Annotated in this window: 59 protein-coding genes and 1 riboswitch (1 of these 60 cut by a window edge); of the genes, 23 read left to right on the forward strand and 36 right to left on the reverse strand. The window is 69.7% G+C overall.

Annotated features, from left to right (window positions below):
* Window positions 1-223 precede the first annotated feature (223 nt).
* A complete protein-coding gene (locus J7E86_RS01960; RefSeq protein ID WP_215079103.1) occupies window positions 224-424 on the reverse strand; it encodes a hypothetical protein in 201 nt (66 codons plus the stop codon).
* A gap of 90 nt (window positions 425-514) precedes the next feature.
* Here J7E86_RS01960 and J7E86_RS01965 point away from each other — a divergent pair, with 90 nt between their 5' ends.
* Window positions 515-1,444, forward strand: a complete 930-nt coding sequence (locus J7E86_RS01965; protein ID WP_215079105.1) for a hypothetical protein — start codon at window positions 515-517, stop codon at window positions 1,442-1,444.
* A 113-nt stretch (window positions 1,445-1,557) separates the two neighbouring features.
* A complete protein-coding gene (locus J7E86_RS01970) occupies window positions 1,558-1,737 on the forward strand; it encodes a hypothetical protein (RefSeq protein ID WP_215079107.1) in 180 nt (59 codons plus the stop codon).
* Between the two features lie 245 nt (window positions 1,738-1,982).
* Here the strand turns inward: J7E86_RS01970 and J7E86_RS01975 are convergent, their stop codons facing one another.
* Window positions 1,983-2,363, reverse strand: a complete 381-nt coding sequence (locus J7E86_RS01975) for a metal-sensitive transcriptional regulator (protein ID WP_215079109.1) — start codon at window positions 2,361-2,363, stop codon at window positions 1,983-1,985.
* A 251-nt stretch (window positions 2,364-2,614) separates the two neighbouring features.
* On the opposite strand from J7E86_RS01975, the gene J7E86_RS01980 reads away from it, so the two are divergent.
* Window positions 2,615-3,235, forward strand: coding sequence for a DUF47 domain-containing protein (locus J7E86_RS01980; protein ID WP_116213255.1), 621 nt, complete (start codon window positions 2,615-2,617; stop codon window positions 3,233-3,235).
* Between the two features lie 6 nt (window positions 3,236-3,241).
* Window positions 3,242-4,240, forward strand: a complete 999-nt coding sequence (locus J7E86_RS01985; RefSeq protein ID WP_215079111.1) for an inorganic phosphate transporter — start codon at window positions 3,242-3,244, stop codon at window positions 4,238-4,240.
* Between the two features lie 111 nt (window positions 4,241-4,351).
* Here J7E86_RS01985 and pstB read toward each other — a convergent pair whose 3' ends face one another.
* The 4 genes from pstB to pstS form a co-directional block, all read right to left on the reverse strand.
* Window positions 4,352-5,131: a phosphate ABC transporter ATP-binding protein PstB gene (gene pstB / locus J7E86_RS01990; protein ID WP_215079113.1), complete on the reverse strand. Its 780-nt coding sequence runs from the start codon at window positions 5,129-5,131 to the stop codon at window positions 4,352-4,354.
* Between the two features lie 38 nt (window positions 5,132-5,169).
* Window positions 5,170-6,255 carry a phosphate ABC transporter permease PstA gene (gene pstA, locus J7E86_RS01995; RefSeq protein WP_215079114.1) on the reverse strand — a complete coding sequence of 362 codons (1,086 nt, stop codon included), beginning with the start codon at window positions 6,253-6,255 and terminating at the stop codon, window positions 5,170-5,172.
* Window positions 6,252-7,241, reverse strand: a complete 990-nt coding sequence (gene pstC, locus J7E86_RS02000; protein WP_215079116.1) for a phosphate ABC transporter permease subunit PstC — start codon at window positions 7,239-7,241, stop codon at window positions 6,252-6,254. Before pstC ends, pstA begins: the two co-directional genes overlap by 4 nt.
* Window positions 7,242-7,348: 107 nt before the next feature.
* Window positions 7,349-8,479 (reverse strand): phosphate ABC transporter substrate-binding protein PstS, encoded by a 1,131-nt coding sequence (pstS, locus tag J7E86_RS02005; RefSeq protein WP_215079118.1) that lies wholly within the window; start codon window positions 8,477-8,479, stop codon window positions 7,349-7,351.
* Between the two features lie 429 nt (window positions 8,480-8,908).
* Here pstS and J7E86_RS02010 point away from each other — a divergent pair, with 429 nt between their 5' ends.
* The gene (locus tag J7E86_RS02010; RefSeq protein ID WP_308312436.1) at window positions 8,909-10,000 is read left to right on the forward strand and encodes an NlpC/P60 family protein; all 1,092 of its coding nucleotides are present in this window, start codon (window positions 8,909-8,911) and stop codon (window positions 9,998-10,000) included.
* An 18-nt stretch (window positions 10,001-10,018) separates the two neighbouring features.
* On the opposite strand, the gene J7E86_RS02015 is transcribed toward J7E86_RS02010, so the two are convergent.
* Complete coding sequence (locus tag J7E86_RS02015; RefSeq protein ID WP_215079120.1) at window positions 10,019-10,549, reverse strand: O-acetyl-ADP-ribose deacetylase; 531 nt, start codon at window positions 10,547-10,549, stop codon at window positions 10,019-10,021.
* A gap of 166 nt (window positions 10,550-10,715) precedes the next feature.
* Here J7E86_RS02015 and J7E86_RS02020 point away from each other — a divergent pair, with 166 nt between their 5' ends.
* On the forward strand, window positions 10,716-12,146 hold the full coding sequence (locus J7E86_RS02020) for a PP2C family protein-serine/threonine phosphatase (RefSeq protein ID WP_251018543.1): 1,431 nt from the start codon (window positions 10,716-10,718) through the stop codon (window positions 12,144-12,146).
* Between the two features lie 32 nt (window positions 12,147-12,178).
* Here the strand turns inward: J7E86_RS02020 and J7E86_RS02025 are convergent, their stop codons facing one another.
* The 3 genes from J7E86_RS02025 to J7E86_RS02035 form a co-directional block, all read right to left on the reverse strand.
* A complete protein-coding gene (locus J7E86_RS02025) occupies window positions 12,179-12,529 on the reverse strand; it encodes a DUF2516 family protein (RefSeq protein ID WP_215079122.1) in 351 nt (116 codons plus the stop codon).
* Between the two features lie 128 nt (window positions 12,530-12,657).
* Window positions 12,658-13,242: a hypothetical protein gene (locus J7E86_RS02030; protein ID WP_215079124.1), complete on the reverse strand. Its 585-nt coding sequence runs from the start codon at window positions 13,240-13,242 to the stop codon at window positions 12,658-12,660.
* Window positions 13,243-13,259: 17 nt separating this feature from the next.
* A complete protein-coding gene (locus tag J7E86_RS02035; protein WP_215079126.1) occupies window positions 13,260-13,637 on the reverse strand; it encodes a helix-turn-helix domain-containing protein in 378 nt (125 codons plus the stop codon).
* Window positions 13,638-14,415: 778 nt separating this feature from the next.
* On the opposite strand from J7E86_RS02035, the gene J7E86_RS02040 reads away from it, so the two are divergent.
* Window positions 14,416-15,405, forward strand: a complete 990-nt coding sequence (locus J7E86_RS02040) for a ParA family protein (protein WP_215079127.1) — start codon at window positions 14,416-14,418, stop codon at window positions 15,403-15,405.
* Window positions 15,406-15,407: 2 nt separating this feature from the next.
* Complete coding sequence (locus J7E86_RS02045) at window positions 15,408-16,400, forward strand: PIN domain-containing protein (RefSeq protein ID WP_215079129.1); 993 nt, start codon at window positions 15,408-15,410, stop codon at window positions 16,398-16,400.
* A 195-nt stretch (window positions 16,401-16,595) separates the two neighbouring features.
* On the opposite strand, the gene J7E86_RS31965 is transcribed toward J7E86_RS02045, so the two are convergent.
* The 3 genes from J7E86_RS31965 to J7E86_RS02060 are packed head-to-tail and all read right to left on the reverse strand — an operon-like array spanning window position 16,596 to window position 18,359.
* Window positions 16,596-16,748 (reverse strand): transposase, encoded by a 153-nt coding sequence (locus J7E86_RS31965; protein ID WP_374223755.1) that lies wholly within the window; start codon window positions 16,746-16,748, stop codon window positions 16,596-16,598.
* Between the two features lie 16 nt (window positions 16,749-16,764).
* The gene (locus tag J7E86_RS02055) at window positions 16,765-18,114 is read right to left on the reverse strand and encodes a hypothetical protein (RefSeq protein WP_215079131.1); all 1,350 of its coding nucleotides are present in this window, start codon (window positions 18,112-18,114) and stop codon (window positions 16,765-16,767) included.
* On the reverse strand, window positions 18,111-18,359 hold the full coding sequence (locus J7E86_RS02060) for a hypothetical protein (protein WP_215079133.1): 249 nt from the start codon (window positions 18,357-18,359) through the stop codon (window positions 18,111-18,113). The genes J7E86_RS02055 and J7E86_RS02060 overlap by 4 nt, the downstream gene beginning before the upstream one ends.
* Window positions 18,360-19,215: 856 nt before the next feature.
* On the opposite strand from J7E86_RS02060, the gene J7E86_RS02065 reads away from it, so the two are divergent.
* From J7E86_RS02065 to J7E86_RS02075, 3 genes are read left to right on the forward strand one after another with little or no spacing between them, the layout of a single operon-like run.
* Window positions 19,216-19,761 carry an SLATT domain-containing protein gene (locus J7E86_RS02065; RefSeq protein ID WP_215079135.1) on the forward strand — a complete coding sequence of 182 codons (546 nt, stop codon included), beginning with the start codon at window positions 19,216-19,218 and terminating at the stop codon, window positions 19,759-19,761.
* Between the two features lie 4 nt (window positions 19,762-19,765).
* Complete coding sequence (locus tag J7E86_RS02070; RefSeq protein ID WP_215079137.1) at window positions 19,766-20,806, forward strand: nucleotidyltransferase; 1,041 nt, start codon at window positions 19,766-19,768, stop codon at window positions 20,804-20,806.
* Window positions 20,803-21,723: a hypothetical protein gene (locus J7E86_RS02075; protein ID WP_215079139.1), complete on the forward strand. Its 921-nt coding sequence runs from the start codon at window positions 20,803-20,805 to the stop codon at window positions 21,721-21,723. Before J7E86_RS02070 ends, J7E86_RS02075 begins: the two co-directional genes overlap by 4 nt.
* On the opposite strand, the gene J7E86_RS02080 is transcribed toward J7E86_RS02075, so the two are convergent.
* On the reverse strand, window positions 21,710-23,872 hold the full coding sequence (locus J7E86_RS02080) for a DNA methyltransferase (protein ID WP_215079141.1): 2,163 nt from the start codon (window positions 23,870-23,872) through the stop codon (window positions 21,710-21,712). The two genes, J7E86_RS02075 and J7E86_RS02080, sit on opposite strands and share 14 nt — an antisense overlap.
* A 185-nt stretch (window positions 23,873-24,057) precedes the next feature.
* On the opposite strand from J7E86_RS02080, the gene J7E86_RS02085 reads away from it, so the two are divergent.
* A complete protein-coding gene (locus tag J7E86_RS02085; protein WP_215079142.1) occupies window positions 24,058-24,441 on the forward strand; it encodes a GntR family transcriptional regulator in 384 nt (127 codons plus the stop codon).
* An 84-nt stretch (window positions 24,442-24,525) separates the two neighbouring features.
* On the opposite strand, the gene J7E86_RS02090 is transcribed toward J7E86_RS02085, so the two are convergent.
* The gene (locus tag J7E86_RS02090) at window positions 24,526-25,044 is read right to left on the reverse strand and encodes a hypothetical protein (RefSeq protein ID WP_215079144.1); all 519 of its coding nucleotides are present in this window, start codon (window positions 25,042-25,044) and stop codon (window positions 24,526-24,528) included.
* Between the two features lie 329 nt (window positions 25,045-25,373).
* A complete protein-coding gene (lepB, locus tag J7E86_RS02095) occupies window positions 25,374-26,207 on the reverse strand; it encodes a signal peptidase I (RefSeq protein ID WP_215079146.1) in 834 nt (277 codons plus the stop codon).
* A 115-nt stretch (window positions 26,208-26,322) separates the two neighbouring features.
* Between lepB and J7E86_RS02100 the strand changes: the two genes are divergently transcribed.
* The 3 genes from J7E86_RS02100 (at window position 26,323) to J7E86_RS31745 (ending at window position 29,765) form a co-directional block, all read left to right on the forward strand.
* The gene (locus J7E86_RS02100) at window positions 26,323-27,342 is read left to right on the forward strand and encodes an alpha/beta hydrolase (protein WP_215079148.1); all 1,020 of its coding nucleotides are present in this window, start codon (window positions 26,323-26,325) and stop codon (window positions 27,340-27,342) included.
* 105 nt (window positions 27,343-27,447) lie between these two features.
* Entirely contained in the window at window positions 27,448-28,194 is a 747-nt protein-coding gene (locus tag J7E86_RS02105) for an SDR family oxidoreductase (RefSeq protein WP_215079149.1), read from the forward strand.
* 221 nt (window positions 28,195-28,415) lie between these two features.
* Window positions 28,416-29,765 carry a DUF2716 domain-containing protein gene (locus J7E86_RS31745; RefSeq protein WP_215079151.1) on the forward strand — a complete coding sequence of 450 codons (1,350 nt, stop codon included), beginning with the start codon at window positions 28,416-28,418 and terminating at the stop codon, window positions 29,763-29,765.
* Between the two features lie 32 nt (window positions 29,766-29,797).
* Here J7E86_RS31745 and J7E86_RS02115 read toward each other — a convergent pair whose 3' ends face one another.
* Window positions 29,798-30,226, reverse strand: coding sequence for a MarR family winged helix-turn-helix transcriptional regulator (locus J7E86_RS02115; RefSeq protein WP_215079153.1), 429 nt, complete (start codon window positions 30,224-30,226; stop codon window positions 29,798-29,800).
* A 58-nt stretch (window positions 30,227-30,284) separates the two neighbouring features.
* Window positions 30,285-31,127: an NAD(P)H-binding protein gene (locus tag J7E86_RS02120; RefSeq protein ID WP_215079155.1), complete on the reverse strand. Its 843-nt coding sequence runs from the start codon at window positions 31,125-31,127 to the stop codon at window positions 30,285-30,287.
* A 99-nt stretch (window positions 31,128-31,226) separates the two neighbouring features.
* On the opposite strand from J7E86_RS02120, the gene J7E86_RS02125 reads away from it, so the two are divergent.
* On the forward strand, window positions 31,227-31,706 hold the full coding sequence (locus tag J7E86_RS02125) for a MarR family winged helix-turn-helix transcriptional regulator (RefSeq protein WP_215079157.1): 480 nt from the start codon (window positions 31,227-31,229) through the stop codon (window positions 31,704-31,706).
* Between the two features lie 7 nt (window positions 31,707-31,713).
* Entirely contained in the window at window positions 31,714-32,118 is a 405-nt protein-coding gene (locus J7E86_RS02130) for a hypothetical protein (protein ID WP_215079158.1), read from the forward strand.
* Window positions 32,119-32,577: 459 nt separating this feature from the next.
* Here J7E86_RS02130 and J7E86_RS02135 read toward each other — a convergent pair whose 3' ends face one another.
* From J7E86_RS02135 to J7E86_RS02150, 4 genes are all read right to left on the reverse strand, one after another.
* Window positions 32,578-33,171, reverse strand: a complete 594-nt coding sequence (locus J7E86_RS02135) for an NADPH-dependent FMN reductase (RefSeq protein WP_215079160.1) — start codon at window positions 33,169-33,171, stop codon at window positions 32,578-32,580.
* Window positions 33,172-33,364: 193 nt separating this feature from the next.
* Window positions 33,365-34,606, reverse strand: coding sequence for a GNAT family N-acetyltransferase (locus J7E86_RS02140; protein ID WP_215079162.1), 1,242 nt, complete (start codon window positions 34,604-34,606; stop codon window positions 33,365-33,367).
* Window positions 34,607-34,685: 79 nt separating this feature from the next.
* Window positions 34,686-35,657, reverse strand: coding sequence for an asparaginase (locus tag J7E86_RS02145; RefSeq protein WP_215079164.1), 972 nt, complete (start codon window positions 35,655-35,657; stop codon window positions 34,686-34,688).
* A gap of 43 nt (window positions 35,658-35,700) precedes the next feature.
* A complete protein-coding gene (locus J7E86_RS02150) occupies window positions 35,701-36,291 on the reverse strand; it encodes a hypothetical protein (RefSeq protein WP_251018545.1) in 591 nt (196 codons plus the stop codon).
* A gap of 148 nt (window positions 36,292-36,439) precedes the next feature.
* Between J7E86_RS02150 and dtd the strand changes: the two genes are divergently transcribed.
* Window positions 36,440-36,865 (forward strand): D-aminoacyl-tRNA deacylase, encoded by a 426-nt coding sequence (gene dtd / locus J7E86_RS02155; protein ID WP_215079166.1) that lies wholly within the window; start codon window positions 36,440-36,442, stop codon window positions 36,863-36,865.
* 103 nt (window positions 36,866-36,968) lie between these two features.
* On the opposite strand, the gene J7E86_RS02160 is transcribed toward dtd, so the two are convergent.
* From J7E86_RS02160 to J7E86_RS02185, 6 genes are all read right to left on the reverse strand, one after another.
* Entirely contained in the window at window positions 36,969-37,952 is a 984-nt protein-coding gene (locus tag J7E86_RS02160; RefSeq protein ID WP_215079168.1) for a folate-binding protein YgfZ, read from the reverse strand.
* Window positions 37,953-37,962: 10 nt separating this feature from the next.
* A complete protein-coding gene (locus J7E86_RS02165) occupies window positions 37,963-38,466 on the reverse strand; it encodes a Fur family transcriptional regulator (RefSeq protein ID WP_215079170.1) in 504 nt (167 codons plus the stop codon).
* Between the two features lie 47 nt (window positions 38,467-38,513).
* A complete protein-coding gene (locus J7E86_RS02170) occupies window positions 38,514-39,551 on the reverse strand; it encodes an ABC transporter substrate-binding protein (RefSeq protein ID WP_215079171.1) in 1,038 nt (345 codons plus the stop codon).
* A gap of 15 nt (window positions 39,552-39,566) precedes the next feature.
* Window positions 39,567-40,346, reverse strand: a complete 780-nt coding sequence (locus J7E86_RS02175) for an ABC transporter ATP-binding protein (protein ID WP_215079173.1) — start codon at window positions 40,344-40,346, stop codon at window positions 39,567-39,569.
* Window positions 40,347-40,348: 2 nt separating this feature from the next.
* The gene (locus tag J7E86_RS02180) at window positions 40,349-41,440 is read right to left on the reverse strand and encodes an iron ABC transporter permease (protein WP_215079174.1); all 1,092 of its coding nucleotides are present in this window, start codon (window positions 41,438-41,440) and stop codon (window positions 40,349-40,351) included.
* A gap of 133 nt (window positions 41,441-41,573) precedes the next feature.
* Window positions 41,574-41,646: riboswitch (cobalamin riboswitch) on the reverse strand.
* A gap of 66 nt (window positions 41,647-41,712) precedes the next feature.
* Window positions 41,713-42,309: an FABP family protein gene (locus tag J7E86_RS02185; RefSeq protein ID WP_215079176.1), complete on the reverse strand. Its 597-nt coding sequence runs from the start codon at window positions 42,307-42,309 to the stop codon at window positions 41,713-41,715.
* Window positions 42,310-42,579: 270 nt separating this feature from the next.
* Between J7E86_RS02185 and J7E86_RS02190 the strand changes: the two genes are divergently transcribed.
* Window positions 42,580-42,948 (forward strand): DsrE family protein, encoded by a 369-nt coding sequence (locus J7E86_RS02190; protein WP_215079178.1) that lies wholly within the window; start codon window positions 42,580-42,582, stop codon window positions 42,946-42,948.
* Between the two features lie 13 nt (window positions 42,949-42,961).
* On the opposite strand, the gene J7E86_RS02195 is transcribed toward J7E86_RS02190, so the two are convergent.
* The 7 genes from J7E86_RS02195 to J7E86_RS02220 form a co-directional block, all read right to left on the reverse strand.
* Window positions 42,962-43,246: a DUF3099 domain-containing protein gene (locus tag J7E86_RS02195; protein WP_215079180.1), complete on the reverse strand. Its 285-nt coding sequence runs from the start codon at window positions 43,244-43,246 to the stop codon at window positions 42,962-42,964.
* Between the two features lie 150 nt (window positions 43,247-43,396).
* Window positions 43,397-43,684 carry a DUF1416 domain-containing protein gene (locus J7E86_RS02200; protein WP_215079182.1) on the reverse strand — a complete coding sequence of 96 codons (288 nt, stop codon included), beginning with the start codon at window positions 43,682-43,684 and terminating at the stop codon, window positions 43,397-43,399.
* 30 nt (window positions 43,685-43,714) lie between these two features.
* Window positions 43,715-44,560, reverse strand: a complete 846-nt coding sequence (locus J7E86_RS02205) for a sulfurtransferase (protein WP_215079184.1) — start codon at window positions 44,558-44,560, stop codon at window positions 43,715-43,717.
* Window positions 44,561-44,758: 198 nt separating this feature from the next.
* Window positions 44,759-44,839, reverse strand: coding sequence for a putative leader peptide (locus tag J7E86_RS31970; RefSeq protein WP_374223756.1), 81 nt, complete (start codon window positions 44,837-44,839; stop codon window positions 44,759-44,761).
* Between the two features lie 226 nt (window positions 44,840-45,065).
* The gene (locus tag J7E86_RS02210; RefSeq protein ID WP_215079186.1) at window positions 45,066-45,773 is read right to left on the reverse strand and encodes a DUF2993 domain-containing protein; all 708 of its coding nucleotides are present in this window, start codon (window positions 45,771-45,773) and stop codon (window positions 45,066-45,068) included.
* Between the two features lie 329 nt (window positions 45,774-46,102).
* Window positions 46,103-47,551: a hypothetical protein gene (locus J7E86_RS02215; protein ID WP_215079188.1), complete on the reverse strand. Its 1,449-nt coding sequence runs from the start codon at window positions 47,549-47,551 to the stop codon at window positions 46,103-46,105.
* Window positions 47,552-47,561: 10 nt separating this feature from the next.
* A complete protein-coding gene (locus tag J7E86_RS02220) occupies window positions 47,562-47,837 on the reverse strand; it encodes a MoaD/ThiS family protein (protein WP_215079240.1) in 276 nt (91 codons plus the stop codon).
* A gap of 166 nt (window positions 47,838-48,003) precedes the next feature.
* Here J7E86_RS02220 and J7E86_RS02225 point away from each other — a divergent pair, with 166 nt between their 5' ends.
* Window positions 48,004-49,737, forward strand: coding sequence for an ABC transporter ATP-binding protein (locus tag J7E86_RS02225; protein ID WP_215079190.1), 1,734 nt, complete (start codon window positions 48,004-48,006; stop codon window positions 49,735-49,737).
* A gap of 125 nt (window positions 49,738-49,862) precedes the next feature.
* Window positions 49,863-51,758, forward strand: a complete 1,896-nt coding sequence (locus J7E86_RS02230; RefSeq protein WP_215079241.1) for an ABC transporter ATP-binding protein — start codon at window positions 49,863-49,865, stop codon at window positions 51,756-51,758.
* A 372-nt stretch (window positions 51,759-52,130) separates the two neighbouring features.
* On the opposite strand, the gene J7E86_RS02235 is transcribed toward J7E86_RS02230, so the two are convergent.
* Entirely contained in the window at window positions 52,131-53,048 is a 918-nt protein-coding gene (locus tag J7E86_RS02235; protein WP_215079192.1) for an alpha/beta hydrolase, read from the reverse strand.
* A 265-nt stretch (window positions 53,049-53,313) separates the two neighbouring features.
* Here J7E86_RS02235 and J7E86_RS02240 point away from each other — a divergent pair, with 265 nt between their 5' ends.
* Entirely contained in the window at window positions 53,314-54,102 is a 789-nt protein-coding gene (locus J7E86_RS02240; RefSeq protein WP_215079194.1) for a response regulator transcription factor, read from the forward strand.
* Between the two features lie 24 nt (window positions 54,103-54,126).
* Window positions 54,127-54,583, forward strand: partial view of a LacI family DNA-binding transcriptional regulator gene (locus tag J7E86_RS02245; RefSeq protein ID WP_215079196.1) — the 5' end (the start) only. It continues 569 nt past the right edge of the window; 457 of the gene's 1,026 nt are visible here — the first part of the coding sequence; its start codon is at window positions 54,127-54,129; its stop codon lies beyond the right edge, outside the window.

Consider the following 54,583-nt stretch of genomic DNA (forward strand, 5'->3'; position numbering starts at 1 on the left):
GGCCGGCGCTGTCGCCGCAGGCGGCCGCCCAGGCACCGGCCGCGACCAGGCCGGTACCGGCCGCCAGCAGCTGCCGCCGATCCAGGCCGGCGCGCGGTATTCGGCCCGCGCCCCCGTCCGTGCCCGCCGTGTTGTCCGTGGTCCCGCCCACGCGTCCGCCCCTGGCCATACCGATCCGCCACCCCACTGCCGCTGTTCGCCGACGCTTCTCGTCGTCCGGCGTCTAGACAGATGGCGTACCCAGGTAGCCGGTTCCCTCACTTCGCTCCGCGACGTGTGTGGCGGCGTCCTCGCGGGCGAGGGAGCGGGCGCGGCGGGCGGGGCCGCGCCAGCCGCAGGTACAGCGGGCGGTGCAGAACGAACCGGTCTCGCTGGTGCTGGTCGAGTGGGCCGCGGGGAGACCCGCGGCGGCTGGGTCGGACACGCGACCACGCTACCGGGCCGTGACGGTGGCACCGGCGCGGTCGTTGACCGTTACGGGTTCCACAGCGCGGTGGCAGGGGGCTGGCAGAACATGGTGGTGCGGCGGCACGGATGCAGAGGCGCGGTCCTCGGCCATGTGGTGGCGAGCGGCCTCGCCCTGGGAATGCTGGTCTCCGGCTGTGCGACGCGGGTCGTGGTCCCCGACGGGGCCGGGCTGCGCGACGGGCTGCGGAGCAGCCTGAGCAGCCAGGCGCGCCCGGCGCGCGGCGAGACCGATCCGGGCCCGGCGCGCGAGGCCGTCCGCCGTGCGGCACGGGCGCTCGCCGACGCGGGCGGCGCGAAGGTCCGTACGTCCATGGAGACGGTCAGCGGCGGCACCCGGCTCACCATCCACGGCAGCGGCGATTACGACTTCGCGCGGCCCATCGGACGGCTGACGGTGCTGGTGCCCGAGGACGCCGCCGGGGCCGTCGAACACCGGCCCATCACCGAGGTCTTCACGCCGGGCGCGCTCTTCATGAAGAATCGCGGCGCCGGTGTGCCGGACGACAAATGGGTGCGGCTCGCCACGGCTTCACTCGCCGACGGGAATCTCCTCACGAGCGGTGCCACGGATCCGCTGGCGGCGGCCGAACTGCTCGGCGGCGCACGTGAGGTGACATACATGCGGGACGAGCGGGTAGGCGGGGTCCGCGTGAGGCACTACTGGGGGACGATCGATCTCGACCGGGCCGCGCGAGCCGCGCCGGAACGGGACCGTGGGCCATTGTCGGTAGCGGCGAAAGGGTTCTCCGGCGGGACCGTCGCATTCGACGCCTATCTCGACGAACAGGGGAGACCGCGGCGGGTGCGCCACCGCTTCAGCGTGGAGGAGAGCGGACGTAACGCTTCCGTATCGCCGGCGCCCTCGATGACCGTGGTCTCGACCGTCGAACTCTACGATTTCGGCACCCCGGTCGACGTCGCTCTTCCCGCCCCCGCCGATATCTATGCGGGGAAGGTCGGTTCGCCGCGGAATTAGCGCGGCAGGGCGTAGTTGGCCATGGAAATGGTCCTTCTGTGCCATGCGCGCCATGTGTACCGATCACTACGCTGGTAAGCCGAGGAAACGAAAGACCCGAGGAGGTGAATCACGTGGTTTCGCGGCGCGGTTCGTCGGGCGGGCCGGATCCCGTGGCCCTCATCGAGATCGATCTCTACGGCGATTTGATGATCGCCGCGTCCAGCGCGGACGAGGAACGCCTCAGTCCGGACCGCATCGACGAAGTGCTGCGGGTTGTCCCGCAGGAGGCTTCGGAGGGGGACGGCGGCTGACGTCTGCGCGTCCGCGCTGCAGCCGGGGCATTCGGCCGAGCCGGGCGGCGCGGGAGTGGTGCCCTTGGCCGTCAGGCGGCCCACGCCCCGATGCCGCCGCCGTCCGCGCCCTGGGGCTCCGCCCCTGACCCCGGTGGCCTCAATCTCCCCCAGCTACCTCCCCCAGACTCCGTCCGGGGGTGCCCCCAGAGGTGCCCCCAGCCGGGCTTGATTTCCCGGCGGAGCCCCGAAGGAAGCCGGAAACCCTACGTCCGCAGCAGCCGTGCGATCGCCGCGCTCGCCTCCGCGACCTTCGCGTCGATCTCGTCGCCGCCCTTGACCGCCGCGTCCGCGACGCAGTGCCGCAGGTGCTCCTCCAGGAGCTGGAGGGCGAAGGACTGGAGCGCCTTCGTGCTCGCGGAGACCTGGGTGAGTATGTCGATGCAGTAGACGTCCTCCTCGACCATGCGCTGGAGGCCGCGGATCTGGCCCTCGATCCGGCGCAGGCGCTTGAGGTGCTGGTCCTTCTGCTTGCTGTAGCCGTGCGGGCCGTGGCCCTGGCTTCCGGCCTCCGGCTCGGCCGCGGTGTGGCAGGACGCCGCGGCCGGCTCGGTGGTGCCCGTCGCTCCGGTTTCCGTGGTCGTCATGGCGTCGTCCTCCGTCGTACCGTCGCGGCCCCGGCGGGGTCCGCGGGCCGGGGATTCACCCCTGTCGTTGCGTATACCCCACTCGTATACCCCCGACGGGTATATGGTACAGAACTTTGCCGCCGGTCGCGGTACCTGGCTTGCCGAGCACTCTGCCCGATGGGCGACACTGAGGGAATGCCAGTTAGCTGTGGCTGGGTGATGCGCCTAGCATCAACGAGACCGAATCCGCTGCACCCCGAGGATCCCACGTGCGCTTTCGTCTGACCCCCAGGGAGACGAGCTTCTACGACATGTTCGCCGCCTCCGCGGACAACATCGTCACGGGCTCCAAGCTCCTGATGGAACTGCTCGGAGCGGACACGTCCGCCCGGGCCGAGATCGCCGAGCGGATGCGGGCAGCGGAGCACGCGGGTGACGACGCGACGCACGCGATCTTCCACCAGCTGAACTCCTCCTTCATCACGCCGTTCGACCGCGAGGACATCTACAACCTCGCCTCGTCGCTCGACGACATCATGGACTTCATGGAGGAGGCCGTCGACCTGGTCGTTCTGTACCAGGTCGAGGAACTCCCCAAGGGCGTCGAGCAGCAGATCGAGGTCCTCGCGAGGGCCGCCGAGCTGACCGCCGAGGCCATGCCGAACCTGCGGACCATGACAAACCTCACGGAGTACTGGATCGAGGTGAACCGGCTGGAGAACCAGGCGGACCAGATTCACCGCAAGCTCCTCGCCCAGCTCTTCAACGGCAAGTACGACGCCATCGAGGTTCTCAAGCTCAAGCAGATCGTGGATGTGCTGGAGGAGGCGGCCGACGCTTTCGAGCACGTCGCCAACACGGTCGAGACCATCGCGGTCAAGGAGTCCTGACCCCCGGTGGACACCTTTTCTCTCGTCGTGACCATCGCGGTCGCGCTCGGCTTCACCTATACCAACGGCTTCCACGACTCCGCGAACGCCATCGCGACCTCGGTCTCCACGCGGGCGCTGACCCCGCGCGCGGCCCTCGCGATGGCGGCGGTGATGAACCTCGCGGGTGCCTTCCTCGGCAGCGGGGTCGCCAAGACCGTCAGCAAGGGTCTGATCGAGACGCCGGTGGGCGACAAGGGGATGGGCATCCTCTTCGCGGCCCTGGTCGGCGCGATCGCCTGGAACCTGATCACCTGGTACTACGGCCTGCCGTCGTCCTCCTCGCATGCCCTGTTCGGCGGCATGGTGGGCGCGGCACTCGCCGGCGGCACGACCGTCATCTGGTCGGGCGTCGTCGAGAAGGTCGTCATCCCGATGTTCCTCTCGCCGTTCGTCGGCCTGATCATCGGCTATCTGGTGATGGTCGTGATCATGTGGATGTTCCGCAGGGCCAACCCGCACAAGGCCAAGCGGGGCTTCCGGATCGCCCAGACGGTGTCCGCCGCCGGCATGGCGCTCGGCCACGGCCTGCAGGACGCACAGAAGACCATGGGCATCGTGGTGATGGCCCTGGTCATCGGTGATGTGCAGGACAAGGACGCGGCGATCCCGCTCTGGGTCAAGCTGGCCTGTGCGATCACGCTCTCGCTCGGTACGTACGCCGGTGGCTGGCGGATCATGCGGACGCTCGGCCGCCGCATCATCGAGCTGGACCCGCCGCAGGGCTTCGCCGCCGAGACGACGGCCGCCTCGGTCATGTACACGGCGTCGTTCATGTTCCACGCGCCGATCTCCACCACGCACGTCATCACCTCCGCGATCATGGGTGTCGGCTCCACGAAGGGCTCCCGCGCGGTGCGCTGGGGCGTCGCGAAGAACATCGTGATGGGCTGGTTCATCACCATGCCGGCCGCGGCGCTGGTCGCCGCGTTCAGCTACTGGATCGTGAACCTGGCGTTCGGCTAGCGGCCGTACGCACCCGGAAGACGGACGGGCCCGCCCCCTGGTACGAACAGGGGGCGGGCCCTTCGCCTTGCGGCGGCACCGCCATGCAGCGCCGCAAGGCGGTATGGGGGTTTACCCGAAGCGGCCCGAGATGTAGTCCTCGGTGGCCTGCACGGACGGGTTGGAGAAGATCCGTTCCGTGTCGTCGATCTCGACCAGCTTGCCCGGCTGGCCGACGCCCGCCAGGTTGAAGAAGGCCGTACGGTCCGACACGCGCGCGGCCTGCTGCATGTTGTGCGTGACGATGACGATCGTGAAGCGTTCCTTCAGCTCGCCGATCAGGTCCTCGATGGCCAGGGTGGAGATCGGGTCGAGGGCCGAGCAGGGCTCGTCCATCAGCAGGACCTGCGGCTCCACCGCGATCGCCCGGGCTATGCACAGCCGCTGCTGCTGACCGCCGGAGAGGCCCGCTCCCGGCTTGTTCAGCCGGTCCTTGACCTCCTTCCAGAGGTTGGCGCCCTTGAGGGACTTCTCGACGACGCCGTCCAGCTCGGACTTGCGGAGCCGGCCGCCGTTGAGGCGGATGCCGGCGGCCACGTTCTCGTAGATCGACATGGTCGGGAAGGGGTTCGGCCGCTGGAAGACCATGCCGACCGTGCGGCGCACGGAGACGGGGTCCACGCCGGCGCCGTAGAGGTTCTCGTCGTCCAGCATCACCTTGCCCTCGACGCGGCCGCCGGGGGTGACCTCGTGCATGCGGTTCAGGGTGCGCAGGAAGGTGGACTTGCCGCAGCCGGAGGGGCCGATGAAGGCGGTCACGGAGCGGGGCTCGACGGTCATCGAGATGTCCTCGATGGCCTTGTGGGTGCCGTAGTAGGCGTTGAGGCCGCCGACATCGATGCGCTTGGCCATGGAAATCACTGCTTCTTTCGTAAATCCCGTGACCGCGGTCAGCGGCCGGCGGTCTGCGGGGCCTTCCAGCGGGCGATGCCGCGGGCCACCAGGTTGAGGATCATGACGAAGGCGATGAGGACGAGTGCCGCCGCCCAGGCGCGGTCGTAGCTGGCCTCGTTGCCGGCCGCCCACTGCTCGTAGATGTAGTACGGCAGGGACGACTGGGCTCCGTCGAAGGGGTTGTTGTTGATCACCTGGGAGCCGAAGACCAGGAGGACGATGGGGGCGCTCTCGCCCGCGATGCGGGCGACGGCGAGCGTCACACCGGTCGCGATGCCGCCGATGGCGGTCGGGAGGACCACCTTCAGGATCGTGCGCCACTTGGGCACGCCGAGGGCGAGGGACGCCTCGCGGAGCTCGTTCGGCACCAGCTTCAGCATCTCTTCGGTGGAGCGGACCACCACCGGCATCATCAGGATCGCCAGGGCCATCGCCCCGGCGAAGCCGGAGTAGCCGAAGTCCAGCATCAGGATCCAGAAGCTGAGGATGAACAGACCCGCCACGATCGACGGGATGCCCGTCATGACGTCCACGAAGAACGTGACGACCTTGGCGAGCCGGCCGCGCCCGTACTCCACGAGGTAGATCGCGGTCAGCAGGCCGACCGGGGCCGCGATGGCGGTGGCGATGCCGACCTGCTCCAGGGTGCCGATGATCGCGTGGTAGACGCCGCCACCGGGCTGGATGGTCAGGACACCGGCCATCGAGTGGGAGAGGAAGGCGCCGTCGAGGACCTTCGCGCCGCGCGAGACCGTCTCCCAGCCGAGGGAGACCAGCGGTACGACGGCCAGCAGGAAGCAGATCCACACCAGGCTGGTGGCCAGGCGGTCCTTGGCCTGCCGGCGGCCCTCGATACGGGCGGCGAGCGCGTACGTCCCGCCGACGAAGAGCACCGCGGCGATCAGGCCCCACTGGATCCGGCTGCTCAGGCCCGCCCCGGCGCCGATGCCGACGCCCACGGCGGCCGCGCCGAGCGCGACGGCGGGGGTGGCCCAGCGCGGCAGCCGGGGCTGGCGCAGGGTGGTGCGGGGCAGCGGCGCGCTGTCGGCGACCAGCGGCTTTTCCATGGTCACGTCGCTCATTCCGAGTACTCCTTGCGACGCGCGATGATCATCCGGGCCGCGCCGTTGACCAGCAGGGTCAGGACGAACAGCACGAGGCCGGAGGCGATCAGGGCGTCCTTGCCGATCTCACCGGACTCCTTGAAGCTGCTCGCGATGTTCTGGGCGAACGTGCCGCCGCCCGGGTCGAGCAGGCTGCCGCTGATCAGGAAGCTGGGGGAGAGGACCGTGGCGACGGCCATGGTCTCGCCGAGCGCGCGGCCCAGGCCCAGCATCGAGGCGCTGATGACACCCGACCGGCCGAAGGGGAGTACGGCCATCCGGATGACTTCCCAGCGGGTCGCGCCGAGTGCCAGCGCGGCCTCCTCGTGCATCTTCGGCGCCTGGAGGAAGACCTCGCGGCTGACGCTGGTGACGATCGGCAGGATCATGATCGCCAGCAGGATGCCGATGGTGAAGAGCGAGCGGGCGGCACCGTCGTGGTAGGCGAGGACGCCGGTCCAGCCGAAGTAGTCGTCGAGCCAGCTGTAGAGACCGCCGAGGTGCGGCACCAGGAAGAGGGCGCCCCACAGGCCGTAGACGATGGACGGCACGGCGGCGAGCAGGTCGATCACGTACGCGAGCGGGGCGGCCAGCTTGCGGGGCGCGTAGTGCGAGATGAAGAGCGCGACACCGATGGCGACCGGCACCGCGATGACCATCGCGATCAGCGAGCTGACGATCGTGCCGAAGGCCAGGACCGCGATGCCGAAGACCGGCGGGGTGGCGTTGGCGCTCCACTCGAAGGTGGTGAAGAAGTTGCCCTCGTTGTGCGAGAGGGCGCTGGTGGCCCGGACGGTGAGGAAGACCGCGATCGCGGCCATGATCACCAACAGCAGGAGGCCGGACCCGCGCGAGAGGGCGAGGAAGATCCGGTCGCCGGGGCGGGTGGCCGCCTTCGCCTGGTCGACGGGGGCCTGGTCGCGTGGCAGGGGCGGCGGGCCCGCTGCCTGCGTGGGTATGTTCATGGGTTTCTCCGGTCTGCGGAGGCGGCCGCCGGGGCCGGCGCTCCTGGCGCGGCGGTGCACCGGACGGTGCGGCCGGGGGCCCGGACGGGGCCCCGGCCGCACACGGGTCAGGAGAGGCTCGCGACGTTCTCGCGGACCTTCTTGGCGATCTCGGCGGGCAGCGGGGCGTAGCCGAGGTCCTTGAGGACGGACTGGCCGTCCTCACTGGCGATGTAGGTCAGGAAGGACTTGGTGGCGGCGAGGGTGTCGGCCTTGTTGCCCTGGTCGCCGACGACCTCGTACGTCACCAGGGTGATCGGGTAGGCGTTCTCGGCCTTGGTGGCGTAGTTGAGCTTGAGGGCGAGGTCCTTGCCGGTGCCGGTGATCTTCGCCTCGGCGATGGCCGTGGAGGCGTTGGCGGAGGTGGCCTCGACCGGGGTGGCGGCGCCGGTGTTGAGCTTCACGGTCTTGATGCTGTTGGCGGTGGCGTAGGAGAGCTCGAAGTACGAGATGGCGCCCGGGGTCTGCTTCACCTGCGAGGAGACGCCGGCGGAGCCGTCGGCGGACTGGCCGCCCTTGGCCTTCCACGCCTTGGCGGGCTCGTACGGCCACGACTTGTCGGCGGCGGCCTTGAGGTACTTGGTGAAGTTGTCCGTGGTGCCCGACTCGTCCGAGCGGTGGAACGGCTGGATCTTGAGATCCGGAAGCTTGGCGTCCTTGTTGAGCTTGGCGATCGCCGGGTCGTTCCACTTCTCGATCTTCGCGTCGAAGATCTTGGCGAGGGTGTCGGCGTCCAGGACGAGGCTGTCCACGCCGGGCACGTTGTAGCCGACCGCGATGGGGCCGCCGACCAGCGGCAGGTTGATGCCCTGGCCGCCCTTGACGACGTCCTTGGACTTCGCGACCTCCTCCGGCTTGAGCGCCGAGTCGGAGCCCGCGAAGGCGGTCTTGCCCTGGAGGAACTCCTGGATGCCCGCGCCCGAACCGGTGGGCTTGTAGTTGATCTGGATGTCCTTGCAGGCCGCCATGAAGTTCTTGACCCACAGGTCCATGGCGTTCTTCTGCGCGGACGACCCCGAGGCCAGCAGCTGGCCCTTGCCCTCGCACTTGATGTTGCCGGCGGCCTTGGTGGAGCCACCGCCGGTGGAGCCGCCGCCGCTGTTGTCGTCCGAGCCGCACGCCGTGAGGACCAGGGCGCCGGAGACGGCGATGACGCCGAGAGTGGCGGCACGGAGCCGGTTCTTGCGCTGAAGCTTCACTTTCGGGTGTTCCTTCCGGGAGCCGCCGCTGGGGCGGCGTGCGAGAGGTGATGGTGCTTGATGTTCCCCGTCGGGCGTCCGTGCCGGGGTGTCCGCTCGTAGGGCTGCCGTACGGCCTTCCGCACGGCGTTCGTACAGCCTTCGTACGGCTTCCGTTCGAGTGAGGGCCATCCGGACGGTGTGGCCCGCACCCTCTGTCCTCGAAATTAGGCAGGACAGGTGAAGGGGTCGATGGGTCAGAGTGAACGGAGGGTGAACCTCACCCGTCAGGGTGGTGGCCCGCGGAGCCGGTCGTGCGCAGGCTGACGGAACGGCTGATTCCGTCCAGAGTGTGACGCAGATCTCTGTCGGTTTGTCGCCTGGCGTGACAGCATCCGTTCCTTGCGTGACGGCATGTCGGACGTGGGGCGGACGCCGCGGAGGTGGCCTGTGAGGCGGTACGGCAGGGGTGCGGGCGGACGCCCGGGTGACGGCGCGGGCGCGGTCGCGGGCCGGTACGTGATCACGACGACGGCGCTGCTGTGCGTGGCGGCCGGCGTGGTGGCCGCGCCGGGTGTGGCGTACGCGGACCCGCAGCCGCCGCCGCGCAGCCTGGAGGACGTCCACAAGGAGGTGGAGAGCCTCTACCGCAAGGCGGAGGCGGCCACGGACGCCTACAACGCGGCGGACGAGGCGCGGCGCGAGCAGGAGAAGTCGATCCTGGGGATCGCCCGCTCGGCCGCCGCCGCCCAGGAGCGGATGAACCGGCTCAAGGACCAGGCGGGCGCCCTGGCCCGCGCCCAGTACCGCGACGGCGGCATGCCGCCGCAGGCGCGGCTCTTCCTCTCCTCGTCGCCCGAGACGTTCCTCGACGGCATCTCCCTCACCCACAAGGGCCAGGCGGCCACGCGCGGGGTGATGGCCCAGGTCGCCGCCACGCAGAAGACCCTGGACGGCTACGCCAAGGCCGCGAGCGAGCGCTGGAAGACGCTGGACGGCGAGCGGAAGAAGAAGGAGAACGCGAAGAAGGAGATCGAGACGAAGCTGTCCGCCGCCCAGGCGCTGGAGTCGCGCCTGGAGGCGAAGGAGCGGGAGCGGCTGAAGCAGCTGGAGGAGGAGCGCGCCCGGCAGGCGCAGAACAAGTGGCTCGCCTCCGACGCCGTGAAGGGCCTCAAGGGCTCCGGCGCGGCCACCGCCGACGGCAAGCGGGCCGTCGCCTTCGCGACCGCCCAGATGGGTAAGAACTACGTCTGGGGCGCCGAGGGCCCGGACACCTACGACTGCTCCGGGCTGACCCTCAAGGCGTGGGCGGCCGCCGGGCGCGCGATACCGCGCACCTCGCAGGAGCAGTGGCGCCAGCTGCCGAAGGTGGACGTGAAGGACATGCGGCCGGGCGACCTGATCATCTACTTCGCGGACGCCAGCCACGTCGCGATGTACGTGGGGGACGGCGCGATGGTGCACGCGCCGCGGCCGGGGCGGCAGGTGACCATCGCGGGGGCGGGGTCGATGCCGATCCTGGGCGTGGTGCGGCCTGGGTGAGCTCACGGTGTCCGGCGGTCAGCGGGGCGGGAGGGCTTCGCCGAACGCGTCGTACGCCTCTTCGCCGAAGAGGACGAAACGGACTTCGGTGATGCCGGAGTCCGCCGCTTCCGCGAGTGTCTCCGTGACCGTACGGACCGCGATGCGGGCGGCGTCGGCGAGCGGCCAGCGGTAGGCACCCGTCGAGATGGCGGGGAAGGCGACCGTACGGGCGCCGAGCTCGCCGGCGACGCGCAGTGACTCGCGGTAGCAGGACGCGAGGGTCGCCGAGCGGTCCTCGTCGCGGGAGTAGACCGGGCCCACCGTGTGGATGACCCAGCGGGCGGGCAGCCGGCCGGCGGTCGTGGCGACGGCCCGGCCCGCGGCCAGCCCGCGCCCGTACCGCGAGGCGCGCAGCTCGCGGCAGGCGGCCAGGACGGCGGGTCCGCCCTTGCGGTGGATGGCGCCGTCGACACCGCCTCCGCCCAGCAGGGAGCTGTTCGCGGCGTTCACCACGGCGTCGACGTGTTGATCTGTGATGTCTCCCCGGACCAGCGTGATGAATGTCATTCCATGATTGTTCCAGGACGCGCCAAATGCCGCCCCGGCGAGGGCATATGACAGCGGCGAGTGGCTCCGTTCCATTCCGTTCGACCGTGCCTGACGCTAGTGTCGCGTTCGGTACTCGCCGGTCGGCGGGGGCCGATCCCCGGGGGGAACGGAAGGAAACTTCGCCATGCCCGTACCCGCGCCGAGGCCCGCGGAACCGTCCGCGACCCCGCCCGACGCCGGGCTGACCCTCCTGGTGATCGAGGGTGACCCTGGTGGGTCGCTGTCGGTCCCGGTGCCGGAAATGGCTGATATGCCCGGACTGGCCGGCAGGCCGGTCCGCATCCGTACGGCCCGCAACCTCACCGAGGCGGAGCGGCTGCTCACCGATGACGTCGACTGCATCCTTCTCGACCTCGCCCTGTCCCTCACCGACGGCGCCCCCGAGGGCTGCCCGGACGACGAGCTGGCCGCGCTCCGCGAGGTGCTGCGGCTCGCCCCGCGCCACGCCGTCCTCGCGCTGACCGCGGAGGCCGACGCCGAGCGCGCGGCCGAGGCGGTGCGCGTCGGGGCGCAGGACTACCTCTTCCGCGACGAGCTCGACGGCCGGGTGCTCAGCCGGGCCATCCGCTACGCCGTCGAACGCAAGCGCGCCGACCTCGCCCAGCGCCAGCTCACCGAGTCCCGGCTGCGCGCGCAGGAGAACGCCCGGCTGGAGCGCGGCCTGCTCCCCACGCCGCTGCTCGCGGGCTCGGGCCTGCGGTTCGCGGCCCGTTACCGGCCCGGCCGCAGCCGCGCCCTGCTCGGCGGCGACTTCTACGACACGGTGCGCACGCCCGACGGCACCGTGCACGCGATGATCGGCGACGTCAGCGGCCACGGCCCGGACGAGGCGGCACTCGGTGTCGAACTGCGCATAGCGTGGCGGGCCTTGACCTTCGCGGGGCTGTGCGGCGACGAGCTGCTCGCCACGCTCCAGCAGGTGCTGGAGCACGAACGCGCGGACGAGGAGACCTTCGCGACGCTGTGCGCCGTCGACATCTCGCCGGACGGCCGCCGGGCCGGCCTGAGCCTGGCCGGTCACCCGGCACCGCTGCTCGTACTCCCCGGCACCACCCCGCGGTTGCTGCCGCAGGAGGACGGCGGCCCCGCGCTCGGCCTGCTCCGGCGCGCCCGCTGGCCGCGCCGCCAGGTCGAACTCGGCGGCCGCTGGAGCCTGATGATGTACACCGACGGCCTGATCGAGGGCAAGGTGGGAGCCGGTTCGGAGCGCCTGGGGCAGGAGGGCATGGTCGAACTGATCGCCGGTCAGGTGCGCGACGGCCTGCGCGGCGAGGAGCTGCTGGAAGCGGCGGTGACGCGGGTGCGGGAGCTCAACGGCGGGGAGCTGACGGACGACCTCGCGGTGCTGCTGCTCTCCCGGGGCGGCGCGGAGAGCCGCGACGGCGGCGAGAGCCGCGAGGGCCGGGACGGGCGGAGCGCGTACGGGGAGCGGGCCGAACGGGCCGACGGCGGGCGTGAGGAGGGCGGGCGGGCCGCCATTCCGGCGCAGGCGAAGGGGCCGGTGGCTGCGGCTGCTCAGGTCGCTCCCGCGGTGACGCGGGCGTCGAGCGGGTAGGGCCGGAGACCGTCGGTTTTCGGGCCTCCGCCTCAGCGGCGGCCGTTGTACGGACCGTACGGCCCGTCCGAGCTGGAACCGCCGCCGCGGCGGCGGCGGGGGCCGCGCCTGCCCCCCGCCTGCTTCAGGGCGGGCCGCACGTCCACGACGTAGACGATCGTGGCGATGAGCCCGATGATCGGCAGGAAGCTGAGGATGCCCATGAAGGCGTTCACGGCGGCCGCGATGCCCAGGATGATCAGCCAGAACGGCTTGGACTGCTTGTCGGCGGCGCGGTACGCGTCCTCGCGGTGCAGAGCGGCGTTGATGAACGCGAAGAGGCTGAAGGCGAGCAGCCCCAGGGACACCCAGGACATGACCTTGCCGAATCCCTCTAGCAGCACGTCGCCTCACCTCATGCTCTTGCCGGCTGTCTCCCGGGCCGCCCGGCCGGCGGCCTCCCGCCACCGTACCGGGAGAACGGCCCGGGCACCGGAAAGGTGCCCGGGCCGTTCCTGAACGCAGCGGGTGGTTACTCGTCGCCCGTCTTGGTGTCCGCCTTCTTGGCGGCGGGCTTGCGGGCGACGGGCTTCCGCGCGGCGGGCTTGTCGGCGTCGGTGCCCGCGTCGGCGGTGGCCGGCTCCTCGGTGGAGGGCTTGTCGGTCGCGGTCGTGGTCGCGGGCTTGTCGCTCTCCGGTTCGATGGCGACGGCGATGTCCGCGACCTCCTCGGCGGCCTCGCCGCGCCAGGTCTTCACGGCCTCCCGGCCGCGCTCGGCCAGCTTCTCGTACTGCTCGCCGGCCCGCGCCGCCACACCGACGGCCTGCCCGACGCCCTGGAGCGCCAGGTCCTGGGCGGTCTGGCTCAGCTTCTTGAAGTCGGTGTCGAGGGCACCGGCGATCTCGGAGAACTTCGCGGTCACGGTGGCCTGGGCCTCCTTGGCCCGCTGGGTCACCTTCTCCTGGACGGCCTTCGGGTCGGTCTTCTTCAGCTGCTCGAACCGCTCGGGAGCCTCGGCGACGAGCTGCCCGATCTTCTCGGCGGTGAGGTCGGCGGCACCGGCCGCGGCGTACGCGGTGTCGGTGGCGACCTTGCGGATGTCTTGCGTGGTGGCCATGGCGATGGTCTCCCGGATCAGCTCGAAGGTTTGCTGTCGTCGTCCGTCGCGAGCCCGTTCTCCTTGCGGAAGGACTCGTAGATCTGGAGCAGCGCCTGCTTCTGCTGCTCGTTGATCGAGGGGTCGGCGAGGATCACACTGCGGACCTCCGCCTCGTCCCGGTCCCGCTCGTCGAGGATCCCGGCCTGTACGTACAAGGTCTCGGCGGAGATCCGCAGCGCCTTGGCGATCTGCTGCAGGATCTCGGCACTCGGCTTGCGCAGGCCGCGCTCGATCTGGCTCAGGTACGGGTTGGACACCCCGGCGGCATCGGCGAGCTGCCGCAGCGTGAGCTGCGCGTTGCGGCGCTGCTCCCGCAGGTACTCGCCGAGATTGCCGACGTTGAGTGATGCCATGCGGACGATGCTGCCCGAGCTCGCTAACTTTTGCAAGCAGGTGCTTGCAAAAGTTTGGCGAAGCGGTGTGACTGAGCACGCTAGATGGCCAGTTTCCAGATCTGTTGGCCAATCCGAGCAGACGAGTTGGCCAGCCGGGTCTGGCCCCAGTGGGCGCTGGCCAGGATGAACGACCCTCGCTGCCTGCCGGGTCTGATCGACCTGATAGCCAGCGCTCGGTTCGGCTTCGCGACAGCTTCCGCCGGATACCCCTTGCGGTCCCCTCGCTCCACGAAGTGCTGGGACACCCCTCGGACCACACCTAGGCGCTTTTGCCCGCGCTGCGCGACCAGCTCGACACCACCACGGACGGCCCCTTGCCCAACCGGTTCTGTCAGGTACTCGCGGATCGGGGGCCCCTGGCCAAGGTGGCGGTCCCACAACTACTCGGCCTGCTGGAGGACGATAGAACCTGGACCGCGGCGGCGACGGCCCTAGGAGGAATCGGCATGGCGGGGAACGGCGCACGGGATCTGCTGCTCAGCCGATCGAGTACCGGCGGGGCCCAGGCCGATCTCGCGGCCTGGGCGTACTGGTAAGTCGGTAGAACGCCTGAAGCAGCACTGGACGTACTCGAACGAGCCGCCACGGAAGGCCGGATCCGGCATCCTGTCCTGCGTAAACTCGCCGACCTCGGCCCGCATGCCGCCCCCTTCGCGGACCAGTTCCGGGTATTGACCGCCGACACCGAGCCGCTCAGGGGGCGTCGTGGATCTGTGCGAACTTTGGAGAAGAGTGCATGAAGATCATCTCCTTCTTTAACCATAAGGGTGGCGTCGGAAAGACCACCCTCGTCTATAACATCGGCATCGCTTTGGCGAAAAACAAGCGTGTGCTCTTCATTGACGCTGACGCGCAGGCCAACCTGACAAGTGCCGCCCTGCCGGTAGCTGATGTTGAGACATTGTTCAATTCGGGCAGGACGATCTATTCGTGCCTTCGACCTGTAGTCGAGGGGTCAGGTCCCCTGAAAGTGATTCGCCCCGTACAGGTCAGGGATTCCGCTTGGATCCTTCCGGGGGACATTCGGTTGAGCGATTATGAGGAATTCGCCCCCACTGGATGGACCGAAGCTCTCGCGGGACAACCTCGCGGATTCCAGGTGAGTACGGCCATCTATCGCCTCATTAGAGATATCGCTTCCCAGGTATCGGCCGATTACGTCTTCGTCGATCTTGGCCCGAATGTCGGAGCCCTTAACCGAAATGTCATCATCGGCTCGACTGGGTTCGTTGTCCCCCTTGCCCCGGACTTGTTCTCCTTGACGGCCCTCCCGAGCGTTGGAAAGAGCGTTGCCAACTGGATCGATGAGTGGGGTACGGCAAAGAGGGCAGCAGAAAGAAAGGATCTATCCTTTGATTTCGAGCTTCCGCCTGGACTGCCAAGCCCGCTCGGCTACGTAAGTCAGCAATTCACTGTATATCGAGACCAGCCAGCCGAAGCATATAAGCACTGGAACGAACGAATGCCCGCCGCTTACCAGTCGGGAATTGTGGAATCCTTGGCTAGGGTGGGATCACTCGCTCCTTCATCTGCTGCATCGATTGGAGAAGTCTCCAACCTTTCGAGCTTGGTTCCCATTGCTCAACGAACGCATAAAGCAGTGTTTGAGCTGAACGGGAGCGAGGCGCGGGGTGCGCATTACACTCGCGCGCGTAACGCCGTCAATCTCTTCAGTTCCCTCGCCGATGAGATTTCTTCGCGTGCTGACGAAATTGCAGGCAGGTAGAGATGCTGATTGCCCTCGACACGAACCTGCTACCCAGGCAGGGGAAGGTTCAGAGCGTTGCCATCGCCACACTACTTCGCGTTGCCCCCGCTCTTAATGCAACCGTCGCCATACCTCGCGTTGTCCTCGCTGAATCAATTAATGCCAGACGGCAAGAGGCGCAAGAGGCGATCGATCAACATAGCGCGGCGGTATCGAACCTTGCGAAGTACTGTGAAGTGGATTCGTACTACGTTCCTTCGCTGGACGTGATCGTAGGTGAATGGAGAGAGGGGCTGGAGGCTTCATTTGCCATTCTTGAACTGGATGGAGAGGATGCCGTTGAGGCTCTGGAACGCGAGGCCCTGAGGAGGAAGCCGGCCAAATCAAATGGCACGGGCGCTCGCGATTCGGCAATTTGGCTGTGCGTCAAGAGGGAGCACTTCAAGCAGGTCGGCGACACGCATTTTGCCTCAGGCAATACGGACGACTTTGCGGCCTCAAAGCGTGATCACTCGTTGCATCCAGATCTCGCTGAGGAACTAGGTGAACGACTCTCTGCTTTTCACTATCACACGAGTGTCGAGTCCGTAATCGCGGCTCTCTGCTCGCGCACGAAGGTCTCGATTACTACAGAATCATTCCCGGATGACGTACTTCTGTCAATCATCGACCAGGTCGTCGGACATGAAGAGTTGAATAAGTTCACCGAGTTTTCTGGTCGAAGCCCCGAAGATTTCGGCCCGATTGAGTCTCTAGAGTTCACTGAAGTCAACGTTCGCGGTGCATACTCCGCCGCAGGGATTACCGTAGGCTTTCTTTCCGCCTCATTTGAGATGCCGTTCGCCCCCGAAGTGCATGAAACGCTCGGAACCTCGGCGTCGGGCAGGCTGGGGGGCTGGTTTGCGCTATCTAGCGACGGAGAAGTAGTAGAATTTGACGTGACCCTGTTGAGGAGCCTGTCTTACGTGAGGCCCTGGGAAGCGGAAGATGAAACGCTCGACGACCTAAACTGAATTTGAATGAGTGATGTCGGTCTGGTGTGTCAGTCAGCTGTCCATGAACAGACCGGTTCCGGCGAGACATCCGTCGACCAGGTGGGGCCGGTACTGGATCTGCTTGAGGCTGCGCTTCACGGCCCTGGCCATCTGATCGAGGTTCACTGCGGCGAGGTTGCCGATGGCCCGCTTGACCAGGGCCCAGATGCCTTCCTAGGGGTTGAGGTCCGGCGCGTAGGAAGGCATCTGGAAGACAGTCAGCCAGTCGCCGTTCGCCTCGGTGAACGCTCTCATCTGCGGCATCAGGTGAGCGCGCAGGTTGTCCCAGACAACCCGGACACCGGCTCCAGTCGGGAGTCCAACCACTTCGGCCCCTCGATTTTCAGGCTGGTGATCGCCGAACTGCCTCTGCCACGACAACCGCCGGAACCTCCCCGACCTGGGCGGGGAGCATTCGGCGCATCCGCCCTGAGAGGCGCGGAGTGTTCGCCAGAGTACGGACGTGGTGCCTGGCCAGCCCGGGGCGAGCCAGGAACTTGCTGGCACGGCTGGCAATGGCGTTCGGGGATCTGGCATCGAGGAACTCCGAGGCGAGGAGCATCAGACAGCCCAGAGCGTCGGAGCGGAAGGGCGGGATGTCGCATTCGGCATAGTGACCGCGGAGGAGGGGGGCGAGATAGTCCCGCTCGGCCGCTTGCCCTTCGCATTCGCGCCAGCAGAGATAGGGTTCGACACTCCGGCGGTGAGCAGAGCCGACCAGGGAGTGGGGAAACGCTGCCTGGATGAGGCGGGCAACCACCCGCAGGTCGGTGAAGTAGGTCGGGGCGCTTACCCGACGGCCAAGGCTCTGAGGCCGAGGATGGGTACCGTCCAAGATCTGGTCCAGTTGGGTTTGCAGCGTGATCAGAAGGGGCGTGGAGCGTCCGGCAACCACCACAGCCCGGGAGACGTCCACTCGGGCACCGCAGTAGACGCCGTCGCGCCATCGGCCGCTTCGGCAGGTGGCGGGGTGTACGGGCATTCCGTTGGGCGTGGGGATGAGTGTCGTCTGGTAGATCGGATGTCTGCCAGGCCCCGCCGTACCGCTCTTGCACTGGCGGATCAGCCGTTCCTTCGTACGCATGGTTACCTTCGAGCGGTGCAGGCACTCCGCGTGCACGGCCTCAATGGCCTCCGCGAGCCGCTCGTCGACCTCTCTCTCCCGCCCGGATGCCATCAGCTGACGGCCGTATCCGCGCAGCCCCTCCGGGTGGACACGGCACTCGTCGGCGATCCGGCGCAGGGTTCGTTCACTGACATACTCCAGGCCCAGCAGAGCGGTTTCTTCTGAGGCGAGCCGGCGCAGTTCACCCACCTTGGTGCGGAAGCGCTCCAGGCGGTTCGTCGTTCTCGGGTCGTACTCCGGACGCGGCTCACCCGGCGCCGGACAACCGGGATCCCCGCTGCGGAACCCGCAGTCCGCCTCCAGCGCGTGCGCTACCCGCAGCCGCATCCGCTCGAAGTCCGCGTCATCGAGGTCTTCCACGCGCGGGCTCTGGCCCGGGCGCCCGCTCCTCGGCATCCGGACGGCATCCAGCAGCTGCCCCGCTGTGCACGCCCACTGCCGCCCAGTCTCGCTCACCAGCACTACCGTCCCGGTGGCAGGGCTCAGCTCCTTCACCACCCAGACGCCGTCATCGAGCAACAGCTTGGTTCCCGGCATCAGTTCCAACTGCTGGGCATGCCCGTTCACGCTCGCCTGCCCGAACGACAAACAATCGAGGCATCACGCAACGGGCTGGCCAAGTCGACCCCGAGACGCCGCTCCCACAACAGACGCAGCGCATGCGCCCGCGCCATCACCGGCAGCTCGACCGACTCAACGAGCTCCCTGAACGGCACAGGCTTCTCTGCCGCATCCCACAATTGCCGCTCGATTCCATACGGGTCCTCCAGCGGACGCCGCTGGGCCGAGATCGTCTCCAGACCGGTGATCACGTTCTCCTGCCACCCGGTCACCACGTCGTAGCGCCCAAGCCGAGGCAAAGGCCGCCTCCCGCGCGGCAGCAAAACTCTCAACGTCCTCCGGCTTGATGAGCCGGCGTGGCCGGACGTCGATCAGCCAGCAGCCGTCCCGAAGGAGCACCAAGAAGTCCGGGGTGTGCTGACGGCTGCGGACCAACCCAACGAACCGCAGCCGGAACGGCTGCGGCAACACGTCCCGGATCCGGCCTGCGAAGTCGAGCGCGAGCAGGAAACGCTGCTCTTCCAGGCTCGAACCCATGATGGCGACCGGTGGAGAGCATGTACTGAAGCCCCGGCCTATGCCGCTGACGCGCCCGCCAGCTGAACTGCCGCACCGGCTGCGCTCGTGCCAGCGGGACCGTACCGAGATGGGGCAGGCTGCACACCACCTTCGTACCGGCGATGCGCCACTCCGCCGACCACCGGTCGCTCGTCGCCAGCCCGGAGCACTCTGCGGTGAAGCCCTCGAAGAGATCACCCAGCACGCAGGACTGCGACCACAGCCGACCGCCGTCGTGCACTGGGACAGAGCCGTTCGTGTGCATGGTTCCAGAGCGCCAGAACTGGACCCGCCCGTCACCAGCCCCCACCGAGATGCCACCCGTACAGGGCTGAAGCACCTTGTTTCGGCTGTGCTACCGAGCCTGGCCAACTAGATTGGAAATTTCGGCCATCCGCCGTGCTCAGTCACAGCGGAGGGGGTCTGTTGTGCCTCGTCACGCTAACTGTCGCGTTTGCACGACAACCGGCGTCGGCCTTGGTCGCCATGCCGGAGCCACCCCCATTCCGAGCGGTGCCAACTGTCAGACCTCACCGCTAGCGTGTGGACATGGAAGCGGCTGACCAGGCGGACAAAACGAAGCGCCGGAAGGCGATTGAAACCGAGTTCAGACGACTCGAAGAGAGCGCGATGTACAGCGCTCAAATGCAGTTCGAACAGACGAAGCAGTGGAGGAGCGTCAACCTGGCCTTGGGATTGCCTGCCACTACCCTCGCCGCAGTGGCGGGCACCACAGCGCTCGTTGAATCGACCGGTCGCGTCGCCGCCGGCATCCTGGCCCTTGTCTCGGCAGGCTTTGGAGCCATCCTGACGACGGTCAACGCCTCGCACCGGATGAATCAGGCCGCAGCGGCAGCGAACGCCTACCTGGAGATTCAGACTGCCGCCCGCCAGGCGCGGGAGATCGACCTCATCACCTGGTCGCCCGACGACGCCCGTGCCGCTCTGGCTGAGCTGACCGCTCGACGTGACGAGCAGAACAAGACGGCAGAACCACCGAACCGCCGCTCCTACCGCAAGGCGAAGGCCAACATTCAGTCGGGCGGCCAGTCCTACGCCGTCGACGAGGCACACTCACACCAGAACAGCAGGTAATCCAATGCCGCGATCCGTACCCGAGGGGTTCGACGTCTTCCTGTCCCGACTCGTCCCGCTGGCATCACAGCGGGAAGCAGCAGCCAAGCATCGGTCCCGAGTCGAGTCCTCGCTCAGCAACGCGCTCGGCATCCATCTCTTTCGGGAGATCGGCTCATCGTTCAGTCATGGAACCGGCGTACGAGACCACTGCGATGTCGACCTGTTGGTCAGCATCAAAGGAGAACGCCCCAACAGCCCCGACACTGCGCTTGGGCGGGTGAAGTCGGCCCTACAGACTAGTTTCCCGTACACCGAGGTCGCCATCCGCAAGCCGACCGTCGTAGTCAAGTTCGCTCAGGGGATGGAGACCTGGGAGGTCCTCCCCGGGTTCATCACCTCCCGCGGTAGCCAGAATATGCCGGTATATGACATCCCGGGCGCCGCAGGCGGCTGGATGGATACCGCACCGACCGCGCACTTGGCCTACGTCAACGAAATCAACAACCTGCCTGGCATCGCAGGGGGAGCCAAGAAACTGGCTCGCCTGGCCAAGGCGTGGAAGTACTACAACGAGGTGCCCATGTCCTCGTTCTATCTGGAGATGAGGGCAGCGCGATACATGTCGACACAGTCACCATTCGTGCCCGTATGGGATGTATGCGGCTTTTTTGAGCATCTGCACTCGATCCAGTTGGCGGCGATGAACGACCCCAAGGGGAACGCCGGGAGGTTCTCCGCATACTCGGCGCCAGCCGAAGGCGCAGAGGCCCTTTCCAAGTTGGCCAACGCTGCCAGCCGTGCTCGGAGGGCGCTCGCCGCCCACAACAGCAGCGACGCGGCAACCGCGTTCCACAACCTTGATCTTCTGTTCGGGGGGGAGATTCCCCTCACGCTGACCAGTACCACCAGCCTGCGTGCGACCGACCCTGGCTTCTTCACTTCCTGCTCATCGAGGTGCCAACCTGGCCGCAGGGAGGCGACACGCCGCCAGGCAACTCGCCTGCAGTACTGTGATCATCACCCTGCGGGGCGGCATATCTGTGTGCTACCCCTGACGTCATGAGCTCTGATGTGAACGACAGGGTCCGCCCTGGAGACCTGCCGGCGATGGCCTTCACGATTCTCTCGGAGGCGTTCTTCGATGATCGGGGACGTTCGGTTTCCTTCCATCTGCGGGACAAGCGAAACACCCAGGATGACCCGTTCGACGAGTACGTCACCGATCTGCTCCACGAGCAGTTGCCGGCGGAGGTCATCGTTCTCCGGGCAGATAAACCCTTGGTCAGCCCCGACGCTGTCATTGCGAGTCCAGAGGAGTACGAGCTCCTGAGGGCAGGTGGGGTCGACTACGACCCCGGAGCGATCTTCGGCCTCGAGGTCAAGAAGGTCGACCTGGGCAGGAACGGGAAGCCCGCCCGTTCCACGGGTCTCGACTACAACAGCACCCCGCCATGCGCAACCGTCCGTGTGTATGCCGAGGACGGCAACGAGATCCGCATCCCTGGTTTCTACCTGTTTGTCGCTCTTGAGGGAAACGAAGAGGGCGGCATGGTGCAAGTGCATTCGATGGCTCTGGTGGCCGGTGCCGCCCTTAATAAAGATGTGGATCTCTACGACCGCATCACGGGAACGCGAACCAAGCAGATTGGACTCGGTACTTACGGTGACGGAGCAAACCGGGTACGGCCGATGCTGCTCTTCTCCAACCCGCTCGGCTGGGAATGGATGCTCGGCGCGGCAACGCTCATCAGCGAGCGCAACGACCTTGCAGACTACCAGTCTCTTGCTCACGTACGCGACATGACCCGCACCGTCTCGCCAGGAGTGTTCGAGCTCTTCCACTGTTACCGGCTTGCCAAACTTTCTCCCCCGGTCGAGGAGACCGCGCACGACCCCTTCCCGCAGCCATCGAAGCGAAAGGAGGAGACAGCTCAGCGGGGCCGGTTCGGGATCGATCTGCGAACACTCACCCTCGGTTAGAGCGCGCGTCGAGAGCGGCGGCGGCGGCAGCAACCGCCTCTCCGGCTTCCGCCGCCAGCTCCTCAACAGACAGCGAGTTTCCGGGCACGGTATGCAGCGCGAGGACAGAGCCCCTAACCACGGATTCGACGTCCGCATAACCGACCTTAACGCCAGCCTCCTTGCACTCACGCAGCGCGATAATGGCACGCTCCCTCACCGCCTCTACCGAGCACGCCTCGGACCCCATGTGTCCGATCAGCCGGCACACCACAATCGAATCCAGGTTTGACGGATCGGCCGCACTTGACTTGATGGCGCTCGTGCTCATTTCTGCCTTGACAGGCTGTACTGCGGTAATGACCAATCCCGCGTTCTCCAATGCCTTGACCAGCTCAACCCATCCCGCAATCCGAGCCTGATGGAAGGTGAACGCAAGCAGACCATTCGGCTTAAGGAGTCGGGCACACTCCTTCCATACGGCGGCAATGGCATGGCCAAACTCGGCGGGATCTGCAGATTGGACTTCCTCTGCATGGCGTGTGGTGATGACGTCTGCCGGATAGCTCTCGAATGGCCGGAGCTGTCGAAGCCATACATGGAAGAAGTCGGCGAGTTCGCTGTAGTGGACGTTATCCATGAACGGGGGGTCAGTGATGACCAGATCTACTGACGCATCTGGGAGATCGAAGGATGCCGATGATCCATAGTGAACGTACGCACTCGTACTCCCCTGCTCGAAGGACTCAGCGTCACCGATCTCTAGCGAAAGGGGCTGCGATAGCCCAAAGACGCGCTCCGAGTTATCACCCACGGGCACGAGATCATGCGGAGCACGCTTGTACTCCCACGCGCGGATGATGCGAGACTGATAGAGCGTCGAGAAGGCGCCAGAGGATGCGGGAGTGCCCCAGGGATGCGCTTCAAGCGGAGTCCGTTCGGGCTTTAGGGCATGGTTGGAGAACATGTGCCGGACGGCACCAGTCCCTTCCCCCTTGAACGAGCAGAATAGGTTATTGAATTCCAGTACGCCAGAGAAGAGTGCAGCCAGGGCTTCGCGCTCCGGTCCGGGTTCAAGGTCGCGGATAGCCTTGCCAAGCAACCCAAGGCTGTAGAGCTGACGAGCGTTGAAGAACTGGCGCCACTCGCGATAGTTCCAGCGGATCGCCTGTCGGGTGTTATGGCCGTCATCCAATGTGCCGACTGGCAGTACGAGCTCCTTGCCTCGCTCCTCAAGCAGCTTCTCAGCCTTCGCGTAAAGCGCGAGGTCGAAGTCGTCGATGGGTTCGTACAGCCGCGATCCGTCTGCAGCAAGCACTTGTTTCGCGTACATGCGGAGCCGCGGAGGCTGCCCCCCCAAAGCGTCGATGACTTTCGCCGAGTGGCCCTGGGAACAAGTCATGGTCGCGCGGTTGACCGGGCCAGCGAGGTCTGAGACTTGGCTGCAGGAAGAACATGTCAGCTGCTTATCTTTCACCACATCGACGATTGCAATGGCATGACAGTGCGGACACGTCGCCTTGCTTGCCGGATACTTCTTCGGATAGGCGTGTTGAGCAAAGACGTACCGACTGAATAGCTCCACGGGCGGCGCGTCCGGAGGGCATTGGGGACACTGGGCGAGGGCGACCCAGAAGTAGTAGAGGACGGGCCGACCACGCTTGTCCCTGTGCAACTGATCGATTTCGGAGCGGACCTGAGACTCCACTTGCTTAAATGCACGGTCCAGTCGGGCACGATCCCAAGGAGCCAGCGCCTGCCGCTGAACCAGCGTCGCCACCGGGTTAATGTCCCTGCCAATCACTCGCGCCCCGAGCTTTGCTGCCTCTGCGAGCGTCGTCCCGGAGCCGGCAAAGGGGTCGCAGACAGTAAGACCATCGAGCCGAAGCGCATTGCTGTAGCACTCGATGGCATCTTGCTCATCCTGCGCAACAGCTGCGGCTAGGATCCCACGGAAGACAGAGCCAAGCCGTTGCGCCCACCACTTGTGAGTGTGCGTGGCCGGTCGGTGCACCTCCTTGCGCCAGGACTCCCGCTCGGCCGCAGCCGACACGATCCCGGCAGGGAAAGCCGTCTCCAGCGCTGCCACCGCAGGGATCGAACTCCGAACGATCGACGTCGGGCCGTCTTCCGTAGCGCTGAAGATGCTTTCCTGCTCGAAGACCGTCATTCATACCTCCAGGTTCCGTTCAAGTATCCCTGGACTCCGCTGCTGCACTGCGGACTCACGGGGTCACCCAGCTAACGATCGACACGCACCTTGCAACCGATGTAGATCGAACTAGGTCAATCAGATCTTACCTAGGTGACCACCAGTCGGCAAGTAGGCTGACCTAGGCCGACTAGGATCACCGTATGGAGCTAAGTCCAGACGATCCGCGCCCTGCCTATCTGCAGATCGCCGCCGCTCTGCGTGAGCAGATCTTGGACGGCAGGCTCGAGCCCGGTTCTCGGCTTCCGTCCGGCAGGGAGCTCGCGAAGGAGTTCGGCACTGCGTTGATGACCGCCCAAAACGCCCTTCGGGTTCTCCGCGACGAGGGGCTGGTCAGTCCTCAGCAAGGCCGGGGAGTGTTCGTTCGTGCCCCCGAGCTGCATGAGGCAGATATGCAGGACCACCACGCGCAAGCGCCCCTCGCATCGCAACTGGAGGCCATCCTTGTTGAGCTGCTCAGGGTGAATCAACGACTGGCCGCCATCGAGAGACGTCTCGACAGTGAGGCACATGGCGCCGTTGATTGATCGTCCGACGCCCCTCGTCCGCTCCCGAGGCGTCACTCGGGAGCAATGTTGGTGGATGCCAGGTCTTGCCGCGCGCCGTGTCGTTCAAGCTACATGCCGCGTACGCTGGCGCTCCCGCTCGTGGAGTGCGTCGGCCAACCACCGTCTGCCCGGCCCTCGCGGTGCGCGGGGAGTGAGGGCCAGCTGGAGAGGGAGAGAGCTCCCCGGCAGGTGTCGCAGGTAGGCGGTGAGCGCCGCGGCGCGGGCGGCAGCCGCCCCGCCCAGGGGCGCGACTGTCTCACGAGCCTCCGTCTCTTCGCAGTTCAAAAGGTGATCGGCCATGTGCAATGCGGCAGCTCCAGCCAGGGCGTCGACGGCGGGGCGCAGAAGCGCCTTGGAGCTGTGCTTCTTGCCGCCGTGCAGCAGCCGCTCGTAATCGTGATGGCGCCAGGCGGCTTCGGCGTCGAGGACCTGCGCGAGCAGCGGGGTCGCGCACAGGGGGCGGGCGGCGGGCCAGGACAGCAACGCCAGGGGGGCGACGGCCCGCAGGTCCATGAAGTGCTGGGCCGCGGGGATCGGCCAGCCGGTGCTGCGGACGGTGGGCGGTGCGGAGGGGGACAGCACCCCGCCGATGCGTCGCTGAAGGCGGTCGACGACACGCCAGGTGGACGCGTCCAGGCCCGGTTCCGGATAGTCCTGCGAATTGGCCAGTTGAGCGTCGCACCCGCGTCGTCGGCACTGGGTCGGGTGGAAGTCCTCTTCATCGGGCGCGGTCGATCATGTCGGCGGTGGCGACAAACATGTCGCAGCCGGGGCACAGATCGCGGCCCGTACGGACACGACAACAAGGGCGCCATATCGACGACAGTTAACGTGCCAATCCCGATCGATCGCCGCTGCTCCGCTCCTCGGGCAGACGACAACTACTGAGACGAGTCACATCTGCGCCCGAGTCAGTGGGCGGCGTCGTCCGGCACGGTGTTCCAGCGGGTCGGGGGCCAGGCGATGGCGACGGCGCGGCCCACCACGTCGCCCACCGGGACCATGCCGTGGTTCCTGTCGCCCTGGTGGTAGCGGGAGTCCCACGAGTCCTGACGGTGGTCGCCCATCACCCACACCGTGCCCGGGGGCACGGTGACCGTGAACTGGCCACCCTGCTGGTCGACGCTGCACGGGGTGTTGCCGGCGTGGACGTACGGCTCGGCGAGCGGCTTGCCGTTGAGCTTCAGCGGGCCCGTGCCGCGGCACTCGACGGTGTCTCCCGCCACCCCGATCACCCGTTTGATCAGGTCCTTCTCATCGGCGGACGGCATCAGTCCGATCTGCCCGAGGGCCTTCCGCAGGGTGTTCGGGTGCGGTGTCGGCTCGTTCTTGAGCCAGCCGTCCGGGTCATGGAAGACCACGGCCTCGCCGCGCTGCGGTGTCGAGCCGAACCACGGGGTGAGCTTGTCGACCAGGACGCGATCGCCCGGCTGAAGGGTGTTCTGCATCGAACCCGAGGGGATGGAGAATGCCTGCACCAGGAAGGTCTTGATGACGAGCGCCAGCACGAGCGCCACCACCACGAGGACGGGGAGCTCCTTCCACAGGGGGCGCCGTTTCGAGGACCGCGAGGACCGTGATGACCGTGAAGTCCACGGGAACCGCGAGGACTTCGAGGACGTCGGTGGCTCAGGGGCGTCCGGTGAGCCCTGAAGCCCCGGATCGTCCGCTCCCGCGGGCCGTGGCCTCTGCCCGGCACCCTCCGCCACCTTGCCCACGCCCGTCTCCCTGGCCGATCGCCGCATCCCGTCACCCCGTCCCCCTCCCCAACGAACGGGAGTTCCCGGCCGGCGCGTCGGCCCCAGCGCGCCAGGGCCGCCGCTGAGGAATCGCCATGGGGCAGGTGATTGACTACGTCGCATGGACCTCGCGCGCGCGGCTTGGGATGTGCCCCCTCTCGATCCCGAACTGAGGGTCGCGCTGGCGGGTTTGGGTGACACGGTGAGGGAACCGTTCACCCCGGAGAACCTCGCGGCCCGGCAGGAGCGGGATGCCGCGGCCCGGCCCAGGCCGACGGTCCACGACCTCCGGGCGGACGGCCGCTTCGAGGTGGACGAGCTGCGGGTGCCGGGAGCGCCGAGCGGGCAGGACGTCACGCTCGTGAGCGCACGGCCCGCCGGGATCGCCGGGCCGCTGCCGTTCCTGTACTACATGCACGGCGGCGGAATGATCACGGGCAACGCGTGGTCCGTACTTCCGCGGCTGCTGCGCGAATGGGCTCTCACGCTGGAGCTGGCCGTCATCTCCGTCGAGTACGGGCTGGCACCGCGGGCGCAGTACCCCGGACCGGTGGAGGACTGTTACGCCGGATTCGTCTGGACGGTCGCGCACGCGGCCGGACTGGGCATCGACGCGGACCGCGTCATCATCGGGGGGAAGAGCGCCGGCGGCGGCCTCGCCGCGGCACTCGCTCTGCTCATCCGCGACCGAGGCGGCCCCGCACCGATCGGGCAACTGCTCCTGTGCCCGATGCTCGACGACCGCAACAACACGTTCTCCAGCCACCAGATGGCCGGCGTCGACACCTGGGACCGTACCTCCAACGCAACGGCGTGGCAGGCGCTGCTGGGCGACCGGTACGGTACCGCGGACCTGCCGCCCTACGCGGCTCCCGCCCGCGCCACGGACCTGTCCGAGCTGCCCCCGGCCTACATCGAGGTCGGGTCGGCCGAGACCTTCAGGGACGAGGACGTGGCCTACGCCCATGCGATCTGGCAGGCCGGCGGCCAAGCCGAACTGCACGTATGGCCCGGAGCCTGCCACGGCTTCGACACCTTCGCGCCACGGGCAGCTCTCAGCCAGGACGCCCGCGACGCCCGTACCCGCTGGCTCCGGCGCATCCTCACACAGTCCGATGGGGGCAAGGGGCCCGGCTGCTGAGCACCGGCCGAGTCGGTCGAACCCTGACCCAGGAGCCGTATCACCTCTGGTACTACGCTCCTTCCGGCCGCCACCCCCGGCCATTCGTTCGATCGAAGGCACGACATGAAGCTCACCGACCGCAGGGTGGTCATCACCGGTGCCGGCCGCGATTTCGGCCGCGCCCTCGCCCACCACTTCGCCGGCCTCGGCGCTGAAGTCTTCCTCGCCGCGCGCACGGTGGAGGCGGCCGAGCGCACTCGGGCGGAGATCCTCGAACGCGGTCACCACCAGGTACACGCCTTCGCCTGTGACCTCACCGACCCCCCTTCGATCCGAGCGTTCGCCCACGCGGTCGGCGAACGCACCGATCACATCGACGTGCTGGTCAACAATGGCGCCCGCTGGCTGGAGGGGCCCGACCTCCTCTCGGCCTCGGACGAGGACGTGGTCGACACCCTGGCCTCGGGCGGCACCGGCACCGTTCTGGTGACCAAGAACCTTCTGCCGCTGCTGCTGGCCTCGGAGCGGCCCGACGTGGTCACGATGGTCTCCGTCTGCGGTGTCCCCGGATTCCAGCACCCGAGTGCACACGAGGCGTACTACGCCGCCAAACATGCCCAGCGGGGCTTCGCCGAGGCTCTCTCGCGCCGCCTGCGCCCCCAGGGAGTCCGCGTGATCTCCCTGTTCCCGCCGGACTTCGACAGCAGCCGCGATCCCCTGTCGCCGGAATGGGACGCCACTCCGCGAGCCGCCCAGGACCCGCTCGCCGCGCAGTCACTGCTCGACTGCATCACCTTCGCGATCCAGCAGCCACGCGACTGCTACATCAACGCCTTTCACTTCGAGTCCATGAGCCGTTCCCGGAGCTGAGCGGACTCAGGCCTTGCGACTGCCACCCGCCCACGTTCCGGACGTCGATGCCTGCCTCGCCTCTCGTCATGTTCGCATGGTGCGGGGAAGTCCGCCTGGGTGTAGCGCCGTTGCGGGGGCCAGCCCCCGGCGGCGCCCGCCCGGAAACCGGTTGGGGCCGGCCCGGGGCCCGGCGTAGGGTCGCGCCGGAACCACGAGATCGACGAGGGGCAACGAACCGAGTGACCGTCACGGCTGGAACGCTGCTGGCCGCCTACGAATCCCAGATGCGCGGCCGCGTGCCGGAGGGCCTCCATCTGCCGTGGGGCGCGGTGGTCGAACGCGACGGCCCGTTGGTACGCACCCACTACGGCACCCACGGGACCGTCGACCACTCGGCCGGGCTCGACCCCGACGGCCTGGACGAACTGGTCCGCAGGCAGCAGGAGGTCTTCGCCGCGCGCGGGGAGCCGGTCGAATGGAAGGTCCACTCCCACGATGCGCCCCTCCTCGCCGAGTCGCTGCGGGCGGCCGGGTTCACGCCGGGGGCGGAACGTTCCCTTCTGGTAGCCGACACAACCGACACAGCCGGCACAACCGACCTGGCGTCGGCCGGCGTCCCGGGTGCCGGGCCGCGGACACGTTCATGGCGCGCCGACGGACACCGTGAGAAGGAGCGGATCCGCGGTCTCGCGGCGGCCGCCGCCGAACAGCTCAGGCCGCTCGCGGAACTGGAGGCCGACGGGACGGCACGCGTCCACACCTCGGAGATGGAGGTCCTGGTCCTGGAGGGCAAGGGCCCGCGGACCCAGGACGCGCTCTGGATCGAGCGCGTGGGCGGCACGGACTTCGCCGCGATCGGCGGGATCACCGGCCCTCGTCCCGAACTCCTGGCCGCCGCCGTGGAATGGGCGTCCTGCCGGAGCTTCGGGTTCGTCCTTCCCGGGCGTCGGCGGAGCCGCCTGGTGGCCGAGGCGGATGCCGCGCTCGTGCCCGTCCACACCGCGGCGGGGTTCCAGGAGATCTCCCGGGTCAGCACCTACCGCTGGGCGCCGCCCGGCGAACCGGCCCGGGAGCGGCCCGCCGAGCAGCTGATGAGCCAGCCGGAGCACGACGAGATCTGGAAGCGGTTCGAGAAGCGGTTCGAGGTCACGTACGAGACGGCCGACGGGGGAATCGCCGAACCCCCGGGCTCCGTCACCTGGCACCTCGCGGACATCGATCACCGGGACGACCCGCTGCTCGCCGAGGTGGAGAAGGTGATCGCACGCGGCCTGCGCGCCTGCGGCAGGCACGGGGACCGGCTCTACCACCTCAAGTGGTACATCAACGGCTCCCGCCTCGACCCCACCCGCGTCGGCGGACCGGGGCAGCCGCGCTGGACGGGCTACGCCTACCTCGTCGACGAGCGCGTGATCCAGGTGACCGGCGACCTCCGGATGGGCACCTACGGCGATTTCCGGGAGGCATCCCTCTGCGTCTTCGGCGCGGAACTCGTCGCCAGGGTCCAGGACGAGCTCACCGATCTCCTCGGCACGGTGCTGCGGCGCGACGGCCGCCCGGTCGGGAACGTATGGAGTTTCGGGCCCTGAGAGCGCGTCGTGTCGTCTCCGGAGGACGAGCGTCACGCCGAGGCTTTCAGGGAGTCGTACGACGTCGTCAGGTTGTGGGTCATCCGCTCCAGGACGGTGACGGCGACGCGGTACTCCTCGCGGGAGATACCGGTCGCCGCCAGGTCGCGGAAGGCGCCGACGCGTGCGGCGGCCTCGGCCAGGCGGGTGCGGCCGTCGTCGGTCAGGGTGAGGCGGGCCGGGGCCGGGCGGGTCAGCCAGCCGTCGGCCAGGACGGTCTCGATGGCGGCGGTCAGGGCAGAGGAGCCGGCGTTGGCGGCCAGGACGGTCAGGACGTCGGGGTCGGTGGCCTGCGGGCGGTCGTCCACGACCTTGAGGACCTGCCAGGCGAGGCGGGTGAGGCCGAACTCGGCCAGCATGGCGTCCATGCGGCCGGTGAGGGCTGTGTCGGTGCGGTTGAGCCAGTAGCCGATGGGCTTCATGGCGTCCTCCTGGACGGGTCGGTGGTGCTGTCCGGGGCAGCGGCGGGACCGGTCCGGGTCAGTGCCGGGCGAAGGCGTCCGCGTGCTCACGGGCCCACTGCCGGAAGGTGCGGGCGGGCCGGCCGAGGAGGGTCTCGGTGGTGTCGGCGACGGCCGCCGGACCGTGCAGGGCGGCTTCCCACAGATCGAGCAGCGAGGAGATCATCGGCGCGGGCATGTGGCGGGCCATCTGCCGCTCGGCCTCCGCGCGGGTGATGTGCTCGACCGGGATCTCCCGGCCGATGGCGTCCGCGAGGACCGCGAGCTGCTCACGGAAGGTGAGTGACTCGGGGCCGGTCAGGGTGACCGAGCGGCCGGTCAGGGAGGTGCCGGTCAGGGCCTCCACGGCGATGTCGGCGATGTCCTCGGGGTGGATGGGCGCGATGTGCGCGTCCGGGTAGGCGAGCTGGACGGGCAGGGACCGGCCGATGGGGTGGGCCCAGCCGAGGGCATTGCTCGCGAAGGCGTCCGGGCGCAGGAACGTACGGGCGAAGGCGGAGTCGGCGAGCGCGCGCTCGACCTTGAGGCTGTGGCTCGCGAGCGGGTCGTTCTCGGCGTCGGGGCCGAGGACCGAGGAGGAGGACAGCAGGACGACGTGCTCGACGCCCGCGGCCTCGGCCGCCTTGACCAGGTCGTGGATGCCGGCGGGCTCCGGATAGAGGAAGACCTGGCGGACGCCGTGGAGTGCGGAGGGGAAGGTCTCGGGCCGGTCGAGTACGAGCTCGGCGACCTCGACGCCGGCCGGGACGGTCAGTTCGGCGGGCGCGGCGCTGGCGGCCCGGACGGTGAGACCCGCGGAGTGCAGGCGGCCGGTGATCGCCCGGCCGACCTTGCCGCGGGCACCGGTGATGAGGATGGTCACGAGGACTCCGTTCATTGCTTGCTGGCATATGCATGCTTGCATGCACACGTTTTCACGTCAACACATGTGTTCGCAATGTCATCCAGGTACGCTGAGGCCATGACGAAGCCCGAGGCGAGAACCCCCGACGAGCTGCTGGACGCGGTCGGCCCGGCATTCGGGAAGCTGCGGCGCACCTCGCTCCTGGAGGTCGAGAACCCGATCTCCCAGAAGGATCTGAGCCGCACGCTGATCCTCAACATCATCTTGGAGGCCGAGCGGGACGGCGCCCGGGAGGTCACCGTCGGGGCCGTGGCCGAGCACCTGGGTGTCGACCCGTCGGTGGCCAGCCGCATGGTCTCCGACTGCATCTCCGCCGGCTACCTGATCCGCGCCGCCTCCCAGCACGACGGCCGCCGCACGATCCTTCACCTCAGCCCCGGGGGCAAGGACCTGATGACCCGCTTCCGCCGGCATCAGCGCTCGGCCTTCGAGCAGATCACCGCCGACTGGGCCGAGCGCGAGCGCCTCGAATTCGCCCGCCTCATGCTGAAGTACGTCGAGTCCCAGGACGCGGTCCGCCACCGTGGGTCTCGCTGAGGCTCGCATGGACCCGGCCGCCGCGCCGTTCCCTCCTGCCCCGATCCGGGGCGTCCGGGCTCTGTACGTGCGTCAGGCAGGCTGCCCGTCGGACTTCGCGGAGGTCACCGTGGACTTCGAGCCGTGGGAGGAAGGGGTCGCGTTCGAGGTGGCCGACGGCGCGGTGGTCGACGGCTGTTCCCCGGACGAGGCCGGTGAGTTCCGCGCCGGACTCCTGGAGGGCGTACGGGACGAACTCGCCTGCCTGGACGAGGAGATCACCGTCGCCGTGGCGGTCGTCCTGCGGAGCCTTCGCGCCCACGAGGTCGATTCACATCCAAGGGCGTTCCGTGCGGCCGGACGCCTCGCGGTCCGCAACGCCCTGACCCGGCTCTACGGGCCGCCGCCCCGGCCCAAGCGAAGGCGCCGGTGAGGAGCCCGGGCCGCCGGTTTCCTCTCGTACGGTGAAAGGGGCGTGCGTGCGTCCGTGCGGAGGGCGCAACCACCGGGCAGCCGCGTGTACTTCGGCGCGCGAGCCGGGTGAAGCGGGGCTCGCCGCCGGTCGTGCGCTCTCCGTCGGCCCGCGCGCCTGTGCCGGGCGCCCGCGCATCAACCCCTGCCACGACAGGGCGACGAACCGGACGCGGGGCTTCCTCCGTCGCCAAGTTCCGCAGGCGTGCCGCGGGATGCCACCAAACTCGCGCGGCCGCCCCACACCGTACGTGCCACCGGCTCCGGCGGCCGGCATCACGGGGCCCTGCGCGGCGGATGAACAGGCGCCGGGTCGCGGAGGGGGCCACAGGAAGCGCGCCCGGACCCCGGAAATGTTCCTGCCGCCCGCCCCAACTTCCCTGGGACAGGCGGCAAAAGGCGGAACAGGGAACCCGAGAGGTCAGGCGCCGTACGGGCGGTTGGTGCGGGCCTCGCGGAGGGAGAGGGCCCACCAGCCGAGCTGGTCGAGCATGACCTTCGCGGCGCCGGCGGCCGCGGTGCCGGCCTCGGTGTCCAGCAGGCTGCCGTCCTCGGCGAACTTGCCCCACGGGCTGTGGAAGCTGATGGTCTCGCGGATGGTGACCGCGTGCAGCTCGGAGAAGACCGGGCGCAGGTGCTCGACCGAGCGCAGGCCGCCGGCGAGCCCGCCGTACGACACGAACGCGACCGGCTTGGCCTGCCACTGGGTGTAGTGCCAGTCGATGAGGCTCTTGATGGAGGCGGGGTAGCTGTGGTTGTACTCCGGCGTGATCACGACGAAGGCGTCGGCGCGCTCCAGTCGCGGGGTGACCTGCGCGAGGAGGGCGGCGTCCGCCTCGCCCGGCTCGCGGGTCAGGCTCAGCGGCAGCGGGTGGTCGGCGAGGTCGATGACGTCGATCTCGATGTCGTCGCGCTGGGCGACCTGCGTGGTGAACCAGTTGGCGACCGTGGGGCCGAAGCGGCCGTCGCGGGTGGAGCCGATGATGACGGCGAGGCGGTACGTGCTCTCGGACATGGTGTTCCTCTCGGGAAGCGGGGACGGGCCGGATCTGCGCGCCGCCTCGGTGGCGGGCCGTTGAACCGTTGATCAGAAGCTTGAGTCCTCAAGTGTGGTTGAGGTCAAGTGGAGGCCGGTGGTGGGGGCAATCGCCCGAAAGGTCCGGCGCTCAGGGGCTACTGGCGGGCAGCCGCGCGTCACTGACCCGGCATCAGAAGATGTCCGGGCACCACGGCCGCCGAGCCGTACGCAGCAGTCCGTCCGCGACCGCGAGGGCCCCGGCGCGCTCCTCGGCCACCCGGCCGAGGGCCGCCAGCCGCGAGGCCGACTCGTCACCGAGGGCCAGCGCGCCGAGCGCGCCGACGTCCAGGGAGAGGTCGGCGGAGCGGGTGGTGGGTGTGCACCGGGCGCCGTCCGGGCCGGCGTCCAGCAGGAAGCGGCCGGCGGCGAGGCCGGCCGCGTCGGTGACGTCGAGGACGAGCGCACCGGAGGTGACGTACGTACGGGCCGTCAGCAACTCCGGTACGTCCAGCGGCCGCAGCCACAGGAAGTCGGCGTGGGCGATGACCCGGGCGGCGCGCGGATCCGGCAGCAGCAGGGGGAGGAGGTCGTCCGGGGCGCGGAAGCCGGTGCGGACACGGGTGACCCAGTCGACCGACAGCAGGAAGTGCCACAGGGCCCGTTCGGCCTCGGGGGTGACCGCGATCAGGTCGCGGACGGAGGCGGTGGTGAGGGAGAGCTTGGCCTCCCACTTGTCGTCGCAGGTATACGCCAGCAGGCCGTCGACCGTGCCGTCCGCGGAGCGGTACAGGGCGTAGAACGGTTCCGTCCACGGGCTCTCGTCCACCGCGACCGCACCGGTGTTGCGCCGCCACCAGAACTCGGAGCGGTCGACGGCGCCGTGCCGGGTGGCGCGCGTCCGCTCGTGCAGGCCGGGGCCGTGCTCCCGGACCTCCGCGGCGTCCACGAGGTCCACGCGGCCACCGCCGGCAGGGCCCGCGTAGCGGGGATCGAGACCGGTACGGGCCACCTCGACGTCCCACTCGGTGACCCAGGCGGCCGGGCCGAAGCCGTAGCGCCCGTAGATCGGGTACTCGGCGGAGATGAGCGTCGCCGCGACGTCCCCGCGCTCCTTGGCGGCCCGCAGATCGCCGGCCATCAAGCGGCTGAGCAGCCCGCGCCGGCGGTGCGTCGGCGAGACGGTCACGTTGCTGACCGCGTTCACGGCGACGTCCGCCCCGCCGGGGACGCTCAGCCGCTGGGCGAAGCTGCGGTACGTGGCCACACAGCGCCCGGCGTCGAAGACGCCCTGCGCCCGCTTCCAGTCCACCGTCGTCCGCCGCGACTCGATCTCCTGCTTGCTGACCACGGGCGGGCGCAGGAACCCGGTGTGCAGCGCGCGTATCCAGTCGGGGAGGTCGGCATCGGTGATCGTACGGACGTCAGGGCTCATGCGGGCCACGCTAGGCGTGGCCCGACACGCGCCGCACGCGGTTTTTTCGCGCGCGGCAGAGGTCCCCGGCGGGGCCTCCTCAGAACGCCGCCCGGATCTCCCCCACGCGCTCCGCGCCGCCCAGCAGGGGGCTGTCGGCGATGCGGGCGAGGACGGGGGAGTCGACGCCCAGCAGTTCCAGGCCGCGGGCCAGGACCGGGCCCATCGCCCGCATCGCACCGTCGTCGATCTTGAAGGCGAGGGCGCGGCCGTCCGGGAGCGCCACGGCCTGTACGGCTTCGGCGCCCATCTTCGACAGGGCGCCCGGCACCTCGCGCATCAGCCAGGTGTCGGGGCGGCGGGAGCCGGCCACGTACTCGGGGTGGGCGCGCATCGCGTCCGCGACGCGGCGCTCGGGCGTGCCCGGCTCGGCGAGGACGAAGTTGCGGAAGGCGCGGGCCAGGCCGGTGAGGGAGATCGCCATCAGGGGCGCGCCGCAGCCGTCCGTACCGACGTGGGCGACGCGCTCGCCGCTCGCCGCCTCCACGGCCTGGAGGGCGAGCAGCTGGAGGGGGTGCTCGGGAGCGAGGTAGGAGTCCACCGGCCAGCCGTTGGCGACACAGACGGCGATCATGGCCGTGTGCTTGCCGGAGCAGTTCATCGTGACGCGGTGGCGGGAGTGGCCGGCCGCGAGGTAGGTCTCGGCCTCGGCCGGGTCCAGCGGCAGGTCCGGCGGGGTCTGGAGGGTGTCCTCGGCTATCTCGAACTCGGCGAGCATCTTCCGGACGAGATCGAGGTGGAACGTTTCCCCGGAGTGGCTCGCGGCCGCCAGCGCCAGCCGTTCGCCGGAGAGGTCCAGGCCGGCCCGCAGCACGGCGGCCGCCTGCATCGGCTTGTTCGCGGAGCGCGGGTAGACCGGGGCGGCCGGATCGCCCAGCGACAGTTCCACACTGCCGTCGGCCGCCAGCACCACCAGCGAGCCGCGGTGGTGGCCCTCGACGAAGCCGGAACGCACGACCTCGGCGAGGACCGGTCGTACGGCGGCGGGGGAGAGAGGTGTCGTGGAGGTCATCGTCGGCCTTCCGGGGGAGGTGGTGCGGACCGCCCCCGGTGGATCACGAGAGGAGGTCGTCTACTTGTGCTTCCCCTTCACGGTACCTGCGGGCGATCTCGGCACTGCAATCGTCGGCCGTCCGCTGGAGGTGCTGGCGGCGCACCGAGACCCGCCGCTCGCAGGTCATCAGGCGGCGCATGCCCTCGTGCAGCTCGTGGTCGGTGCGGGCGCCGAGGTCGGAGAGCTCCACCTCGGACAGCATGTCCTCGGCCAGCCGCCGGTACTCCTCGCTGTGCGGGGTCCGCAGCGTCACATGGCGGGCGGAGGAGCGCTGGGTGGACGGGTCGTCGGCGAGGATCTCCGACAGCCGGTCGACGACCAGCCGGGCCATGACCGGCGCCTCCGGCGAGGCCCGCCGCGACAGCTCCGCCCGCAGGATGTCGATGCGTCCCTGGAGCAGCCGCCGCACATAGCTCAGGTCCGCCTCGTCCCGCTGGGCGTCGCGGCGCAGCACCCGCACCTCCGCCAGGCGCAGCTCGTGCAGACTCCGCCCCGGGACGTCCGCCTGCCGGCCGGTGCGCTGGCTGGGCGGCCGGGGGTGCACGCTGTCGGCTGCCTTGAGCATGGGGCCGTCCTCAATGGGTGTGGTCATGCGTTTCCGTTCCCCTCGGGCGGTGGGCGTCCCGGGTCACGTTGCCCGCATAAGCACCGCCTGCACGCATCGTGCCACTCAGTGAGGCCCGGGCGCAGGGTCCCGGCACCCGAACGGCCCTGGATGGACGCACGGCATCATGGTCCGTATGCGTGCAGTGGTGCAGAGAGTGGACGGGGCGGCCGTCGTCGTCGACGGCGAGACCGTAGGGGAGATCATCGGACAAGGGCTCTGCGTCCTTGTCGGAGTGACACATGAGGACACCCGGGAGAAGGCCGCGCAGCTCGCCCGCAAGCTGTGGTCCGTACGGGTTCTTGAGGACGAGAAGTCCTGTTCGGATGTGGGAGCACCGTTGCTGGTGATCTCCCAGTTCACTCTCTACGGTGACGCCCGTAAGGGGCGGCGCCCCACGTGGAACGCGGCTGCCCCCGGCGGGGTGGCGGAGCCTCTGGTCGAGGAGGTCGTCGCTCAGCTCCGCGCGCTGGGCGCGCATGTGGAGACAGGGCGCTTCGGCGCCGACATGAAGGTGTCGTTGACGAACAACGGTCCCTTCACGGTCCTGATCGAGGTCTGAGCCCGGCACGGCTCCGCAGGGCCCGCCGTCGCGGCGGGAGGGAAAGCGCGGGAGGGAAGCGCGGGAGGGAAAGCGCGGCGCCTCCCCTCCCGCCGCGGAGCGGCTACGGCTCGACCACGACCTCCTGCGAGGCCGCCGTCCCCTCGCCCACCAGCAGCGGAGCGTCCACCGGGACGTTCCGCTTCACCAGGGCCAGGGCGATCGGCCCCAGCTCGTGGTGGCGGGCCGAGGTGGTCACGAAGCCCAGCTGGCGACCCTCCGGGCCGTCCGAGGCCAGCCGCACGGCGGTCCCGTGCCCGGGCAGCGACACCTCGCTGCCGTCCAGGTGCAGGAAGACCAGCCGGCGCGGCGGCTTGCCGAGGTTGTGGACGCGGGCGACGGTCTCCTGGCCGCGGTAGCAGCCCTTCTGGAGGTGGACCGCCGTGCCGATCCAGCCCAGCTCGTGCGGGATGGTGCGGTGGTCGGTCTCCAGGCCCACCCGCGGGCGGTGCGCCTCGACGCGCAGCGCCTCGTACGCCAGGACGCCCACCGCCGGGCCGTGCGTGCCGGCGAACTCCTCCAGCCGCTCGCGCGGCAGGAACAGGTCGCGGCCGTGCGCCGTCTCGCGCACCGGCACCCCGTCGGGCGCCTCGCCGATCGAGCCCGCCGGCAGGTGGACGACCGCGAGGTCGTCCGTGCGGTCGGCGACCTCGACCCGGTAGAAGAACTTCATGCTCTCCAGGTACGCGATGAGCTCGCCCTGGGTGCCCGGCTCCACGTGGATCCAGGTCGTCTCCCCGTCGTCGACCAGGTAGAGCGCGTGCTCGATGTGACCGTTGGCGGAGAGGACCAGCGCCTCCGTGGCCTGCCCGGGCGGCAGCTCGCTCACGTGCTGGGTGATGAGCAGGTGCAGCCAGCTCAGCCGGTCGGCGCCGGTGACGGTGACGACCCCGCGGTGCGAGAGGTCGACGAAACCGGTCCCGCCGGCGAGCGCGCGCTGCTCGCGGAAGAGATCGCCGTAGTGCGCGGCGACGCCTTCGTCCGGGCCCTCGGCACCGACGGCACCGGGCAGCGACAGCAGCGGGCTGGCTTTCGATTGACGCAGCATGCGGACAAGCCTACGACCCGTCCGCCACCGTCTCCGAAGAGCCGTCGCCGCCGGCGGATCCCGTGGCCTTCCCGGAGCCGGCCGGGGCGCCCCCGCCCTTCGCCGCGCAGTCGGCGCACCGCCCGAAGATGGCGAAGTGCTTCATGTCCGTCTCGAAGCCGAACGCCTCGCGCAGCTGCTCCGTGAACGGCCCCGCCACCGACAGATCGGCCTCGATGACACCCGTGCAGTCCCGGCACACCAGGTGTATGTGGTGGTGCCGGTCGGCGAGATGGTAGGTGGGCGCGCCGTGCCCGAGGTGGGCGTGGCTGACCAGCCCCAGCTCCTCCAGCAACTCCAGGGTCCGGTAGACCGTGGAGATGTTGACGCCGCCCGCGGTCCTGCGGACCTCGGTGAGGATGTCGTCCGGCGTCGCGTGCTCCAGCCGGTCGACCGCCTCCAGGACGAGCTGGCGCTGCGGGGTCAGCCGGTACCCGCGCTTACGGAGATCGCTCTGCCAGTCGGTGTCCACCACACCACCAGTCTAGGCAGCGCGGGCCGGTGGCACCTCCGTCGGATACGTCAGATATCAGTGCGTACCCCCTTCAGATATCCGGCGAGTGCGGCGATGGCCGCGGGGTTGCGGGGGCTCTCGACCAGATCGACGTAGTCGAGGACGAAGATGCGGTCGTTCTTGACCGCCGAGACATTGGCGAGCGGCGGGTAGGACTTCAGGAACTCCCGCTTCCGCTCGGCACTGACGTCACCGTAGTTGTTGATCACGATCACGTCGGGGTCGCGGTCCACGACCGTCTCCCAGCTGACCGTCGTCCAGGAGTCCTTGAGGTCCTTCATCACGTGGTCGCCGCCGGCCTTGGTGATGATGTCGTGCGGCCCGGCGAAGGCACCGGAGGTCACCGGCTTGTCCCGGCCGTCGTCGTAGAGGAAGACGGAGGGCTTCTTCCCGCCCGCGGGCACCCGCGCCCGCGCGTCCGCGACCTGCTGACGGAAACCGGCGATCAGCTTCGCGGCCCGGTCCTCGACGTCGAAGACCTTCCCCAGCGTCTCCAGGCCGGTGTAGAGCGCCTCCAGCGGCGGCATCACGCCGCGCGAGCTGCCCGAGCCGCCGTTGTGGCAGGACTCGGTGAGCACGTACGAGCCGATGCCGAGCTTCTTCAGCGAGGCGGGGGTGAAGTTGTTGCCCTCGCCGAAGCCGTAGTTCCAGCCGGCGAAGACCAGGTCCGCCCGTGCGTCCAGGACGATCTCCTTGGTGATCTCCTTCTTGGACAGCCACTTCACCTTCTGGTAGCCGCCCTTCCACGGCACCGCCGCTTCACGGTCGTCGCGAGCGCTCCTGTAGTCCGGCGCCACATAGCCCGCCATGCGGTCCTCCAGCCCCAGCGCGAACATGACCTCCGCGATGCCGACGTCATTGGTGACCACGCGCTCCGGCGCCTTGTCGTACGTCGTCCTCACCCCGCAGTTCTCGACGGTCACCGGATAGTGGCCCGAGGCCCCGTCCCCGGTCTCCCGGGTGTCCGGGACCTTCGCGCCGCAGCCGGCCAGGGCGACGGCGCAGAGCAGGGCGAGCGCGGTACGTGCGGCGGTACGGGCGTCCATGAGCGGGCGGCGTCCTTACGGAGTCGGGGTGGGGAGGCGGTCGAACAGCAGGCGCGGGGCGCCGGACTCGGGATGCGGCACGCGGTGCGCCCGTACGCCGAAGACGCCGGCGAGCAGCTCGGCGGTCAGCACGTCCGCCGGCGGGCCGGACGCGACGACGCGGCCGCCGGCGAGGACGTACAGCACGTCGCAGTGGGTGGCGGCCAGGTTCAGGTCGTGCAGCGCGGCCAGCACCGTCAGTCCCGCGCCGCGCACCAGTGCCAGGACGTCCAACTGCTGGGCGATGTCCAGGTGGTTGGTGGGCTCGTCCAGGACCAGCACGCTCGGCTCCTGGGCCAGCGCGCGGGCGATCAGCACCCGCTGCTTCTCACCGCCCGACAGGGTCGGGAAGCTCCGCCCGGCCAGGTGCGCCCCGCCGACCCGCTCCAGGGCCGCCGCGCAGATCTCCGCGTCGCGCGCCGTGGCCCGCCCGGCGCCGCTCTGGTGCGGCAGCCGCCCCATCGCGACGACCTCGCCCGCGGTGAAGTCGAACTCGCTCGCCGACTCCTGCGGCAGCGCCGCCAGCCTGCGCGCGCCCTCGCGCGGGCTCAGCGCGCGCAGGTCGTCGCCGCCCAGCCGGACCACGCCCGCCGAGGGGCGCAGCGCCCGGTAGACACAGCGCAACAGGGTCGACTTCCCGCTGCCGTTGGGGCCGATCAGCCCGACGAAGGTGCCGCTGCCGGCCTCCAGCGCGATGTCCGCCAGCAGGCGGGTGCCCGCGACGTCGACCGCCACGTCCTCGATCTCGACCCGCATCGCTACGCTCCTCCGAGGACATGGCCGCGGCGGCGCATGAGCACCACGAAGGCCGGTACGCCGATGATCGCGGTGATGGCGCCGACGGGCAGCTCGACGGGTGCCAGCAGCGTCCGCGAGACGACGTCGACCCACACCAGCAGGACCGCGCCCAGCAGCGGTGCCACGGCCAGCACCCGCCGGTGGTCGGCGCCGACGAGCATGCGCGTGATGTGCGGGACCATCAGGCCCACGAAGCCGATCGCGCCGCTGACGGCGACGACGGCGCCGGTGACGGCGGCCGCGACGACGAACAGCCGGCGCCGCAGCCGGTCGGGGTCCACGCCGAGCGCGGCGGCCGTCTCGTCGCCCATGGCCAGGGCGTTGAGGCCGCGAGCCGTCCACAGCAGGTGGCCCAGCCCCGCCAGTACGACGCCCGCGGCGATCGGCACCGACGACCAGGTGGCGCCGCCGAGGCTGCCGAGCAGCCACATCATCGCCGAGCGGGCGGCCTCGCCGCGGTCGGCGCTGAAGACCATCAAGGTGGTGACGGCGGAGAAGCCGTAGTACATCGCGGAGCCGGTCAGCACCAGCCGCAGCGGCGTCAGCCCGTGCGCGGTGCGGGCGGCCGCGTACACGAGCAGCATGGCGGCGAGCGCCGAGGCGAACGCGGCGCCCGACAGTGCCCAGACGCCCAGCGAACCCAGCGCGCCGAAGAGCAGCACGGCGTTCGCGCCCACGGCCGCGCCGGAGGAGATGCCGAGGACGAACGGGTCGGCGAGGGCGTTGCGGACCATGGCCTGCACGGCCACACCGATCGCGGCCAGGCCCGCGCCGACGACGGCGGCCAGCAGGGCGCGCGGGAAGCGCAGCTCCCACACGATGGTGTAGGCGGAGACCTCGTCGGGCGCGATGGTCCCGCCGGTCAGGCCCGCCCGCAGGTAGCGCAGCGTCTCGGCCCAGGTCACCCCGGCCGCGCCGAGGCCCACCCCGCAGCAGAGGGAGACCAGCAGGGCGACGGCCAGCCCGGCGACGAGCGGGACCAGCGGCCACCGCCGCGGTGGTGGCGGCCCGCCGGTGGCCCGGGGGACGGCGGTCTGGGAGGTGGTTGCCACGAGCGCGGTACGCCTTCGCCTCGGGCCGCGTCCGTACGTAGTGCTACGTACCGAGGAGGCGGCCCGGGGCGGGGAGCGTCCGGGTCTCCCCTCGCAGTCCACGGCGAGTTGTGCGGGGAGCGCACGCCGCCGTGGGTGATCGGGCTCGCGGCACGTGTGGCCGCCTACCGTTGCGGGTCAGCGCCGGATTTTGACCGGACTTCTCCCACGGGGCGCGGTGAGGGCGATGCCGCCCTCAGGGTTCTCAGGAGTCTCGGGAGTTCCCTGGGAACTCAGGAGCTCTCGGGGTTGTACGGCGTGCCGTCCGGGTTGAAGAAGGCGACGCCGTCCGGCATGTCGTCGGGCAGGCTCTGCGCCCACTCCTGAAGGCCGGCGATCTTCTTCAGGTGCGCCGACATGTAGGGGCGCAGCGGGACCTCGGGGGTCGCCTTCTCGCCGACCCACATCAGGTCGCCCTTGACGTAGCCGTACAGGCGCTTGCCGCCGGAGTACGGGCCGGACGCCTCGGTGCGGGCGACGGCGTCCGTGGCCAGGTCGATCTGCGGCTTCTGGTCGGCCAGCTCGCCGTACCAGACCTCGGCCACACCGGCGTCGCGGACCATGACGATCTCCAGCTTGCGGTCCTTGTCGATCCGCCAGTAGCCGCTCTCGGTCTCCAGCGGGCGGACCATCTTGCCCTCGGCGTCGAGCACCCAGCTGTGGGACGTGTACTCCAGGAAGTCACGGCCGTCGTGGGTGAAGACGACCTCCTGCCCGAAGTTGCACTTCTCGGTGCCCGGGAAGTCGGCGACGCCCGCGCCTTCCCACTTGCCGAGGAGGAAGACCAGGGGGACGAGGTCCGGGTGGAGGTCGGACGGAATCTCGATCATGGGAGCTCAGGCGATCTGTAGGGAGACGGACAACGACACGGTCAGCGCTGGCCCTGGTACAGCTTCTTCCAGGTCAGGCCGGCGAACGCGAGAACGCCGACGACGACCAGAATCAGCAGGGCGGTGAAGAATGCCTCAAGCACGAGCGCGCTCCTCGGTCGGAGTGAGGGTGGACGGACCGGTGCCGAGTCTAGTCGGAGCCGTCCGGAGCGGCGCTGTGAGGTCGATCGTCCCGGGCGGCACCGCGGGAACGCCCCCTAGAGTGATCGCATGGCGTACAAGAAGCTCGTGATCAAGGTGACGGCGGGGACGGACGCGCCCGAGCGGTGCTCGCAGGCGTTCACGGTGGCGGCGGTCGCCGTCGCGAGCGGCGTCGAGGTGTCGCTGTGGCTGACCGGTGAGTCGTCGTGGTTCGCGCTGCCGGGCCGGGCGGCGGAGTTCCAGCTGCCGCACGCGGCGCCGCTGCCGGACCTGATGGAGGGCATCCGGATGGGCGGCGGCATGATCACCGTGTGCACGCAGTGCGCGGCGCGGCGGGACATCGAGGAGAAGGACCTGATCGAGGGCGCGCGGATCGCCGGCGCGCAGGTGTTCGTCAGCGAGATCATGGCGGACGGCGTGCAGGCGCTCGTCTACTGACCGGGGCGCCCGGCTACTGATCGCGCTCCTGATCCTGCGACCTGGGCCGGCGCTTGCCGTCCAGTTCGTCCCACCACTCGTCCGACTTCGCGTCGCCCGAGGGATCGTCCCACCAGCGGTCGTCCGGGCCCCTGCGGTTGGCCATGATGGCCGCCACGGGCGGGATCACCATCGCCACCAGGCACATCGCCACGGCGGCGGGCACCGACCACAGGCGCACCACGGCCCACGCCAGGACGAACAGGCCGATGCAGGTGCCCATCATGGCGAAGTACCAGTGGCGACGCCGCGCGTACATGCTTCCACGGTACGACCGGTCGCGGGCGGTGCGAAGGGGCGACCGCGCGCGGGACCACGGCGCGAAGGGCCGCACCCCCCATCAAGGCGTCCAACCCCGGGGGTGCGGCCCTTCGGCCGTTCGTGCGCCCGGTCCGCGGGCCCGCCGGACTCAGACGGCGATGGCGACCTCGGCCAGGCCGCCCTGCTGGGCGACGACCTTGCGGTCGGCGGTGGCGCCGGGCACCAGCGCCCGCACCGTCCACGTGCCCTCGGCCGCGTAGAAGCGGAACTGCCCGGTCGCCGAGGTGGGCACCTCGGCGGTGAACTCGCCGGTCGAGTCCAGCAGGCGCACGTAACCGGTGACGGGCTGGCCGTCGCGGGTCACCGAACCCTGGATGGTGGTCTCACCGGACTTGGCGGTCGAGGCGTCGGGGCCGCCGGTCTTTGCTCCACACATAAGTGATCCTTGAAGAGGGGGACGGAGGGGTCAGTTGCCGGCGCCGAGCTCGATCGGCACGCCGACCAGCGAGCCGTACTCGGTCCAGGAGCCGTCGTAGTTGCGGACGTTGGCCTGGCCCAGGAGCTCGTGCAGGACGAACCACGTGTGCGCGGAGCGCTCGCCGATGCGGCAGTAGGCGATGGTGTCCTTGGCCAGGTCCACGCCGGCGCCCTCGTAGACGGCCTTGAGCTCGTCGTCGGACTTGAAGGTGCCGTCGTCGTTGGCCGCCTTCGACCAGGGGATGTTGCGCGCACTGGGCACGTGGCCGGGACGCTGCGACTGCTCCTGCGGGAGGTGCGCCGGGGCGAGCAGCTTGCCGCTGAACTCGTCGGGGGAGCGGACGTCGACGAGGTTGAGCGAGCCGATCGCGTCGACGACGTCGTCGCGGAACGCGCGGATCGAGGCGTCCTGCGGCTGGGCCTTGTACGCGGTGTGCGGGCGCTGCGGCACCTCGGCCACCAGGTCGCGGGAGTCCAGCTCCCACTTCTTGCGGCCGCCGTCGAGGAGCTTCACGTCCTGGTGACCGTAGAGCTTGAAGTACCAGTAGGCGTACGAGGCGAACCAGTTGTTGTTGCCGCCGTAGAGGACGACCGTGTCGTCGTTGGCGATGCCCTTCTCCGAGAGGAGCTTCTCGAAGCCGGCCTGGTCGACGAAGTCGCGGCGCACCGGGTCCTGGAGGTCGGTCCGCCAGTCGATCCGCACGGCGGTCTTGATGTGGTTCTTGTCGTAGGCCGAGGTGTCCTCGTCGACCTCGACGATGACGGTCTTCGGGTCGCCTGCGTCGATGCGGGCCTGTACCCAGTCGGCGTCCACCAGGACGTCACTGCGGCTCATGCTGTTCTCCTCCGGGGCGATGGGGGCACCCCCAAGCCCTCAGGGCTGTGGGGGAGGGTGTGCGCGGGCGCCGGGGTCGCGGGAGAGGGGCGCGGCGCCGCGCAGCTGATGGTGTGGGAGGGCCTCGGCGGTGCGAGGCGGAACAAGCGGGGGACGAGCGGCCGGCGGGGGTGGGTCCCGCCGGGGGCATGGTCCCCGTCAGACATGGCGACAGAGCATGGCGGCGACGCGGCACAGGTCTATTGCCCGCCGCTTCGTGAGGTCCGCCTGTCGCTTCATGCGTCCGATCGTAGGGACGGACAGGCGTGCGTGTCACCGGTGTGTCGAATGGCGAGACGGGATCTTCCGCTATGTGAGATCGGAGCCTCTGGCGGAGCAGCGGGACGGGCGGGTCCGGCCGGTGATCCCGTACGGGGTTCTGTCGTACGGACGTGCCCGTCTCGCTGGGTGGACCGGCCCGGACAGCCCGGACCGGCGGGAAACGGGGCCCCGGCCGGGCCCCGCCTCAGCCGGCCAGGTTGACGTTCGTGCCGGCGAGGGTGATGTCGACGCCGTCGGGCGTCGTGACGACCTTGTCCAGCTTGATGCCCTTGGGCAGGCCGTTGATGCGGCGGTCCAGGTCGATCTTCTGGCGGACGGCCTGCTCCAGGCCCGGAATGCCCTGCGAGGGCACCTCGTCGGCCCGTACGCGGACGGTGTCACCGTTCTGCACGCTCACGGTGGAGACCACGCTGCGTTCGACGGGCTGGCCCATCACCAGGACCTTGCCGGTGACCTTGACCTTGCTCTGGCCCGCCGCGTCGGTGCCGCCGTAGGCGATGGTCACGCCCGGGTCGGCGGCGGCCTTGGTGAGCTCGGCGTAGGAGATCCGCGCGGTGCCGGACGCGCTGTCGGCGACGGCGGAGGTGAAGCTGCTGTTGATGCGGACGTCGCGCAGGGTGGCGTCGAAGCCCGACACCCGCACGGACTCGCGGCCCGAACCGGCGGTGACGCCGTCGAGCTTCACCTCGACCTCGTCGAGGCGGGAGCCGGCCACCTGCGTCAGGAACGGGAAGCCCTTGATCGAGACCTCCGGAGTGCCGGAGAGGCCCTGGCTGCTGCGTATCTTCTCGGCGGCCTGGTCCTCGGCGAGATACACCGCGAGGCGGTCCGCGCCCACGAAGAGTGCCCCCAGAATCACGGCGATGATCAGGGTTATTCGTATTGCGCGCATTGAATCCTTCGCTCCCCCGGGTCTCGGTCAGGCCCTTTGCCTGTCCAGGGAGCGTAGGCCGTGTCCGGCGGATCATGTGAGCGGGTGTCGTGCGCACCACCGCTGCGCGGTGATGTCCTCAAACTCCCCCAGCTACCGCTGGGAGGTGCCCCCAGACGGGCTTGATTGCGGCTGAGCTCAGCCAAATCAAGCCCGTCCGGCGATTGAGGACGCGCCCGCAGGGCGCCCGCCGCCGCAGGCGGCAAAGACGGCGGCCTGCGGCCGAAGACCCGCGCCCGCCGCCGTGGCAGGCAAAGGCGGCCGCCGGCCGAAGCCCCACCGGACACCGCCTAGGCCAGCGCCCGCCCGATCAGGTAAACCGCCGGCGCCGCAGCGGCAAGCGGCAGCGCGACGCCCGCCGTCATGTGGACGAAGCGCGACGGGTAGTCGTAGCTCGCCACCCGCAGGCCGATCAGCGCGCAGGCGCCCGCCGCCAGGGCGAGGAGCGCGCCGGAGTTGCCCATCCCGGTCAGTCCGCCGGTGGCCACGCCCGAGCCCGCCGCCGCGACCAGCGCGACGACCGGGGCGGCGAAGGACGGCAGCGGCAGCGCGCGCGCCAGGGCCGCCACGGCGACACCGGCGGCGCCGACCACGACCGCGTCGGAGTGGGCGGCCGCCGCGAGGTGACCGGCCGCGACGACGGTGAGGGCGGCCGAGGCACCGGCGACCATCAGCCCGTACAGGCGCTCGTCTGGCGACGCGTGGCTGCGCAGCTGGAGCACCAGCGTCAGCAGCAGCCACACGCCCATCGTGCCGATGAGCACGGTCGGCGCCTGGCCGGTGTCCGTGGCCAGCAGCCCGATGTCGGCGGCCACACCGCCCATGAAGGCCAGTGCGATGCCCTGACGGGCGGGCCACATGCCGTTCAGCCGGAACCAGCCCGCCGCCGTCACCGCCTGGAGCAGCACCACCGGCACCACCAGCGCCAGTTGCCCCACCGGTGCGGCCAGGGCGAGCAGCGCCGCCAGGACCGAGGTCAGCACGGCCGGCTTCAGGCCCGGCGAGAGGATCTGCGGCCGGCCCTCGGCCCGCGCCTTCTCCGCGGCCGTCATCGGCCGCCCGGAAGCATCCGGAGCGGCGGCGTCCGGCTCTTCCGGCTCCTGTGCCCCCGGGACGGGCCCGGGCGGCCCGGGCTGCGCGTGGCGGCCCGGCGCGCGCGATTCCGTCACGCCCGGCCACTCGCCACCCGTCGCGCCGTCGTCGGCGCGGTGGTGGCCGCCGTGGCGCGGATACGGGCCGGAGGCGCCCTCGCCGAAGCCGGACGGACCCTGCCCGTAACCGGGCACGGCCTCCGGGAGCGGGCCGCCGGGCCGCGGCGCGCCGTACGCGTCGTCCGCCGCGGGGGCGGGCGCGGCGGGCCGCTGCCAGGTCTGGGTGTCCCAGGTCGGCGTCTGCCAGGTCTGCGTCGGGGGCTCGGACTGCGCGTAGCCCTGCTGCCCGCCCTGCGTCGTGGGCCACGCCGCGGGGGACTGCGGCTGCTGCGCGTGCCCCTGCGCGTGCCCCTGCGCCGTGTACGGGTCGTACGCGCCGCCGTCGTAGGGGTTGTGCGTGTCGTACGCGCCCGGGTTCTGCGCCGGGGGCTGCGCGCCCGGTGCCCCCTGGGACCCGTGATCGTAGGGGGCGTAGCCCTCCTGCTGCTGCCCGTAGCCCTCGTGGGGCTGCTGCCCGTAGGTCTCCTGCGGGCGGTACGGGTCGTACGGCTCTCGCGGCTCGTACGCGTTGTGCGGCTGATTGGTCATCGTGCCGGGGTCACCCTCCTGCGAAGGGCGGGAGCACCTCGACGGTGCCGCCCTCGGCCAGTTGGACCGTCGTGTGGTCGCGCGTGCCGACCGGGTCGCCGTCCACGAGGAACGAGCAGCGCAGCAGCACCCGCGCGAACTCCGGGCGCTCCGCGTGGCGCCGCCGGGCGGCGTCGAGCGCCTCGGCCAGCGTCCGGGCCGCGAACGGCTCCTCGGCCGTGCCGGCGGCCGCCTTCGCCGCGGCCCAGTACCGGATCGTGCCCGCCGGTCCCGGCTGCTCCGGCAGCTCATCCGACAGAGCCGGTTTCACCGGATGTGCCGGTTGTGTCGTCGCCACGGCGACCCCTTTCCTTCATCTGCGCCTCCCATGATGACGGGTGCCGGACCGCCCCCGGCCCGCCACCGGTAAAACGGGAGGCTGCGCGGCGGGGCGCTCCTCTAGGCTGCGTGGTGTGCTGGTACGACTTATGCGGGCGTATTTGAGGCCCTATTCCAAACCCATCGCGTTGGTCGTGCTCTTGCAGCTCGTCCAGACGCTTGCCACGCTCTACCTCCCCACGCTCAACGCCGACATCATCGACAATGGTGTCGTCCAGGGCGACACCGGCTACATCCTGGAGCTCGGCGGCTGGATGCTCGGCGTCTCCGTCGTCCAGATCGTCTGCGCCGTCGGAGCCGTCTACTTCGGAGCCCGTACGGCCATGGCGCTCGGCCGTGACCTGCGCGGCGCGGTCTTCGACCGGGTGCAGTCCTTCTCGGCCCGCGAGGTGGGCCGCTTCGGCGCCCCCTCGCTGATCACCCGCACCACCAATGACGTGCAGCAGGTCCAGATGCTGGTCCTGATGTCCTTCACCCTGATGGTGTCCGCCCCGATCATGTGCGTCGGCGGCATCGTGATGGCCCTCAACCAGGACGTGCCGCTGTCGGCGCTGCTGCTCGTGATCGTCCCGGTCCTCGGCACCATCGTCTCGCTGATCATCTGGCGCATGCGGCCCATCTTCCGGGGCGTGCAGGAGCGCATCGACACGGTCAACCGCGTCCTGCGCGAGCAGATCACCGGCATCCGCGTCATCCGGGCCTTCGTCCGCGACACCCACGAGCGGGAACGGTTCCGGTCCGCCAACACCGAGCTCATGGACGTGTCCCTGCGCGCCGGCCGGCTGATGTCGCTGATGTTCCCGACCGTGATGCTCGTCGTGAACCTCTCCTCCGTCGCCGTCCTGTGGTTCGGCGGCCACCGCATCGACGGCGGCCACATGGAGATCGGCGCGCTGACGGCCTTCCTCAGCTACCTCATGCAGATCCTGATGGCCGTCATGATGGCCACCTTCATGTTCATGATGGTGCCGCGCGCCGAGGTCTGCGCCGAGCGCGTCCAGGAGGTCCTCGCCACCCACTCCAGCGTCGTGCCCCCCGCCGCGCCCGTCACCGAGCTGCGCCGCGCCGGCCACCTGGAGCTGTCCGGTGTGGAGTTCCGCTACCCCGGCGCCGAGGAGCCCGTGCTCAAGGACGTCTCGCTCGTCGCCCGCCCCGGTGAGATCACGGCCGTCATCGGCTCCACCGGCAGCGGCAAGTCCACGCTGCTGGGCCTCGTGCCCCGGCTGTTCGACGCCACCGGGGGCTCGGTCCTCGTCGACGGCGTCGACGTCCGCGAGCTCGACCCCGTCCTCGCGTCGGAGACCGTCGGATTCGTCCCCCAGAAGCCCTACCTCTTCTCCGGCACCGTCGCCTCCAACCTCCGCTACGGCAAGCCCGACGCCTCCGACGAGGAACTGTGGCGCGCCCTGGAGACCGCGCAGGCGCGCGAGTTCGTCGAGGACATGGAGCTGGGCCTCCAGGCACCCATCGCCCAGGGCGGCTCCAACGTCTCCGGCGGCCAGCGCCAGCGCCTGGCCATCGCCCGCGCCCTGGTCCGCCGCCCGGAGATCTACCTCTTCGACGACTCCTTCTCCGCCCTCGACTACGCCACCGACGCGCGGCTGCGCGCCGCCCTGGCCCGCGAGACGGAGGACGCGACCGTCGTCATCGTCGCCCAGCGGGTGTCCACGATCCGTGACGCCCACCGGATCGTCGTCCTCGACGAGGGCCGCGTCGTCGGCACCGGCACCCACACCGAACTGATGACGTCGAACGACACCTACCGGGAGATCGTCCTCTCCCAGCTCACCGAGGAGGAGGCGGCGTGACGTCCCCGCAGAAACCCCAGCAGGACGGCGACGCCGGTACGGGCGCCGGCCCGGGCGCAGGCAAGGGCTCCGGCGCCGCGCCCGCGCGCAGAGGCCCCGCCCCGGCGGTCGGCATCGCGCGCTTCATGGGCGGCCAGCCCACCGAGCGGTCCATGGACTTCGCCGGCTCCGGCAAGCGGCTCCTGGCCACGCTCCGCCCCGAACGCGCCGTGATCGTCTTCGGGCTCCTCCTCGGCGTCGCCAGCGTCGCGCTGACCGTCCTCGGCCCCAAGATCCTCGGCCGGGCCACCGACCTGATCTTCTCGGGTGTCATAGGCCGGCGCTTCCCCGACGGCATCAGCAAGGCCGAGGCCATCGGCCGGATGCGGCGGGAGGGCAACGGCCAGGTCGCCGACCTGCTCGCCTCCGTCGACTTCACCCCCGGCCGGGGCATCGACTTCGACGCCGTCGGCGAGGTGCTGCTCTGGGTCCTGCTGATCTACGTCGGTGCCTCGCTCTTCGGGCTCGTCCAGGCCCGTATCGCCACCAACGTCGTCCAGCGCGCCGTCTTCCGGCTGCGCGAGGAGGTCGAGGAGAAGCTGGGCCGGCTGCCGCTGAGCTACTTCGACAAGCAGCAGCGCGGCGAGGTGCTCTCCCGGGCCACCAACGACATCGACAACATCGCGCAGACCCTCCAGCAGACCCTCAGCCAGATAGTCACCTCCCTGCTGACCATCGTCGGCGTGCTGGCCGTGATGTTCTGGATCTCCTGGCTGCTGGCCCTGGTCGCCCTGGTCACCGTGCCGGTCTCCGTCGTCGTCGCCACGAAGATCGGCAAGCGCGCGCAGCCGCAGTTCGTCGCCCAGTGGAAGTCCACCGGCACGCTCAACGCCCACATCGAGGAGATGTACACCGGCCACTCGCTGGTCAAGGTCTTCGGCCGGCAGAAGGAGTCCGCCGAGACCTTCCGCAAGGAGAACCAGGACCTCTACGAGGCCGGGTTCAAGGCGCAGTTCATCTCCGGCGTCATCCAGCCCGCGATGATGTTCATCGGCAACCTCAACTACGTGCTCGTCGCCGTCGTCGGCGGCCTGCGGGTCGCCTCCGGCGCGCTGTCCATCGGTGACGTCCAGGCGTTCGTGCAGTACTCGCGGCAGTTCAGCCAGCCGCTCACCCAGGTCGCCTCCATGGCCAACCTCGTCCAGTCCGGCGTTGCCTCCGCCGAGCGCGTCTTCGAGCTCCTCGACGCGGAGGAGCAGTCACCGGACGCGCCCGCCGCCGTGCGGCCGGAGCGGGTGCGGGGCCGGGTCTCCTTCGAGAAGGTCTCCTTCCGCTACGAGGCCGACAAGCCGCTCATCGAGGACCTCTCCCTCACGGTGAACCCCGGCCAGACCGTCGCCATCGTCGGCCCCACCGGCGCGGGCAAGACGACCCTGGTCAACCTGCTGATGCGCTTCTACGAGGTCAGCGGCGGCCGCATCAGCCTCGACGGCCTCGACATCGCCGCGATGTCCCGCGAGGAGCTGCGCTCGCACATCGGCATGGTCCTCCAGGACACCTGGCTCTTCGGCGGCACGATCGCCGAGAACATCGCCTACGGCGCGGCCGCGGGCACGCCCATGGACAAGATCGTCGAGGCCGCGAAGGCCACGCACGTCGACCGCTTCGTCCGCACCCTCCCGGACGGCTACGACACCGTCATCGACGACGAGGGCTCCAACGTCAGCGTCGGCGAGAAGCAGCTGATCACGATCGCGCGGGCGTTCCTCGCCGAGCCGGAGATCCTCGTCCTGGACGAGGCGACGAGCTCCGTCGACACGCGCACGGAGGTCCTGATCCAGCACGCGATGGCCCAGCTCCGCACGGGCCGCACGAGCTTCGTCATCGCGCACCGGCTGTCCACGATCCGTGACGCGGACGTCATCCTGGTGATGGAGTCGGGCCGGATCGTGGAGCAGGGCACGCATGACGCGTTGCTGGTGGCGGGTGGGGCTTACGCGCGGCTGTACGAGGCGCAGTTCGCGGAGCCGGTTGTGGGGTGACGTTTGGGTGCCCTCAGTCGCCGGGCGGGCTCGGGTTCGGCTCGCCGCCGTCGCGGGGGTGTCCTCAAGCGCCGGACGGGCTGGGGAGTGGCCGGGCGTGCTGTTCGGCTGACCGCCGTCCGGGGGTGTCCTCAATCGCCGGACGGGCTTGATGGTGCCGGGCGCGGCTGCCGGCCTTGCGGCTGGGGGAGCCCATTCCAGCCCGTCCGGCGATTGAGGACGACCTCAGCCAAATCGCGCATACAGCGCTCAAGGGCGACCTCAGCCCAATCCAGCCCGTCCGGCGTTTGAGGACAGGCTCAGCCCCGGTTGGGGGTGCCAATTCCAGCCCGTCCGGCGCTTGAGGACAGGCCCCGCCCCGGTTCGGGGCGCTCAATCCAGCCCGTCCGGCGATTGAGGACAAGCCCCGCCCCGGCCCGGCGCGTCAAGACCAGCCCGTCCGGCGTTTGAGGACACCCACTCCGCGACCCGCCCCAACAGCTCAACCCCCGCCGAATTCTCCGCATGGCCGAACCCCCGCTCGATCCACAACTCAACAGCCCCAGGCGCAGCCGCCACCAGCATCCGCGGATGATCCAAAGGAAAATACGCATCGCGGTCCCCGTGCACGACCAGCAGCGGCCGAGGCGCGATCAACGGCACCGCCTCCGTCGGGGACAACGGCACGGGATCCCAGTCCTCCGAATGGACCCGCGTCCGTAGCCCGAACCGGGCGATCGCGCGGCCGGACGGGCGGGAGATCGCCCAGTGCAGTCGCCGCATCGGCGCGGTACCCCGGTAGTACCAACGCGCCGGCGCACTGACGGACACCACCAGGTCCGCGTGTGCGGCCGTGCGCCCCCCATGCTCTCCCCCTTCGCCGGGCAGGTACAGCGCGCCGTGCCGCAGCACCACCGAGCCGCCCATCGAGAAGCCGACCGTCGCCACCCGCTCATGGCCCAGCGATCGCGCCCAGGCCACCGCCACGGCCAGGTCGAGCACCTCCCGGTCGCCCACCGTGGACCGCCCGCCCGAGCGCCCGTGACCCCGGAAAGAGAACGTGATCACGGCCGCACGCTGTGCGAACACCCGCGCCGCGCGGCGCAGCCCCGGGCGGTCGAGCGCCCCCGTGAAGCCGTGCGCCAGCACCACCGCGGGGGGCGGGGCCCCGCCCGTCGCCGGGCCCTCGTACGGTTCGTACGCCGCCTCGATCCGGACCCCGTCCGCTGTCAAGAGGGCCTGACGACGACCACTCGAAGTGATCGACGAAACACAAGCTCGTGCAAAATCGTCCGCTCCTCCGAAAGCCATGTGGGCTATTCTGCTGGGCAGAGAGGATCCGGGCAGAGTAGCCCCCGGGTCCTTTTGTGCATTCGGACGCGCACGTGCGCGAATGAGCGCACGCGTGCTCGCAGGGCGCGCACAGCCCGTAACCGTACGAAGCAGAGCCGCATACTCCCCCAGAGCCAGCCTGGGTGGTGCCCCCTTCGCAGGGACCGAGGAGGACCGACGTCATGGGCGAGCGAAGCGCGCAGATCCGCCGGAACCGTACGACGACCGAGGCGGGTGGCAGCCGATGAGCTCCTTGCTGCTCCTGACCAATGCCCTCCAGCCGTCCACGGAGGTGCTCCCCGCGCTGGGCCTGTTGCTGCACAGCGTGCGGGTGGCGCCGGCCGAGGGCCCGGCCCTGGTGGACACCCCGGGCGCCGACGTCATACTGATCGACGGCCGCCGCGACCTTCCGCACGTACGCAGCCTCTGCCAGCTGCTGCGTTCCACCGGCCCCGGCTGTCCGCTGATCCTCGTGGTCACGGAGGGCGGCCTGGCCGCCGTGACCGCCGACTGGGGCGTCGACGACGTCCTGCTGGACACCGCGGGCCCGGCCGAGGTCGAGGCGCGGCTGCGGCTGGCCATGGGGCGCCAGCAGATCTGCACGGACGACAGTCCGATGGAGATCCGCACGGGCGACCTGTCCGTCGACGAGGCGACGTACAGCGCGAAGCTCAAGGGCCGGATCCTGGATCTGACCTTCAAGGAGTTCGAGCTGCTGAAGTACCTCGCGCAGCATCCGGGGCGGGTGTTCACCCGGGCCCAGCTGCTGCAGGAGGTGTGGGGTTACGACTACTTCGGCGGTACGCGCACGGTCGACGTCCACGTGCGGCGCCTGCGCGCGAAGCTCGGCCCGGAGCACGAGTCGCTGATCGGCACCGTCCGGAATGTCGGCTACCGCTTCGTGGTCCCGGAGAAGCCCGAGAAGGGTGCCGACCGGTCCGAGGACGCCAAGCCGAAGGAGACCGCCTCGCAGCCCCGCGCGGAGGAGCCGCAGGGTGCCCAAACCGATACCGCTCGCCCGGCCAAACGCTAGGTGGACCCGCGTAGACTGCCCGGCGTGGCCAAGGTGACGCGGGACGATGTGGCGAGACTTGCGGGGACGTCGACCGCGGTGGTCAGCTACGTCATCAACAACGGGCCGAGGCCGGTGGCCCCGGCCACGCGCGAGCGTGTCCTGGCCGCGATCAAGGAGCTGGGATACCGGCCCGACCGGGTCGCCCAGGCGATGGCGTCCCGACGGACGGACCTCATAGGTTTGATCGTCCCGGACGCCCGGCAGCCGTTCTTCGCCGAGATGGCGCACGCCGTCGAGCAGGCGGCCGCCGAACGCGGGAAGATGGTCCTCGTCGGCAACTCCGACTATCTCGACGAGCGCGAAGTGCACTATTTGCGCGCGTTCTTGGGCATGCGCGTCTCCGGCCTGATCCTCATCAGCCAGGGCCCCAGCGAGCACGCCGCCACGGAGATCGACGCCTGGGACGCCCGGGTCGTGCTGATGCACCGGCGGCCCGACG

The organism is Streptomyces sp. ISL-11 (genome assembly GCF_018614525.1).
Lineage (GTDB): Bacteria > Actinomycetota > Actinomycetes > Streptomycetales > Streptomycetaceae > Streptomyces.

Bases quoted from the DNA above. Each gene is read 5' to 3' on its own strand.
- J7E86_RS01965 (WP_215079105.1), top strand. From the start codon at position 515: ATGGTGGTGCGGCGGCACGGATGCAGAGGCGCGGTCCTCGGCCATGTG.
- J7E86_RS01975 (WP_215079109.1), bottom strand. From the start codon at position 2,363: ATGACGACCACGGAAACCGGAGCGACGGGCACCACCGAGCCGGCCGCG.
- pstB (WP_215079113.1), bottom strand. From the start codon at position 5,131: ATGGCCAAGCGCATCGATGTCGGCGGCCTCAACGCCTACTACGGCACC.
- pstA (WP_215079114.1), bottom strand. From the start codon at position 6,255: ATGAGCGACGTGACCATGGAAAAGCCGCTGGTCGCCGACAGCGCGCCG.
- pstC (WP_215079116.1), bottom strand. From the start codon at position 7,241: ATGAACATACCCACGCAGGCAGCGGGCCCGCCGCCCCTGCCACGCGAC.
- J7E86_RS02015 (WP_215079120.1), bottom strand. From the start codon at position 10,549: ATGACATTCATCACGCTGGTCCGGGGAGACATCACAGATCAACACGTC.
- J7E86_RS02020 (WP_251018543.1), top strand. From the start codon at position 10,716: ATGCCCGTACCCGCGCCGAGGCCCGCGGAACCGTCCGCGACCCCGCCC.
- J7E86_RS02030 (WP_215079124.1), bottom strand. From the start codon at position 13,242: ATGGCCACCACGCAAGACATCCGCAAGGTCGCCACCGACACCGCGTAC.
- J7E86_RS02035 (WP_215079126.1), bottom strand. From the start codon at position 13,637: ATGGCATCACTCAACGTCGGCAATCTCGGCGAGTACCTGCGGGAGCAG.
- J7E86_RS02040 (WP_215079127.1), top strand. From the start codon at position 14,416: ATGAAGATCATCTCCTTCTTTAACCATAAGGGTGGCGTCGGAAAGACC.
- J7E86_RS02045 (WP_215079129.1), top strand. From the start codon at position 15,408: ATGCTGATTGCCCTCGACACGAACCTGCTACCCAGGCAGGGGAAGGTT.
- J7E86_RS02065 (WP_215079135.1), top strand. From the start codon at position 19,216: ATGGAAGCGGCTGACCAGGCGGACAAAACGAAGCGCCGGAAGGCGATT.
- J7E86_RS02070 (WP_215079137.1), top strand. From the start codon at position 19,766: ATGCCGCGATCCGTACCCGAGGGGTTCGACGTCTTCCTGTCCCGACTC.
- J7E86_RS02075 (WP_215079139.1), top strand. From the start codon at position 20,803: ATGAGCTCTGATGTGAACGACAGGGTCCGCCCTGGAGACCTGCCGGCG.
- J7E86_RS02080 (WP_215079141.1), bottom strand. From the start codon at position 23,872: ATGACGGTCTTCGAGCAGGAAAGCATCTTCAGCGCTACGGAAGACGGC.
- J7E86_RS02085 (WP_215079142.1), top strand. From the start codon at position 24,058: ATGGAGCTAAGTCCAGACGATCCGCGCCCTGCCTATCTGCAGATCGCC.
- lepB (WP_215079146.1), bottom strand. From the start codon at position 26,207: ATGCGGCGATCGGCCAGGGAGACGGGCGTGGGCAAGGTGGCGGAGGGT.
- J7E86_RS02100 (WP_215079148.1), top strand. From the start codon at position 26,323: ATGGACCTCGCGCGCGCGGCTTGGGATGTGCCCCCTCTCGATCCCGAA.
- J7E86_RS02105 (WP_215079149.1), top strand. From the start codon at position 27,448: ATGAAGCTCACCGACCGCAGGGTGGTCATCACCGGTGCCGGCCGCGAT.
- J7E86_RS02115 (WP_215079153.1), bottom strand. From the start codon at position 30,226: ATGAAGCCCATCGGCTACTGGCTCAACCGCACCGACACAGCCCTCACC.
- J7E86_RS02125 (WP_215079157.1), top strand. From the start codon at position 31,227: ATGACGAAGCCCGAGGCGAGAACCCCCGACGAGCTGCTGGACGCGGTC.
- J7E86_RS02130 (WP_215079158.1), top strand. From the start codon at position 31,714: ATGGACCCGGCCGCCGCGCCGTTCCCTCCTGCCCCGATCCGGGGCGTC.
- J7E86_RS02135 (WP_215079160.1), bottom strand. From the start codon at position 33,171: ATGTCCGAGAGCACGTACCGCCTCGCCGTCATCATCGGCTCCACCCGC.
- J7E86_RS02140 (WP_215079162.1), bottom strand. From the start codon at position 34,606: ATGAGCCCTGACGTCCGTACGATCACCGATGCCGACCTCCCCGACTGG.
- J7E86_RS02145 (WP_215079164.1), bottom strand. From the start codon at position 35,657: ATGACCTCCACGACACCTCTCTCCCCCGCCGCCGTACGACCGGTCCTC.
- J7E86_RS02150 (WP_251018545.1), bottom strand. From the start codon at position 36,291: ATGACCACACCCATTGAGGACGGCCCCATGCTCAAGGCAGCCGACAGC.
- dtd (WP_215079166.1), top strand. From the start codon at position 36,440: ATGCGTGCAGTGGTGCAGAGAGTGGACGGGGCGGCCGTCGTCGTCGAC.
- J7E86_RS02160 (WP_215079168.1), bottom strand. From the start codon at position 37,952: ATGCTGCGTCAATCGAAAGCCAGCCCGCTGCTGTCGCTGCCCGGTGCC.
- J7E86_RS02170 (WP_215079171.1), bottom strand. From the start codon at position 39,551: ATGGACGCCCGTACCGCCGCACGTACCGCGCTCGCCCTGCTCTGCGCC.
- J7E86_RS02175 (WP_215079173.1), bottom strand. From the start codon at position 40,346: ATGCGGGTCGAGATCGAGGACGTGGCGGTCGACGTCGCGGGCACCCGC.
- J7E86_RS02185 (WP_215079176.1), bottom strand. From the start codon at position 42,309: ATGATCGAGATTCCGTCCGACCTCCACCCGGACCTCGTCCCCCTGGTC.
- J7E86_RS02190 (WP_215079178.1), top strand. From the start codon at position 42,580: ATGGCGTACAAGAAGCTCGTGATCAAGGTGACGGCGGGGACGGACGCG.
- J7E86_RS02195 (WP_215079180.1), bottom strand. From the start codon at position 43,246: ATGTACGCGCGGCGTCGCCACTGGTACTTCGCCATGATGGGCACCTGC.
- J7E86_RS02200 (WP_215079182.1), bottom strand. From the start codon at position 43,684: ATGTGTGGAGCAAAGACCGGCGGCCCCGACGCCTCGACCGCCAAGTCC.
- J7E86_RS02205 (WP_215079184.1), bottom strand. From the start codon at position 44,560: ATGAGCCGCAGTGACGTCCTGGTGGACGCCGACTGGGTACAGGCCCGC.
- J7E86_RS31970 (WP_374223756.1), bottom strand. From the start codon at position 44,839: ATGAAGCGACAGGCGGACCTCACGAAGCGGCGGGCAATAGACCTGTGC.
- J7E86_RS02210 (WP_215079186.1), bottom strand. From the start codon at position 45,773: ATGCGCGCAATACGAATAACCCTGATCATCGCCGTGATTCTGGGGGCA.
- J7E86_RS02215 (WP_215079188.1), bottom strand. From the start codon at position 47,551: ATGACCAATCAGCCGCACAACGCGTACGAGCCGCGAGAGCCGTACGAC.
- J7E86_RS02230 (WP_215079241.1), top strand. From the start codon at position 49,863: ATGGGCGGCCAGCCCACCGAGCGGTCCATGGACTTCGCCGGCTCCGGC.
- J7E86_RS02235 (WP_215079192.1), bottom strand. From the start codon at position 53,048: ATGGCTTTCGGAGGAGCGGACGATTTTGCACGAGCTTGTGTTTCGTCG.
- J7E86_RS02240 (WP_215079194.1), top strand. From the start codon at position 53,314: ATGAGCTCCTTGCTGCTCCTGACCAATGCCCTCCAGCCGTCCACGGAG.